The organism is Morganella morganii (assembly GCF_041099235.1).
Taxonomy (GTDB): Bacteria; Pseudomonadota; Gammaproteobacteria; order Enterobacterales; family Enterobacteriaceae; genus Morganella; species Morganella morganii_E.
Genome location: NZ_JBFZSO010000007.1, coordinates 57672 through 115342 on the forward strand (window position 1 = coordinate 57672; position 57671 = coordinate 115342).

General features: G+C 52.5%; 50 protein-coding genes, 1 riboswitch and 1 other annotated feature (2 of these 52 cut by a window edge). Of the genes, 35 read left to right on the forward strand and 15 right to left on the reverse strand.

All coding sequences use genetic code 11. From position 1 onward, the window contains the following. Positions 1–174, forward strand: the end of a protein-coding gene (gene radA / locus AB7038_RS12725; RefSeq protein WP_368889792.1) for a DNA repair protein RadA. 1215 nt of this gene lie to the left of the window's left edge; the window shows 174 of its 1389 coding nt (coding positions 1216–1389); its start codon lies off the left edge, out of view; it ends in the stop codon at positions 172–174. 12 nt (positions 175–186) lie between these two features. After that, entirely contained in the window at positions 187–1449 is a 1263-nt protein-coding gene (gene nadR, locus AB7038_RS12730) for a multifunctional transcriptional regulator/nicotinamide-nucleotide adenylyltransferase/ribosylnicotinamide kinase NadR (RefSeq protein ID WP_368889791.1), read from the forward strand. A 347-nt stretch (positions 1450–1796) separates the two neighbouring features. On the opposite strand, the gene ettA is transcribed toward nadR, so the two are convergent. Continuing rightward, entirely contained in the window at positions 1797–3464 is a 1668-nt protein-coding gene (gene ettA / locus AB7038_RS12735; protein WP_032099035.1) for an energy-dependent translational throttle protein EttA, read from the reverse strand. Positions 3465–3677: 213 nt separating this feature from the next. Next, entirely contained in the window at positions 3678–4103 is a 426-nt protein-coding gene (locus tag AB7038_RS12740; protein ID WP_368889790.1) for an Exc2 family lipoprotein, read from the reverse strand. 580 nt (positions 4104–4683) lie between these two features. On the opposite strand from AB7038_RS12740, the gene sltY reads away from it, so the two are divergent. Beyond that, positions 4684–6609 carry a murein transglycosylase gene (gene sltY / locus AB7038_RS12745; RefSeq protein WP_369453434.1) on the forward strand — a complete coding sequence of 642 codons (1926 nt, stop codon included), beginning with the start codon at positions 4684–4686 and terminating at the stop codon, positions 6607–6609. Between the two features lie 110 nt (positions 6610–6719). Continuing rightward, positions 6720–7025 carry a trp operon repressor gene (gene trpR, locus AB7038_RS12750; RefSeq protein WP_072872023.1) on the forward strand — a complete coding sequence of 102 codons (306 nt, stop codon included), beginning with the start codon at positions 6720–6722 and terminating at the stop codon, positions 7023–7025. Between the two features lies 1 nt (position 7026). On the opposite strand, the gene AB7038_RS12755 is transcribed toward trpR, so the two are convergent. Next, on the reverse strand, positions 7027–7890 hold the full coding sequence (locus AB7038_RS12755) for a helix-turn-helix domain-containing protein (RefSeq protein ID WP_368889788.1): 864 nt from the start codon (positions 7888–7890) through the stop codon (positions 7027–7029). A 169-nt stretch (positions 7891–8059) separates the two neighbouring features. Between AB7038_RS12755 and AB7038_RS12760 the strand changes: the two genes are divergently transcribed. Then, on the forward strand, positions 8060–8602 hold the full coding sequence (locus AB7038_RS12760; RefSeq protein WP_072872024.1) for a GNAT family N-acetyltransferase: 543 nt from the start codon (positions 8060–8062) through the stop codon (positions 8600–8602). Between the two features lie 50 nt (positions 8603–8652). On the opposite strand, the gene yjjX is transcribed toward AB7038_RS12760, so the two are convergent. Beyond that, positions 8653–9189 carry an inosine/xanthosine triphosphatase gene (yjjX, locus tag AB7038_RS12765; RefSeq protein ID WP_349418930.1) on the reverse strand — a complete coding sequence of 179 codons (537 nt, stop codon included), beginning with the start codon at positions 9187–9189 and terminating at the stop codon, positions 8653–8655. Positions 9190–9378: 189 nt separating this feature from the next. On the opposite strand from yjjX, the gene gpmB reads away from it, so the two are divergent. Next, a complete protein-coding gene (gene gpmB, locus AB7038_RS12770) occupies positions 9379–10026 on the forward strand; it encodes a 2,3-diphosphoglycerate-dependent phosphoglycerate mutase GpmB (RefSeq protein WP_368889787.1) in 648 nt (215 codons plus the stop codon). Positions 10027–10099: 73 nt separating this feature from the next. Here the strand turns inward: gpmB and robA are convergent, their stop codons facing one another. Further along, positions 10100–11020, reverse strand: coding sequence for an MDR efflux pump AcrAB transcriptional activator RobA (robA, locus tag AB7038_RS12775; RefSeq protein ID WP_368889786.1), 921 nt, complete (start codon positions 11018–11020; stop codon positions 10100–10102). A gap of 210 nt (positions 11021–11230) precedes the next feature. On the opposite strand from robA, the gene creA reads away from it, so the two are divergent. Next, positions 11231–11722 carry a protein CreA gene (gene creA, locus AB7038_RS12780; protein ID WP_139294275.1) on the forward strand — a complete coding sequence of 164 codons (492 nt, stop codon included), beginning with the start codon at positions 11231–11233 and terminating at the stop codon, positions 11720–11722. Positions 11723–11801: 79 nt separating this feature from the next. On the opposite strand, the gene arcA is transcribed toward creA, so the two are convergent. After that, positions 11802–12518 carry a two-component system response regulator ArcA gene (gene arcA / locus AB7038_RS12785; protein WP_004237112.1) on the reverse strand — a complete coding sequence of 239 codons (717 nt, stop codon included), beginning with the start codon at positions 12516–12518 and terminating at the stop codon, positions 11802–11804. 615 nt (positions 12519–13133) lie between these two features. Here arcA and thrL point away from each other — a divergent pair. From thrL to thrC, 4 genes are all read left to right on the forward strand, one after another. Further along, complete coding sequence (gene thrL / locus AB7038_RS12790; RefSeq protein WP_369453435.1) at positions 13134–13223, forward strand: thr operon leader peptide; 90 nt, start codon at positions 13134–13136, stop codon at positions 13221–13223. After that, positions 13165–13279 (forward strand) — a sequence feature (Thr leader region). It overlaps the preceding gene by 59 nt. A 29-nt stretch (positions 13280–13308) precedes the next feature. Then, the gene (gene thrA, locus AB7038_RS12795) at positions 13309–15768 is read left to right on the forward strand and encodes a bifunctional aspartate kinase/homoserine dehydrogenase I (RefSeq protein ID WP_369453436.1); all 2460 of its coding nucleotides are present in this window, start codon (positions 13309–13311) and stop codon (positions 15766–15768) included. Between the two features lie 3 nt (positions 15769–15771). Further along, on the forward strand, positions 15772–16704 hold the full coding sequence (thrB, locus tag AB7038_RS12800) for a homoserine kinase (RefSeq protein WP_368889784.1): 933 nt from the start codon (positions 15772–15774) through the stop codon (positions 16702–16704). Positions 16705–16713: 9 nt separating this feature from the next. Continuing rightward, a complete protein-coding gene (gene thrC / locus AB7038_RS12805) occupies positions 16714–18006 on the forward strand; it encodes a threonine synthase (protein WP_369453437.1) in 1293 nt (430 codons plus the stop codon). 113 nt (positions 18007–18119) lie between these two features. Here the strand turns inward: thrC and yaaA are convergent, their stop codons facing one another. After that, a complete protein-coding gene (gene yaaA, locus AB7038_RS12810) occupies positions 18120–18911 on the reverse strand; it encodes a peroxide stress protein YaaA (RefSeq protein ID WP_072872032.1) in 792 nt (263 codons plus the stop codon). A 321-nt stretch (positions 18912–19232) separates the two neighbouring features. On the opposite strand from yaaA, the gene tal reads away from it, so the two are divergent. The 6 genes from tal to AB7038_RS12840 all read left to right on the forward strand — a co-directional run bounded on the left by tal (position 19233) and on the right by AB7038_RS12840 (position 26495). Further along, positions 19233–20186, forward strand: coding sequence for a transaldolase (gene tal / locus AB7038_RS12815; protein WP_369453438.1), 954 nt, complete (start codon positions 19233–19235; stop codon positions 20184–20186). Between the two features lie 106 nt (positions 20187–20292). Further along, a complete protein-coding gene (gene mog, locus AB7038_RS12820) occupies positions 20293–20877 on the forward strand; it encodes a molybdopterin adenylyltransferase (protein ID WP_025153833.1) in 585 nt (194 codons plus the stop codon). Positions 20878–20998: 121 nt separating this feature from the next. Continuing rightward, complete coding sequence (locus tag AB7038_RS12825; RefSeq protein ID WP_036409266.1) at positions 20999–22297, forward strand: MFS transporter; 1299 nt, start codon at positions 20999–21001, stop codon at positions 22295–22297. Positions 22298–22611: 314 nt separating this feature from the next. Next, a complete protein-coding gene (gene dnaK, locus AB7038_RS12830) occupies positions 22612–24534 on the forward strand; it encodes a molecular chaperone DnaK (RefSeq protein ID WP_072872035.1) in 1923 nt (640 codons plus the stop codon). Positions 24535–24636: 102 nt separating this feature from the next. Beyond that, entirely contained in the window at positions 24637–25782 is a 1146-nt protein-coding gene (gene dnaJ, locus AB7038_RS12835; RefSeq protein WP_004237124.1) for a molecular chaperone DnaJ, read from the forward strand. 452 nt (positions 25783–26234) lie between these two features. Then, a complete protein-coding gene (locus tag AB7038_RS12840; protein WP_369453439.1) occupies positions 26235–26495 on the forward strand; it encodes a hypothetical protein in 261 nt (86 codons plus the stop codon). A gap of 12 nt (positions 26496–26507) precedes the next feature. Here the strand turns inward: AB7038_RS12840 and AB7038_RS12845 are convergent, their stop codons facing one another. After that, entirely contained in the window at positions 26508–27350 is an 843-nt protein-coding gene (locus AB7038_RS12845) for a DMT family transporter (RefSeq protein WP_072872038.1), read from the reverse strand. A 252-nt stretch (positions 27351–27602) separates the two neighbouring features. On the opposite strand from AB7038_RS12845, the gene nhaA reads away from it, so the two are divergent. Both nhaA and nhaR read left to right on the forward strand, forming a co-directional pair. Continuing rightward, on the forward strand, positions 27603–28781 hold the full coding sequence (gene nhaA, locus AB7038_RS12850; RefSeq protein ID WP_368889781.1) for a Na+/H+ antiporter NhaA: 1179 nt from the start codon (positions 27603–27605) through the stop codon (positions 28779–28781). A 90-nt stretch (positions 28782–28871) separates the two neighbouring features. Next, complete coding sequence (nhaR, locus tag AB7038_RS12855) at positions 28872–29801, forward strand: transcriptional activator NhaR (RefSeq protein WP_004237129.1); 930 nt, start codon at positions 28872–28874, stop codon at positions 29799–29801. A gap of 61 nt (positions 29802–29862) precedes the next feature. On the opposite strand, the gene rpsT is transcribed toward nhaR, so the two are convergent. Next, positions 29863–30123 carry a 30S ribosomal protein S20 gene (gene rpsT, locus AB7038_RS12860; RefSeq protein WP_015422441.1) on the reverse strand — a complete coding sequence of 87 codons (261 nt, stop codon included), beginning with the start codon at positions 30121–30123 and terminating at the stop codon, positions 29863–29865. A 351-nt stretch (positions 30124–30474) separates the two neighbouring features. Between rpsT and ribF the strand changes: the two genes are divergently transcribed. The 9 genes from ribF (at position 30475) to AB7038_RS12905 (ending at position 43734) form a co-directional block, all read left to right on the forward strand. Continuing rightward, positions 30475–31419, forward strand: coding sequence for a bifunctional riboflavin kinase/FAD synthetase (ribF, locus tag AB7038_RS12865; protein WP_368889780.1), 945 nt, complete (start codon positions 30475–30477; stop codon positions 31417–31419). A 27-nt stretch (positions 31420–31446) separates the two neighbouring features. Next, entirely contained in the window at positions 31447–34260 is a 2814-nt protein-coding gene (ileS, locus tag AB7038_RS12870; protein ID WP_369453440.1) for an isoleucine--tRNA ligase, read from the forward strand. A 3-nt stretch (positions 34261–34263) separates the two neighbouring features. Beyond that, positions 34264–34785 carry a signal peptidase II gene (lspA, locus tag AB7038_RS12875; protein ID WP_004242137.1) on the forward strand — a complete coding sequence of 174 codons (522 nt, stop codon included), beginning with the start codon at positions 34264–34266 and terminating at the stop codon, positions 34783–34785. A 60-nt stretch (positions 34786–34845) separates the two neighbouring features. Continuing rightward, positions 34846–35277 (forward strand): FKBP-type peptidyl-prolyl cis-trans isomerase, encoded by a 432-nt coding sequence (gene fkpB, locus AB7038_RS12880; protein WP_368889778.1) that lies wholly within the window; start codon positions 34846–34848, stop codon positions 35275–35277. Positions 35278–35389: 112 nt separating this feature from the next. Next, entirely contained in the window at positions 35390–36340 is a 951-nt protein-coding gene (gene ispH / locus AB7038_RS12885; RefSeq protein ID WP_368889777.1) for a 4-hydroxy-3-methylbut-2-enyl diphosphate reductase, read from the forward strand. A gap of 177 nt (positions 36341–36517) precedes the next feature. Beyond that, complete coding sequence (gene dapB / locus AB7038_RS12890) at positions 36518–37333, forward strand: 4-hydroxy-tetrahydrodipicolinate reductase (RefSeq protein WP_369453441.1); 816 nt, start codon at positions 36518–36520, stop codon at positions 37331–37333. A 435-nt stretch (positions 37334–37768) separates the two neighbouring features. Next, entirely contained in the window at positions 37769–38908 is a 1140-nt protein-coding gene (gene carA, locus AB7038_RS12895; protein ID WP_369453442.1) for a glutamine-hydrolyzing carbamoyl-phosphate synthase small subunit, read from the forward strand. 14 nt (positions 38909–38922) lie between these two features. Beyond that, entirely contained in the window at positions 38923–42150 is a 3228-nt protein-coding gene (gene carB / locus AB7038_RS12900) for a carbamoyl-phosphate synthase large subunit (protein WP_072872047.1), read from the forward strand. A 204-nt stretch (positions 42151–42354) separates the two neighbouring features. Then, positions 42355–43734 (forward strand): YadA-like family protein, encoded by a 1380-nt coding sequence (locus AB7038_RS12905; protein ID WP_369453443.1) that lies wholly within the window; start codon positions 42355–42357, stop codon positions 43732–43734. A gap of 337 nt (positions 43735–44071) precedes the next feature. Here AB7038_RS12905 and dkgA read toward each other — a convergent pair whose 3' ends face one another. From dkgA to AB7038_RS12920, 3 genes are all read right to left on the reverse strand, one after another. Then, positions 44072–44896, reverse strand: coding sequence for a 2,5-didehydrogluconate reductase DkgA (gene dkgA / locus AB7038_RS12910; protein ID WP_072872117.1), 825 nt, complete (start codon positions 44894–44896; stop codon positions 44072–44074). Positions 44897–44924: 28 nt separating this feature from the next. After that, a complete protein-coding gene (gene yqhD, locus AB7038_RS12915; RefSeq protein ID WP_369453444.1) occupies positions 44925–46082 on the reverse strand; it encodes an alcohol dehydrogenase in 1158 nt (385 codons plus the stop codon). Positions 46083–46219: 137 nt separating this feature from the next. After that, a complete protein-coding gene (locus tag AB7038_RS12920) occupies positions 46220–46918 on the reverse strand; it encodes a DedA family protein (protein WP_369453445.1) in 699 nt (232 codons plus the stop codon). Between the two features lie 376 nt (positions 46919–47294). On the opposite strand from AB7038_RS12920, the gene exbB reads away from it, so the two are divergent. Both exbB and exbD read left to right on the forward strand, forming a co-directional pair. Next, positions 47295–48203, forward strand: coding sequence for a tonB-system energizer ExbB (exbB, locus tag AB7038_RS12925; protein ID WP_368889773.1), 909 nt, complete (start codon positions 47295–47297; stop codon positions 48201–48203). Between the two features lie 6 nt (positions 48204–48209). Next, positions 48210–48632, forward strand: coding sequence for a TonB system transport protein ExbD (gene exbD / locus AB7038_RS12930; protein WP_004237145.1), 423 nt, complete (start codon positions 48210–48212; stop codon positions 48630–48632). A gap of 29 nt (positions 48633–48661) precedes the next feature. On the opposite strand, the gene AB7038_RS12935 is transcribed toward exbD, so the two are convergent. Continuing rightward, positions 48662–49843 (reverse strand): multifunctional CCA addition/repair protein, encoded by a 1182-nt coding sequence (locus AB7038_RS12935; RefSeq protein ID WP_368889772.1) that lies wholly within the window; start codon positions 49841–49843, stop codon positions 48662–48664. A gap of 31 nt (positions 49844–49874) precedes the next feature. Further along, complete coding sequence (locus AB7038_RS12940) at positions 49875–50492, reverse strand: TIGR04211 family SH3 domain-containing protein (RefSeq protein ID WP_025153810.1); 618 nt, start codon at positions 50490–50492, stop codon at positions 49875–49877. 228 nt (positions 50493–50720) lie between these two features. Between AB7038_RS12940 and AB7038_RS12945 the strand changes: the two genes are divergently transcribed. The 3 genes from AB7038_RS12945 to hldE all read left to right on the forward strand — a co-directional run bounded on the left by AB7038_RS12945 (position 50721) and on the right by hldE (position 56082). Next, a complete protein-coding gene (locus AB7038_RS12945; protein ID WP_368889771.1) occupies positions 50721–51689 on the forward strand; it encodes an inorganic triphosphatase in 969 nt (322 codons plus the stop codon). A 46-nt stretch (positions 51690–51735) separates the two neighbouring features. After that, on the forward strand, positions 51736–54564 hold the full coding sequence (gene glnE / locus AB7038_RS12950; RefSeq protein WP_369453446.1) for a bifunctional [glutamate--ammonia ligase]-adenylyl-L-tyrosine phosphorylase/[glutamate--ammonia-ligase] adenylyltransferase: 2829 nt from the start codon (positions 51736–51738) through the stop codon (positions 54562–54564). Positions 54565–54654: 90 nt separating this feature from the next. Next, entirely contained in the window at positions 54655–56082 is a 1428-nt protein-coding gene (hldE, locus tag AB7038_RS12955) for a bifunctional D-glycero-beta-D-manno-heptose-7-phosphate kinase/D-glycero-beta-D-manno-heptose 1-phosphate adenylyltransferase HldE (protein WP_368889769.1), read from the forward strand. A 46-nt stretch (positions 56083–56128) separates the two neighbouring features. On the opposite strand, the gene ubiK is transcribed toward hldE, so the two are convergent. After that, positions 56129–56389: a ubiquinone biosynthesis accessory factor UbiK gene (ubiK, locus tag AB7038_RS12960; RefSeq protein WP_004242156.1), complete on the reverse strand. Its 261-nt coding sequence runs from the start codon at positions 56387–56389 to the stop codon at positions 56129–56131. Between the two features lie 141 nt (positions 56390–56530). Next, positions 56531–56676: riboswitch (FMN riboswitch) on the forward strand. A gap of 154 nt (positions 56677–56830) precedes the next feature. Between ubiK and ribB the strand changes: the two genes are divergently transcribed. After that, positions 56831–57484, forward strand: a complete 654-nt coding sequence (gene ribB / locus AB7038_RS12965) for a 3,4-dihydroxy-2-butanone-4-phosphate synthase (RefSeq protein ID WP_368889768.1) — start codon at positions 56831–56833, stop codon at positions 57482–57484. A gap of 186 nt (positions 57485–57670) precedes the next feature. Next, a protein-coding gene (ygiD, locus tag AB7038_RS12970; RefSeq protein ID WP_369453447.1) for a 4,5-DOPA dioxygenase extradiol crosses the window boundary here: on the forward strand, position 57671 shows a 1-nt sliver of it. It continues 779 nt past the right edge of the window; just 1 of its 780 coding nucleotides falls inside the window; its start codon straddles the right edge of the window (only 1 of its three bases is visible, at position 57671); the stop codon falls past the right edge of the window.

Below are 57671 nucleotides of genomic sequence, written 5' to 3' on the forward strand. Positions count from 1 at the left end.
GAGATCCGTCCGGTGCCGAGCGGCCAGGAGCGGATCTCGGAAGCGGCCAAACACGGTTTTAAACGGGCGATTGTGCCGAATGCCAACCGTCCGAAAAACCCGCCGCCGGGTATGCAGGTGTTCGGGGTGAAAAAACTGTCGGATGCCCTGTCTGTGCTGGATGAACTGGAATAAGTGAGGCAGAGAATGACCGATTTTTCCTATCTGAAACAAGCCATTAAACAGGCGGGTGTCACACTCCAGCAACTGGCGGATCAGTGCGGGGTGACCAAAGGGTATCTCAGCCAGCTGATTAACAACAAAATCAAAAGTCCCGGCGGCCAGAAGCTGGCCGGGCTGCACAGTGCGCTGGGGCTGGACTACCCGCTGAAGCAAAAAATTACCGGGGTGGTATTCGGGAAGTTTTACCCGCTGCACACCGGCCATATTTATCTGATCCAGCGGGCGTGCAGTCAGGTGGACGAACTGCATGTGATCCTCTGCCATGATGAGCCGCGTGATAAAGCGCTGTTTATCAACAGTTCGATGTCTCAGCAGCCGACCGTCAGTGATCGCCTGCGCTGGCTGCTGCAAACCTTTAAATATCAGAAAAATATCCGCATTCACTCATTTGATGAACATGCGTATGACCCGTATCCGCACGGCTGGGAGCACTGGAGTCAGGGTGTGTGCCAGTTTATGCGGGAAAAAGGGATCACACCGGATTTTATCTATTCAGGCGAAAAAGCAGATGTGCCGCGCTACCGTGAATCATTCGGTATCGAAACAGTGCTTATCGACCCGGAACGTACCTTTATGAATATCAGCGGGCGGCAGATCCGCCAGGCGCCGTTCCGCTACTGGGATTACATTCCGACAGAGGTTAAACCCTTCTTTGTGCGCACTGTGGCGGTGCTCGGCGGGGAGTCCAGCGGAAAATCCACACTCGTCAATAAACTGGCGAATATGTTCAATACCACCAGTGCATGGGAATACGGACGCGATTATGTGTTTTCCCACCTGGGCGGAGATGAAATGGCACTGCAGTATTCCGACTATGACAAAATCGCGCTGGGACACGCACAGTATATTGATTTTGCAGTGAAATATGCTAATAAAGTCGCATTTGTGGATACGGATTTCGTTACGACCCAGGCTTTCTGCAAACGGTATGAGGGTAAAGAGCATCCGTTTGTGCAGGCACTGATTGCGGAATACCGCTTTGACCTGGTGATCCTGCTGGAAAATAACACGCCGTGGGTGGCTGACGGACTGCGCAGCCTCGGCAGTGACAATGACCGCAAAGCGTTTCAGGATCTGCTGATCGATATGCTGCGGGAAAACGGTATTAAGTTTGTCCATGTGACATCGGCAGATTACGACACCCGTTTTCTTGAGTGCGTCGGGCTGGTTCAGCGTTTGCTGATGCTGGATGCCCCTGAAATTCGTGACGGGGATCAGCAAAAATAAAGAATGTTGTGAGAATCGAAAAATAATCAGGTAATTTCCGTGAGAAATTATTTTTCTCTTCTATACTGAAAGGAACAAGGACAACACACAGCGTCCGGCAGAATTCAGGGCAACAAAGGGAGGAAAGATGAAGAGTAAAGGATTCCTTTACTGATGGTGTTAACTGATTGATTTATTTGTCAGTTTTAAGTGTCATGAAAGCGGTAAGTATGAAGTAGTCAGTCAGCTTCGGTTGTACCTTAAGTACCAGGTTCAATGTAATACCCGTAACAAAAGACACTCTTTTATCCATCCAACCAAAAAATGCCGCGTGGTTCCTCACCACGCGGCATTTTCCGTTATATGACTTATTTGGTCATACGTTTGTACTTGATACGGTGCGGCTCCAGTGCGGCCTCGCCGAGAGTCCGTTTCTTGTAATCTTCATATTCACTGAAGTTACCTTCGAAGAACTCCACTTTCCCTTCATCCTGATAGTCAATGATATGGGTGGCGATACGGTCAAGGAACCAGCGGTCATGGGAAATGACCATGGCGCAGCCCGGGAATTCCAGCAGGGCGTTTTCCAGCGCGCGCAGGGTTTCGATATCCAGGTCGTTGGTCGGTTCATCGAGCAGCAGCATGTTGCCGCCGACCTGCAGCAGTTTGGCCAGATGCAGACGGCCGCGCTCACCTCCGGATAACTCACCGACACGTTTGCCCTGGTCAACGCCTTTGAAGTTAAAGCGTCCGACATAAGCACGGCTCGGGATCTCAGTGGTACCGATACGCATGATATCCTGCCCGCCGGACACTTCTTCCCAGACGGTTTTCTTATCATCCATGGCATCACGGAACTGATCAACAGACGCGATAGTCACAGTATCACCGAGAGTGATAGTACCGGAATCCGGCTGTTCTTTGCCGCTGATCATGCGGAACAGGGTGGATTTACCCGCGCCGTTCGGCCCGATAATCCCGACAATCGCCCCTTTCGGCAGAGAGAAACTCAGGTTATCGATCAGGGTGCGGCCATCATAGGATTTTGTCAGGTTTTCCACTTCCAGCACTTTGTCACCCAGACGCGGACCAGGCGGAATAAAGAGTTCGTTGGTCTCGTTACGTTTCTGGTACTCGACGCTGTTCAGTTCCTCAAAGCGGGCCAGACGGGCCTTGCCTTTGGACTGACGGCCTTTCGGATTCTGACGGATCCACTCCAGTTCTTTCTCGATAGACTTGCGGCGGGCCGCTTCAGAAGAAGCTTCCTGTGCCAGACGGGCATCTTTCTGCTCCAGCCAGCTGGAGTAGTTCCCTTCCCACGGAATACCTTCACCACGGTCGAGTTCGAGGATCCAGCCGGCGACGTTATCAAGGAAGTAACGGTCGTGGGTGATCGCCACAACGGTGCCCTCGTAATCGTGCAGGAAGCGTTCCAGCCAGGCGACAGATTCCGCATCCAGGTGGTTGGTCGGTTCGTCGAGCAGCAGCATATCCGGTTTTTCCAGCAGCAGGCGGCAGATAGCCACACGGCGGCGCTCCCCCCCGGACAGATTACCGATTTTGGCATCCCAGGCCGGTAAACGCAGGGCATCTGCCGCACGTTCCAGCTGGTTATCCAGATTATGGCCGTCATGAGACTGGATAATCGCTTCCAGTTCACCCTGCTCTTTGGCGAGTTTGTCAAAATCCGCATCCGGATCGGCGTACAGCGCGTACACTTCATCCAGACGGGTCAGGGCGTTTTTCACTTCCGCAACCGCTTCTTCAACCGCTTCACGGACAGTGTGTTCCGGATTCAGTTTCGGTTCCTGCGGCAGATAGCCGATGTTCAGACCGGGCTGCGGGCGTGCTTCACCCTCAATATCAGTATCCACACCTGCCATGATGCGCAGCAGGGTTGATTTACCGGCACCATTCAGGCCGAGAACACCGATTTTGGCGCCCGGGAAGAAACTCAGAGAGATATCTTTCAGTATATGACGCTTCGGCGGCACAATTTTGCCGACACGGTGCATCGAATAAACGTATTGAGCCAATGTAGTCTACCTTTTTTCGTTGATGGGGCATCTGCGGGGCATTATGACTAAGTTTTACGTTTAGTTAAAGCCACTCCGGTGTCAGTATTGCCCGGTTGCCGGCAGTGACCGGCGGGTACAGCAGATCCCCCATTCTAACACCGGCCTGCGTTATTCTCACGGTGATCGTGCCGTTGCCGGGATCCGCGTCATGATGAACCGGAGACCGGTGTGCTATCTGCCGCTGTAACCGGCCTCATAAGCAGCAATAATATTGTCTGTCAGTATTTTTTTGTGCTGGTCCGGGCGGTCACTTTCATTTACTTTCTCAGTATGTACTTTTGGTGAAATAAACTGTGTTGTCCCGGTCATACTGCTCAAAAATTCGTTACTTCTGAAATAACTAATTCGTTCTTTATATTGTTGCTGTGTTATTCCGTCTTTTTTATCTTTGATACCGGCATCATAAAATTGTTTAAAAAACGGCGTCATGAGTTTAACAGAGCTATTTATATGAGTCTGAAAATTAGGGTCAGAATCCTGAGCGGTCAACTGGTAGACATAGTGGCGGGTGATTTTCTCATAGGCAGTCTGCTGTGATGCACATGCTGTCAGGGCAAATAATGCAGAGATGATTATTATGTTTTTTATATTATTCATAATGTATTACGTCCTTTACGGTTATCAGTAAACCGGATGTGGTGTAAAAAATATGAGAATATTTTTAATGGAAACCGGAAATACAACAAGTGATGTGTATCATATATTTTATGATTTCTGACTGTAATTTAAAAAAATAAAAGAACGGAAAAATATAATTATCTGATTAATTAAAATGATGTGTTTATCCGGAAGCAAGGGGCAAAAAAAAGACGACCGGAGTCGTCTGAAATGTGTTCACTACTTATAGAGTTATTGATAGTGCTCAGGAGCCCGCTTACGGCGGTAGCCGGTTTCCTGAAGTGTTATCATTATAATTTTAAATTTAATTTTACTATATAGTAAGAATGGCGGCTACGCCAGACGATATCACTGCATTATGTTTAATAAACCATCATTTACGGCAAAGGGAATACACAATAAGAATAATCAGACATATATTCTGAATAATATAATTTCCGGTATCTGGTTATCTGGTACAACGGTATGATTTGTGTCTGCGTGACAGGGCACTTACACTGTGTATCAGGGTCTGAGGTATTGTGCAGATAAACGGTAATGAAGGAGACAGGAGCAGATCATGAGGAAATGTAAATGGCCGGGCGTGGCAGCCCTCAGCATGCTGATGTTTTCAGCACTGGCGTCAGCGGATTCACTGAGTGAGCAGCGTCAGCGCTATCAGGATGTCAAATCTGCCTGGGATGCCAATAATATGGCGGAAGTGGAACGCCTGATGCCGTCACTGCGGGACTATCCGCTCTATCCTTATCTGGAATACCGTGAACTGACACAGGACATGAGTCTGCTGACAGCCGGTCAGGTGAAAAATTTTACGGATACCCATCCGAATCTGCCGTCAGCGGCAAGTCTGAAAAATAAATTTATCAGTGAGCTGGCCAAACGTAATGACTGGCAGGGGCTGGTCAGCTACAGCACCACTGTGCCGAAACCGGTCAGTGCGAAGTGCGACTATTATTATGCCAACTGGCAGACCGGAAACCGTCAGGTGGCGCTGGACGGGGCAAAATCTGTCTGGCTGGCGGGAAATTCCCTGCCGTCCTCCTGCGATAAGCTATTTGATGTCTGGGATCAGTCCGGCGGACTGACACCGGAACGCGTCCTTGAACGCATCAGTCTGGCACTGAAAAACGGCAATTCCTCTCTGGTCAGTTATCTGGCAAAACGTCTTCCCGCTTCTTATCAGACCATCAGCAATGGCCTGATTAATTTACAGAAAAACCCGGCATCTGTGGTGACATTTGCCCAGCTGAGCCCGACGGATTTCACCCGCCAGGCCACAATCTCCGCTTTCTCCGCCTATGCCCGCAAATCACCGGATGCGGCACGGGCTGACCTGAACAGTGTGGCGCGCGCCCAGAAAATGAATGACAGCGAGCGTCAGCAACTGAAAGATGCCGTCGCGTGGCAGTATATGGGGAGCGACGTGACAGATGAGCAGGCGGCCTGGCGTGACGAGGTGATTCAGGAAACCGATTCTGTCACCCTGCGCGAGCGCCGCGTGCGTCTGGCGCTGAGTAACGCGGATGACCGCGATCTGGATCGCTGGCTGACCCGGTTACCGGCGGACGCTCAGCAGAAAGAGGAATGGCAGTACTGGCGCGCGGTATTGCTGGAAAAAGGCGGCAATAAAGCGGCTGCGGATGCCATTCTGGAAAAAATCACTCAGGGTCGCGGGTTCTATCCGATGGTGGCGGCACAGCGTCTGGGTAAACCGTATGTCATGATGATTAATGCGGCGGACAAACCGGACAACAGCATCAGCAATCTGCCGGAAATTCAGCGTATCCGTGAGCTGCTGTACTGGCAGATGGAAGGGCTGGCCCGTACCGAGTGGCTGAATCTGGTGGACAGCCAGACACCGGCACGCAAAGCACAGCTGGCGCGTTATGCGCTGGAGCAGGGCTGGGCGGATCTGAGTGTACAGGCGACGATCAACGGCAAGCTGTGGGATCATCTGGAAGAGCGCTTCCCGCTGGCCTGGCAGAATGAGTTTGATGAGTTCACTCAGAATAAAAATATCAGCAAAAGCTATGCGATGGCGATAGCCCGTCAGGAAAGTGCCTGGAACCCGCAGGCGCGTTCACCGGTCGGCGCGACCGGGCTGATGCAGCTGATGCCGGAAACCGCAACCCAGACTGTCCGCGATAACGGTATTACGGATTACAGCAATACTGCGCAGTTGGTTAATCCGCGTAAAAATATTGAGATAGGCACCGCGTATCTCAACGGCGTGTATAACCAGTTCGGCCAGAACCGGATTCTGGCGAGTGCGGCATATAATGCAGGCCCTAACCGGGTGACCCGCTGGCTGAGCAACAGCGGCGGACGGCTCGATGCGGTTGCCTTTGTGGAAACCATTCCGTTCGCGGAAACCCGGGGTTATGTGAAGAACGTGCTGGCGTTTGATGTCTTTTATCAGAACTTCCTGAAGGGGCAGCGCCCGGCGGATGTGCTGACACCTTCCGAACAATCAATGCGTTACTGATCCTTCCCTTCCGGCCCGGTTCAGCAGAAGACAGCTGCACCGGGCTTGTGTTATCCTAGGTGTACTAGTTAACGGGTACTTTTTGTACTCCCGATCCTATGGGGTGACACATGACGACAGACCAACTTCAGGACAGCGACTGGCAGCGCTTTGTCAGCCTGCTGCGCAACGCCTATTCACAGGATATTGAATCCCACCTTTTTCAGCTGCTTTTTACCCCGGATGAGCGCACAGCGCTGGGCACACGTGTGCGGATCGTCGAGGAACTGCTGCGCGGTAAGATGAGTCAGCGTGAGCTGAAAAGTGAGCTGGGGGTCGGCATTGCGACCATCACCCGCGGCTCCAACAGCCTGAAATATGCTCCGGAAGAGGTGAAAGCCTGGCTGGAGCAGGAACTCCTCAGCAGCAAAAAATAACTCAGCGGTTCTGCCGCCGGTACGTTGTCAGGGAAATGCCGGTCTCCCGTCTGAAATAGCGGCACAGGTAGGACGGATCATCAAAGTGCAGTTTGTCTGCGATCTGCTCCACTGACAGCGTGCTGTAACGCAGGAGTGTCTTGATTTCAGGGATAACCCGGCGGTTGATCAGTGACTTGGGTGAATGATTGAAAAACGTTCCGGTCAGCTGTGACAGATAAAACGGCGTAATATTTAACTGCCGCGCATAGTACTGCACATCCCTGTGTTCCCGGCTGTGGCGGCAGATAAGTTCCCAGAACCGCCAGCACAGCGTCTCTTTCCGGCTGTATTTTTGTGTGGCTGCCGGGGCATCCGGCGGCATTCTTTCCGCTATCCGCAAAAACAGATTCTGTAAATGATTACGCTGCATAATGTGCCGGTAAACCGGGCTGTTGCGGGTGATATCCTGCATTTGTGCCAGCCACATTGTCAGCAGCGGTTTTTCCTCCGGCAGCGGGATGCAGCGGGGATATTCATGCAGAAACAGAAACAGCGGGTTAGGCAGGACATAAGCGATTTCGGCAGAGAAGGAGGCCGGGATCAGACAAAAAAACATACGAAATCCCCGCGAGCGCCTTTTCAGCAGCGCGATCGTATCTTCCGCCAGTACCAGAATATCCCCCGCACGTACAGGCTGAGATTTAAAATTCAGTGTCATATGCGCGTATCCCGCCCGGCAAATCATCAGGGTGAGATATGCATTTCCGAAGGTCAGCGGCACGCCGTTGTGTTCGGCCAGTGTGCTTTCCCCTGTCAGTAATGTGTCCGTCTCTTCCGTCAGCACCGGAATCTGGTCTGTCAGCGTAATATCGGGAGTTGCCATTTTTGCCATCCAAAAGCAGATATAAGAGGAAACGTACCACAATAATTTTCAAAAGTACCGAAAGTACGGAGGTTTGTTGCTTACCGCCGGTCTGTCATCAGGCTACACTTCCCGCCATCACAGAAAGAGCCGCCGGGGCTGAATATATAACTGAAGTAAGGTAAGCCGTATGAAATTAGAAACAGAACGTATGATTCTGCGCCCGTGGGCAGAAACCGATGCCGCTGATTTATATGAAGTGGCGAAAGATGACCGCGTCGGCCCGATTGCCGGCTGGCCGCCGCACAGTTGCATCGCGGAAAGTGCCGATATTATCCGCACCGTTTTTAACCTTGATGAGGTCTATGCCACTGAACTGAAAGCGAACGGACGGGCTGTGGGCTGTACCGGGATTCTGATCGGTGAAAACAGCAACTTTGACATCAGTCAGCGGGAAGGGGAAATCGCCTACTGGATTGGTGTACCGTACCAGGGACAGGGGCTGATCCCGGAAGCGGTCAGGGAAGTGATGCGCCATGCATTTGAAACCCTGGAGCTGGATGCACTGTGGTGCGGCTATTTTGAAAATAATGAACAGTCACACCGCGTTCAGGCTAAGTGCGGGTTCCGTCATCATCATACCGAAGAGAACAAATTCAATCAGTTCCTGAATGATTACCGGACTGAACATATCAGCCGTATTACGCGGGAAGAGTGGCTGGCACAGCAGTAAATGTGCCGGGAAGGTCACCGGGCCGGTAATTACCGGTCCGGTTTTTCAGATCAGGATTCTTTGGTGTTCAGGGACTTATAAATTTCGTGCTGGATAGGCACCAGCGCCAGGATAATCGCCTGCTCATAGACACTGGTCCGGGTCAGCGCACCGCCGGTGAAGAAACCGATCGCTCCGCCTTTCTGTTTGATATCTTCGACCCCGGTCAGGTCGGCCATTTCATCACCCAGTTCGCGGCCTTCGCGGATCCCCGCGAGAATTTTTTCCGGCAGCATCAGGCTGGCAGAACGGGATTCCCCGCGCAGCTGGCGGTGCTCGACAACAATCCAGGCAAAGGTCATATCGCCTTCAATACCCGCCTCAACACCAACCCAGAAATCGGCTTCCGATCTGACCTGACGGGCGGCATTAACGCGCTGGCGGGCGCCGGTACGGGTTTCGGTGTTCCCGATAGGCTGCTGCGGCACGCTGCTGTCCACATTCACATCTTCAATATCAAAATTGCCGTTACCCAGCACCACTTCAAAGGCGGAACGGATAGCCTGAATTTTGGCCGGATTAGTCGTTGCTGCGATAATATGAAACATGATAATTAAACTATCCACGTAATTATGTTTGCCGCAGTATAGCGAATATTGATGGCTTTCCGCAGATTTTTTTAGACGGTGCCGTGCGGTGAAAGAGTTTCAGGGATAAAGCGTGATCCCGGGAATGTTTTTACGGTATGGTAGCGGGGTAATCAGACTTTCACACAGTAAAAGCAGAGATTGATAGTTATGTCACAGGTATTTCTTGTCCGTCACGGCGAAACTGAATGGAACGTTCAGCGCCGTATCCAGGGTCATTCTGACAGCCCGTTAACACAAAGTGGTATCGATCAGGCGAAGCAGGTTGCCGGGCGTCTGAAAAATGAAGGGATCACCCATATTATTGCCAGTGATCTGGGCCGCACACAGCAGACCGCGAAACTGATCGCAGAAGCCTGCGGTTGTGAGATCATTGCGGATCCGCGTCTGCGTGAACTCAATATGGGCGTGCTGGAAAAACGTCAGATCCATACCCTGACCGAAGAAGAAGAAGGCTGGCGTAAGAGTCTGCTTAACGGCGCGGAAGACGGGCGGATCCCGGAAGGGGAATCGCTCGCGGAGCTGGAAAGCCGTATGCGGTCGGCGCTGGAAAGTACGCTGGATCTGCCGGAGGGCAGCAAAGTTCTGCTGGTCAGTCACGGTATTGCGCTGGGATGCCTGATCGGTTCTGTGCTGGGGCTGCCGGCGTATGCGGAACGCCGTTTGCGTCTGCGTAACTGTTCGTTATCCGTGCTGGAGTATCAGGAAAGCCCGTGGCTGGCGGATGGCTGGGTGGTTGAGACGGCCGGTGACACCACACATCTGAGTCTTCCGGCGCTGGATGAAGTGCAGCGCTGAGTAAAACAATGAATCAGACACCGCCCGGAGGAACAAGACACCACCAGCGGCGGTGTTTGTTCTGCGGGAGTGATTACTGCGGATCGCGTCTGACAGGAATATAGTACTTAAATTCCTCGATATGACGGCGCGGATCAGAATCATCCACATCGGCCACATCCGGATAACGGATGTCGGCACCTTTCTTCAGCTTATAACGTTCAATATCGTAACCGTGGCGGCGGGTGATCCCCAGGCGTGGTACGCACTGGCCGTAAATGGTGAACAGGAATTCCTGTATGGCGCTGCGGTAAGGAATTCCGCTGAACGTAAAGCAGAGGTACTCCCCGCCGGGCATATCCATTTCACGGACATTTTCCTCTGTTGTAAAGGCAGCAAACTGACTCTCAACGGCGGTGGTATAGGTGACTGTCTGCTCATCTTCTTTATCCGGATTGCGGGTGGTGCGGTACAGCCCGTACACATAATCGGGAATGATTTTCGCCACGGAAACATGATGCAGCCAGAACTCCTGACGCATATGGGTACAGGCGGTAGCCCAGTCTTCCAGACGATGTGAACAGCTGTGCTCAATACCGGCAACAGTCAGCGGCGGCAGTGTGACAAACTCATGTTCCGGCATCGGGGTATCATCAAGCAGAATCGCGGAACAAATCCCGTCAGAGCACCATTCGTCAAGACGGCGGTACAGTGCCGGTGTTTTATTAAACTGTTTCTTGAATGCGCGGGTAAAGGTTTGCTGCGAGTCGAAACGATACTGTAATGCGATATCTAAAATGGGACGGGCTGTCAGCCGCAGTGCAATGGCTGCGCGTGATAAACGGCGGGCGCGGATGTAAGCGCCGATGGCCTCACCGGTAACGTCCTTGAACATACGTTGTAAATGCCACTTGGAGTAGCCTGCCTTCGCAGCGACGTTATCGAGGGAAAGTGGCTGATCTAAATGCTCATCTAACCAACGGAGTAAATCGCGAATGATGCTGGTCTGATCCATACATCTCCCTTATTGGATTGATGAAGTTCTGAAAGAGATATAACGAATTTATATTCTAACCTGAGTGATTATCAACGAGATAATCATTTACCAATTATTACTTTTGGCCGGAAAAATGTTTTAAGAACAGGGCGACTGTCATAAACTGGTAAGATGGATTATCTTTAAAATCATACAATTTTCAAATGGTTTTCTTGGGCTATTAATATTATGAATCAGACTCACCGGTCTATACTGGGAATTATCACAGCTATTTCACTGAGTTCGTTATCCTTTTTGAGCCATGCTGAAGAAATCGGCTCTGTGGATACCGTATTCAAAATTCTGGGGCCGGATCACAAGATTGTGGTGGAAGCCTTTGACGATCCGGATGTGGAAAATATTACCTGCTACCTGAGCCGGGCAAAAACCGGCGGGATAAAAGGTGGGCTGGGTCTGGCGGAAGATACCTCCGATGCCGCGATTTCCTGCCAGCAGGTCGGGCCGGTTACGGTCAGTGATAAAGTGAAAAAAGGCCGCAAAGATAAAGGTCAGGTGGTATTCCAGAAGCGGACATCCATGGTATTCAAAAAGTTACAGGTGGTTCGTTTCTATGATGAGAAACGTCACGCGCTGATTTATCTGACTTATTCAGACAAAGTGGTCGACGGCTCGCCGAAGAATGCGCTGAGTGCGGTGCCGATCATTCCATGGAACAAATAACCGGATAACAGCAACAACAAATCCCCGGTGGTACTCGGCATCACCGGGGATTTCGTATATATGTTACCGCAGCGGAAGATTACTCTTCGAGATCGCCGCAGAACCGGTAACCTTCGCCGTGAATGGTGGCGATGATTTCCGGCGTATCCGGTGTGGACTCGAAATGCTTACGGATACGGCGGATGGTGACATCCACTGTACGGTCATGCGGTTTCAGTTCACGGCCGGTCATTTTCTTCAGCAGTTCAGCACGGGTCTGAATCTTGCCCGGATTCTCACAGAAGTGCAGCATTGCACGGAACTCACTGCGCGGCAGCTTGTACTGCTCGCCGGTTGGTCCGATTAATGAGCGGCTGTTGATATCCAGTTCCCAGCCGTTGAACTTGTAACTTTCCACACTGCGGCGCTCTTCGCTGCCACCGGCCAGATTCATGGTCCGTGACAGTAAGTTGCGTGCGCGGATAGTCAGTTCACGCGGGTTAAACGGCTTGGTGATGTAGTCATCAGCACCGATTTCCAGACCGAGGATTTTATCCACTTCATTATCACGGCCGGTTAAGAACATCAGTGCCACGTTTGCCTGTTCGCGGAGCTCACGCGCCAGCAACAGACCATTTTTTCCCGGGAGGTTGATGTCCATGATAACCAAATTGATATCATGGTCTGACAGCACATTGTGCATCTCTGCACCATCAGTGGCTTCATGTACCACGTAACCCTCTGCTTCGAAAATACTTTTCAGGGTGTTACGGGTGACGATCTCATCTTCAACAATTAAAATATGCGGGGTTTGCATAGTCGCTACCTAAATTACTTAGAATAATAAGAAATCTGATTATCTGCCCGTGTAACCTGTGCCGGTATCGTTGTGGTTATGTCCGGCACATCACCACAGACAGAAAAAAATCTTGTTCAGACCGCATTTTAACAATCACTCAACTCAGAACGTAAGGAATTGAAACGATTCGTACCAATATTAGTCTATTAACACCAATATAACAGCAACCCAATCATTTACCATCCGGAAATCTAACCTTTGTTGATACATATCAAAATCAATTGTAGCACGTTAACACAATTTTCAATTGTTAATTGCCGGTTTTAATGATTGTCAAATAAATAGAAATACAATGTTAAGCATTATATCTGACTTGTCTGATTATTGTACATTTTTCTGCCGGGTAAACAGCGAAAAACGCAACCTGTATGATAAAAGTGAAAAAATACAGAAACTCCTGGTTCTGTAAAATTAAATACCGGTTGATGAGATGATAACCGCGTTAATTTGCCGTAATTTCTTTTTATACTGATATGTGATCAGATTCAAATTGTCTGATTCTGCGGGCAAATCTGAAGAATAATTTGACATCAACCTGCCTTTCCTTTAACCGTAATAGGGTTAACCAGACAAATGACAGACAGGAACCTCATGCGTAATCACAGCCTGACCATGATTATTATTACCACCACCACCACCATTACCACCGGCGGTGCGGGCTGACGCATATCTGAAATCACGAAAAAAGCCCGCACAATGACTGTGCGGGCTTTTTTTTTGGACTAAAAACGGCAGGAGCAGATGACACATGCGTGTACTTAAATTTGGCGGCACATCCGTGGCAAACGCGGATCGTATACTGAACATCGCAGGAATCGCGGAGAAAAAACTCGCGCAGGGACAGCTCGCCATGGTGCTTTCCGCACCGGCGAAAATCACTAATTACTTAGTGGCGATGGTGGAGCAGACCGTCAGCGGGCAGGAAGCAAACACCCTGGTACACGATGCCGCCGCGATTCTCGGGGCGATTCTGGACGAGCTGCGCGATGCGGTGCCGGGCTTTGAATATGACCGGCTGAAGCATGAAACAGAGCAGGAAATCAGCCGGATCCGCCGGGTGCTGCATGGTGTGTCACTGCTGGGACAGTGTCCGGATGGTATCAACGCTAATATGATCAGCTGCGGCGAGCGTTTTTCTATTGCAGTGATGGCATCACTGCTGAAAGCCCGCGGCCATAAAGTGACGGTGATTGACCCGGTGGCCAATCTTCTGGCGGTCGGTGGTTATCTGGAATCCACTGTTGATATTAATGAATCAACAAAACGCATTGCGGCGCTGAATATCCCGTCTGACCACATCATTCTGATGGCGGGATTCACAGCCGGTAATGAAAACGGCGAGCTGGTGGTGCTGGGGCGTAACGGCTCTGATTATTCCGCGGCAGTACTGGCGGCGTGTCTGCGTGCCTCCTGTTGTGAAATCTGGACTGATGTGGACGGCGTGTATACCTGTGACCCGCGTTTTGTCCCGGATGCCCGTCTGCTGAAAGGCATGTCGTATCAGGAGGCGATGGAGCTCTCCTATTTCGGGGCAAAAGTCCTGCATCCGCGCACTATCGCGCCGATTGCCCGGTTCCGGATCCCGTGCCTGATTAAAAATACCCTCAATCCGGACGCGCCGGGCACGCTGATCGGCGACGGTCAGCGGGATGACAGCCTGCCGGTGAAGGGGATCACCAACCTGAATAATATGGCGATGTTTAATGTCTCCGGGCCGGGCATGAAAGGGATGGTCGGGATGGCGGCGCGGGTGTTTACGGTGATGTCCCGCCGCAATATTTCTATCGTGCTGATTACTCAGTCTTCTTCCGAATACAGCATCAGTTTCTGTGTGGCGCAGAAAGATAAAGCCCGCACTCAGCAGGCGCTGGAAGAGGAGTTCTATCTGGAGCTGAAAGAGGGCGTGCTCGACCCGCTGGATGTACTGGATAACCTGGCGATTGTCTCCGTGGTCGGGGATGGTATGCGGACACTCAAAGGCATTTCCGCACGGTTCTTCTCGGCACTGACCCGTGCCAACATCAATATCATTGCGATCGCGCAGGGCTCATCCGAGCGTTCCATTTCTGCGGTGGTGGATAATGATCTCGCGGCGGCTGGTGTGCGCCTGTGTCACCAGATGCTGTTTAACACTGACCGTATCGTGGAGGTGTTTGTGGTGGGTGCCGGCGGAGTCGGCAGTGCGCTGCTGGAGCAGATCCGCCGCCAGCAGGCGTGGCTGAAAGCCCGGAGTATCGACCTGCGTGTGTGCGGTATCGCGAATTCAAAAGCCATGCTGACCAATATGCGCGGTATTGATTTACAGGACTGGCGTCAGTCGCTGGCGCAGGCTAAGGAACCGTTCAGCCTCAGCCGTCTGATCCGGCTGGAAAAGGAGTATCACTTCCTCAACCCGGTGATTGTGGACTGTACATCGAATGAGGAAATCGCTCTGCAATATGCGGATTTTCTGAAAGACGGTTTCAACGTGGTAACGCCGAATAAAAAAGCCAACACACTGTCCATGGATTACTACCATGAATTGCGCAGTGCGGTGGCGGCATCAAAACGTCAGTTCCGTTATGACACCAACGTCGGTGCCGGGCTGCCGGTGATCGAAAACCTGCAAAACCTGCTCAATGCGGGGGATGAACTGGTGCAGTTCAGCGGCATTCTGTCCGGTTCGCTCTCCTTTATTTTCGGTATGCTGGATGAAGGAATGTCACTGTCTGAGGCAACGGCGGCAGCGAAAGCCAAAGGCTTTACCGAGCCGGATCCGCGTGATGATCTCTCCGGGATGGATGTGGCGCGTAAGCTGCTGATCCTGGCCCGTGAAGCGGGGCTATCCCTTGAATTAGCGGATATTGAGGTGGATTCAGTGCTGCCGCCGGATTTTGATGCTTCCGGCGATGTGAATACCTTTATGGCGAATCTGCCGTCACTGGATGCGGCCTTTGCCGCGCGTGTGGCGAAAGCCGCAGAAGCCGGTCGTGTTTTACGTTATGTTGGTGTCATTGATCATGGCCGCTGTCAGGTGAAAATCACTGAGGCAGACGGTAACGATCCGCTGTATAAAGTGAAAAACGGCGAGAACGCCCTGGCGTTTTATACCCGCTACTATCAGCCGATCCCGCTGGTACTGCGCGGTTACGGCGCGGGGAATGATGTGACAGCAGCCGGGGTGTTTGCTGACGTGCTGCGGACTATGTCATGGAAACTGGGAGTGTAAAACGTGATAAGAATTTATGCACCGGCGTCAATCGGGAATGTGAGTGTGGGGTTTGATGTGCTGGGTGCGGCAGTGTCTCCGGTCAGCGGATCACTGCTCGGCGACTGTGTGTCCATCGCGAAGGCAGAGACGTTTTCACTCAGAAACCGCGGGCGTTTTGCCGGGAAACTGCCGGTGAATCCGAAGCACAATATTGTGTATCAGTGCCGTGAACGGTTCAGTGAGATCATTCATGATGATCTGCCGGTCGCCATGGTGCTGGAAAAAAACATGCCGGTGGGATCGGGGCTGGGTTCCAGCGCCTGCTCGGTGGTGGCCGCGCTGGTGGCACTGAATGAATACACCGGCAGACCGCTGGATGAAATGACGCTGCTGCGCCTGATGGGCGAGATGGAAGGGCGCATCTCCGGCAGTGTGCATTATGACAATGTCGCACCTTGTTTCCTGGGCGGATTACAGCTCAATATTGAAACCGGCGACAGCGTCAGCCAGGCAGTGCCGGGGTTTGAACACTGGTACTGGGTGATGGCGTATCCCGGCATCAAAGTCTCCACGGCGCAGGCACGGGCGATTTTACCGGCCACCTATTCACGGGCGGATATTGTCAGCCACGGGCGCAACCTGGCCGGATTCATCCACGCCTGTCACACCGGACAGGCCGACCTGGCGGCGGCGATGATCCGTGATGTGGTGGCAGAGCCGTACCGCCGTGAATTATTACCGAATTTTGATGCGGTTCGTGAGCAGGTGCTTGCACGCGGTGCGAAGGCATGCGGCATCTCCGGCTCGGGGCCGACCCTGTTTGCGGTCTGTGACAGCAAATCAGCGGCAGATCAGGTGGCGGATGTCTTTAACACACAGTATTTGCAGAACAGCGAAGGGTTTGTCCATCTGTGCCGTCTCGATCTCAAAGGCGCACGTCAGATAAGTGCATAAAGGTAAAAAATGGAACTGTACAATTTAAAAGATGAGAGTGAAAAAGTCAGTTTTGCACAGGCGGTAAAACAGGGGCTGGGACGCGGACAGGGGTTGTTCTTCCCGCGTGAGATCCCGTTTTTTGCGGCAGCGGAAATGGATAAGCTGCTGGAGATGGATTTTGTCAGCCGCAGCACGGCCATTCTGCATGCCCTGATTGGTGATGAAATTCCGGAAGCTGAGCTGGCAGCGCGTGTCCGTGCCGCCTTTGCCTTCCCGGCACCGCTCAATCCGGTGGAGCCGGATGTCGCCTGTCTGGAACTGTTTCACGGCCCGACTCTGGCATTCAAAGATTTCGGCGGGCGTTTTATGGCCCAGGCGCTGGCTGCCGTTGCCGGTGACAAACCGGTCACCATTCTGACCGCCACTTCCGGGGATACCGGTGCGGCAGTAGCACACGCCTTTTACGGCCTGAAAAATGTGCAGGTAGTGATCCTCTATCCGCAGGGAAAAATCAGTCCGTTACAGGAAAAATTGTTCTGTACCCTCGGCGGCAATATTCACACCGTGGCGGTGCAGGATGATTTCGATGCCTGTCAGGCACTGGTGAAACAGGCATTTGATGATGAGGAACTGAAACAGACGCTGTATCTGAACTCGGCAAACTCCATTAATATCAGCCGTCTGCTGGCACAAATCTGTTATTACTTTGAAGCTGTGGCACAGGTTCCGGCAGAAAAACGTGGTGAACTGGTGTTTTCGGTGCCGAGCGGTAACTTCGGTGACCTGACCGCCGGGGTGCTGGCGAAAGCGATGGGGCTGCCGGTGAAACGCTTTATTGCCGCGACCAATGCCAACGACACGGTGCCGCGCTATCTGGCGGACGGACAGTGGAAACCGGTGGCGACGGTGGCAACGTTATCCAATGCTATGGATGTCAGCCAGCCGAACAACTGGCCGCGTATTGAGGCGCTGTTTGCGCGCGAAGGCTGGTCACTGAAGGATCTGCGTTCCGGTGCGGTAAGTGATGACGAAACCCGCGAAACCATGCGCGACCTCGCCGCGAAAGGGTATATTTCCGAGCCGCATGCCGCGATTGCGTATCGTCTGCTGCGCAGTGATTTGCAGCCGGGCGAGTACGGTATTTTCCTCGGCACGGCGCATCCGGCAAAATTCCTGGAGAGTGTGGACGCGATTCTGGGCAGTAAACTGCCGTTACCGGCTGAACTGGCGGAGCGGGCTGATTTGCCGCTGCTGTCTGCGGTATTACCGGCGGATTTTGCGGCGCTGCGGAACTATCTGCTGAAGACAGTGAAGCCGTAACTTCTTATCAATCAGCGATAGCGTGATGATAACGGGTAAGAGAACAAAAAGCATACTGCGCCACGGATGGCGCAGCTGAGCGTACAGGGAGGTATTTACAGCGGCTTTTTGTTTTACCCGTTATCAGAACCGGTACCTTCCGGTCGTGTAAACACCAGTTCCCGTTCACCGGACTGACTTTCGTCAAAACGGTAACCGTCGAGGTTAAATTCCGTCAGCTGAGATGGTTGTGTCAGGCGGTTCTGAATAATAAACCGGCTCATCAGGCCGCGTGCTTTCTTCGCATAGAAGCTGATCACCTTGTACTTGCCGTTTTTCTCATCGAGGAAAACCGGTTTGATAATCACCGCATTCAGTTTCTCCGGCTTCACCGCTTTAAAGTATTCATCAGAGGCCAGATTGACCAGCACATTATCACCCTGTGCGGCCAGTGCCTGATTCAGATTTTCCGTAATAATATCCCCCCAAAACGCATACAGATCTTTGCCGCGCGGATTGGCGAGTTTCGTCCCCATTTCCAGACGGTATGGCTGCATCAGATCCAGCGGGCGCAGCACACCGTAGAGGCCGGAGAGCATACGCAGATGCTGCTGGGCGAAATCAAAATCAGCTTCACTGAAGGTTTCCGCCTGCATCCCGGTATACACATCCCCTTTAAATGCCAGAATCGCCTGGCGGGCGTTGTCCGGCGTGAAATCCGGCTGCCACTCCCCGAAACGGGCGGCATTCAGACCCGCCAGTTTGTCACTGATATGCATCAGCGAGCCGATATCCGCCGGAGTCAGTTTGCGGCAGGTTTCCATCAGGGCTTCTGACTGCGTCAGCAGCTCAGGCTGAGTATGGCGTTCAGTGGCTAACGGGCTGTCATAGTCGAGGGTTTTGGCAGGGGAAATAGTCAGCAGCATGGTCGGCTCCGGTCTGATATTGTCATTATTAAGGGTACTCTACCAAAAAAAAGCACAGAGCGGGCAAATCACTGTAATTGGTGATATGCACAAAACAGGAGACACTCCGGATTACCGCGGAATAACGGCGGATCACCGGTGCGGCACCGGATTTTCCCTGCTTGCGCGGCGGGCTGTCCGTGATATTATCAGGTGCAGTTGCGGCATATTGCCATCTGTACTCGTTATACTTCAGGGTTCCCGGGTGTTGACTACGCAAAGTTCACCGGCAGGCATCCCGAATTATTCCGGATATCTTCTGACATAAGATGAGAGACGAAAATGACCGATAAATTAACTTCCCTGCGTAATCTGACCACGGTCGTGGCCGATACCGGTGACATCGAAGCGATGAAACTGTACAAACCACAGGATGCCACCACCAACCCTTCTCTGATCCTCAATGCGGCGCAGATTCCGGAGTACCGTAAGTTAATTGATGATGCGGTGACCTGGGCGCGTGCACAGAGCGATTCACGTGAACAGCAGATTATCGATGCCGGTGACAAACTGGCGGTGAATATCGGTCTGGAGATCCTGAAACTGATCCCTGGTCGCATCTCCACAGAAGTGGATGCCCGTCTCTCCTATGACACGCAGGCAAGTATCGCGAAAGCAAAACGTCTCATCAAACTGTATAATGATGCCGGCATCAGCAACGATCGTATCCTGATCAAACTGGCCTCCACCTGGCAGGGTATCCGTGCTGCGAAACAGCTGGAAAAAGAAGGCATCAACTGTAACCTGACACTGCTGTTCTCCTTTGCTCAGGCGCGTGCCTGTGCGGAAGCAGGTGTGTATCTGATTTCTCCGTTCGTTGGCCGTATCCTCGACTGGTACAAAGCAAACAGTGACAAGAAAGAGTTCGCACCGGCAGAAGATCCGGGCGTGATTTCAGTGACTGAAATCTACAACTACTACAAAGAGCACGGCTACAAAACCGTGGTTATGGGCGCAAGCTTCCGTAACTCAGGTGAAATTCTGGAACTGGCCGGTTGTGACCGCCTGACCATCGCCCCTGCACTGCTGAAAGAGCTGTCAGAAGCGACTGGTGCGGTTGAACGCAAACTGGAATACAAAGGCGAAGTGAAAGCGCGTCCTGCACCGCTGACAGAAGCTGAGTTCTACTGGGGCCACCACAGTGATGCAATGGCGACCGAGAAACTGGCGGATGGTATCCGTAAGTTTGCGGTAGACCAGGGCAAACTGGAAAAAATGATCGCCGATCTGCTGTAATCGTTATAATACAGTCAGATACAGGGGGCAGCCGGCAGGCTGCCTTTTTTGTTTCCGGCGGCAATGCTATGCTGTGCCCCGGAGTCAAAATGACGTTGAGGTGACTATGAACAATGTGTTGCGCATCGGTCTTGTCTCGGTTTCTGACCGCGCATCCGGTGGTATTTATGAAGATAAAGGCATTCCGGCCTTACAGGCATGGCTGGAAAAAACCATCACCACGCCTTTTCAGACAGAAACCCGCCTGATCCCGGATGAAGAAGCGATGATCAGCCAGACGCTGTGTGAGCTGGTGGATGAATTCGGCTGCCATCTGGTGCTGACAACCGGCGGAACCGGCCCGGCGCGGCGTGATGTGACTCCGGACGCAACACTGGCGGTGGCGGATCGCGAAATGCCGGGCTTCGGCGAACAGATGCGCCAGATCAGCCTGAAATTTGTGCCGACGGCAATCTTATCCCGCCAGGTGGGCGTGATCCGCAATCAGTCACTGATCCTCAATCTGCCGGGTCAGCCGAAGGCTATCGCTGAGACCCTGGAAGGGCTGAAAGATGAAAACGGCAACGTGATGGTTTCCGGTATTTTTGCAAGTGTACCGTATTGTATACAGTTGCTCGACGGGCCTTACATTGAAACTGACCCTGAAATTGTCGCGGCGTTTCGTCCGAAATCAGCAATAAAGCCGCAGTAGCACTGCGTTTTCAGCATAAAATAAAAAACATTCCCCCGGACACCTTTCTTGTCCTATGATGCGGTTATCCACTTATGTAAAGTAAAGATAACAGCAATGTAAAGACAGGAAAGGTGAACCCATGGCACAGACCATTCCCCGGACACTCAACCGGCAGGATTATAAAACACTCTCTCTCGCGGCCCTGGGCGGCGCACTCGAATTCTACGACTTTATTATTTTCATCTTTTTTGCCGTCACTATCGGTAAGCTGTTCTTCCCGCCGGATATCCCTGCGTGGCTGGTGCAGATGCAAACCTTCGGGATCTTTGCTGCCGGTTATCTGGTACGCCCGCTGGGCGGTATTGTGATGGCACACTTCGGGGATCTGGTCGGGCGCAAGAAAATGTTCTCCCTCAGCATTCTGCTGATGGCGGTGCCGACACTCTGTATCGGCCTGCTGCCGACCTATGAATCTATTGGTATTGCCGCGCCGTTACTGCTTTTATTAATGCGGGTGATGCAGGGGGCTGCGATCGGCGGAGAAGTGCCGGGCGCCTGGGTCTTTGTCTCCGAGCATGTGCCGAAGCATCGTGTCGGCATCGCCTGCGGCACACTGACGGCGGGGCTGACGGTCGGTATCCTGCTCGGCTCGCTGGTGGCCATGATGATGGCGACACTCTTTACTGAGGCGCAGCAACTTGCCTGGGGCTGGCGTGTACCGTTCTTCCTCGGGGGGATTTTCGGGTTTGTGGCGCTTTATCTGCGCCGCTGGCTGGCGGAAACCCCTATTTTTCAGGAGATGAAGCAGCAAAAAGCACTGGCGAAAGAGCTGCCGCTGAAAACCGTGGTGGTGAATCACAAAGAAGCGATTGTGATCTCCATGTTGCTGACCTGGCTGCTCTCCGCCGGGGTCGTGGTGGTGATCCTGCTGACACCGGCGTATTTACAGACGGAGTTCGGCCTGGCAAAAGCGGTGGTGTCTGTTGCTAATATGACCGCGATTCTGGCGCTGTGCGCCGGGTGTCTGGTGGCGGGTTATCTGTGTGACAAACTGGGTGCCTCTGTGGTCTTTACCTTCGGCAGTCTGCTGCTGGCGGTCTGCACCGGCTATTTTTATCTGACCGCCGGTGAACCGGGTACGCCGCTGTCGCTGACCTACGGGCTGGCCGGATTCAGTGTCGGTGTGGTAGGTGCGGTGCCGTTTGTGATGGTGAACAGCTATCCGGCTGAGATCCGCTTCAGCGGTATTTCGTTCTCCTACAACCTTTCTTATGCCATTTTCGGCGGACTGACGCCGGTGGTGGTCACGCTGTTCCTGAAATGGACCCCGCTGGCACCGGCGTATTACATGCTGGGGCTTTCACTGATCGGCCTGCTGCTGGGGCTGTATATGGGGAAAGCGGCGGTGCGTCAGCGGATGATGGTGTTCAGCTCCTGATAAACCCCGCTGTCCGTGCTGTGTGAATGCCGTGCTGATGTGACTGTCAGCGCGGCATTTTTCAGTGTTTCATCATTTTCTTTTAAATAATCTGTTTTTTTTTCATTTTCCCCTTGATGAATGTATTTATGGCCCCATCTACTTGTCATCGGAAACTGAAACTCAGTTGAATCCCCTTTAACGCTGCGGATGTCCGGTACCGCCGGAAATGTTCCGGGTAACGGGTGAGTGAAAAATTTTTTCTTGAAAAGTGAAAATTGAACCTCATATACATCGGTAGCGTAAGACGAACAGAATTATTCGGAGGCCTTTAGATGGGTAAAATTATTGGTATCGACTTAGGTACAACCAACTCTTGTGTTGCTGTAATGGATGGTAATCAGGCACGTGTCCTGGAGAACGCAGAAGGCGACCGCACAACGCCGTCAATTATTGCGTATACACAGGATGGTGAAATCCTGGTCGGTCAGCCGGCAAAACGTCAGGCTGTTACCAATCCGCAGAACACACTGTTTGCAATCAAACGTCTGATTGGTCGTCGTTTTGACGATGAAGAAGTGCGCCGCGATATGAACATCATGCCGTACAAAATTGTCGGCTCTGATAACGGCGACGCATGGGTGGAAGCAAAAGGCCAGAAAATGGCACCACCACAGGTTTCTGCTGAAGTCCTGAAAAAAATGAAGAAAACCGCTGAAGATTATCTCGGCGAGCCGGTAACCGAAGCGGTTATCACCGTACCTGCTTACTTTAACGATGCTCAGCGTCAGGCAACCAAAGACGCCGGCCGTATCGCAGGTCTGGATGTAAAACGTATTATCAACGAACCGACTGCTGCGGCACTGGCTTACGGCCTGGATCGCGAAGTGGGTAACCGTACTATCGCGGTCTTCGACCTCGGTGGTGGTACTTTCGATATCTCCATCATCGAAATCGATGAAGTTGACGGCGAAAAAACCTATGAAGTGCTGGCAACGAACGGCGACACACACTTAGGTGGTGAAGACTTCGACAGCCGCATGATCAACTATCTGGTTGAAGAATTTAAGAAAGAACAGGGTATCGATCTGCGTAACGACCCGCTGGCAATGCAGCGTCTGAAAGAAGCTGCCGAGAAAGCGAAAATTGAGCTTTCTTCTGCACAGCAGACTGACGTTAATCTGCCGTATATCACGGCGGACGCGACCGGTCCTAAACACATGAACATCAAAGTGACCCGTGCGAAACTGGAATCACTGGTTGAAGATCTGGTTAAACGCTCTATGGATCCGGTCAAAGTTGCATTACAGGATGCCGGCCTGTCAGTGAATGACATCAATGATGTTATCCTGGTCGGTGGTCAGACCCGTATGCCGCTGGTTCAGAAAACTGTTGCTGATTTCTTCGGTAAAGAGCCGCGTAAAGACGTGAACCCGGACGAAGCTGTGGCTGTTGGTGCTGCGGTACAGGGCGGTGTGTTAGGTGGTGATGTTAAAGACGTGCTGCTGCTGGACGTTACCCCGCTGTCTCTGGGTATCGAAACCATGGGCGGCGTGATGACTCCGCTGATTGCGAAGAACACCACTATCCCGACCAAACACAGCCAGGTGTTCTCCACAGCGGAAGACAACCAGTCTGCGGTAACTATCCATGTTCTGCAGGGTGAGCGTAAACGTTCCGGTGACAACAAATCACTGGGTCAGTTTAACCTGGATGGTATTCAGGCTGCTCCGCGCGGTATGCCGCAAATCGAAGTTACTTTTGACATCGATGCCGACGGTATCCTGCATGTGTCCGCGAAAGACAAAAACAGCGGCCGTGAGCAGAACATCACCATCAAGGCTTCTTCCGGTCTGAACGAGGAAGAGATCCAGAAAATGGTACGTGATGCCGAAGCGAATGCCGAAGCTGACCGTAAGTTCGAAGAGCTGGTACAGGTTCGTAACCAGGCAGATCAGCTGGTTCACGCTACCCGTAAACAGATCGAAGAAGCGGGCGACAAACTGCCGGGCGACGATAAAGTGAAAATCGAGCAGGCGGTGAGTGAGCTGGAAATCGCAGCCAAAGGCGAAGATAAAGCGGCTATCGAAGAGAAAACGAAAGCGCTGATCGACGCTTCTGCCAAACTGATGGAAATTGCCCAGCAGCAGGCGCAGGCAGGTGCAGCAGGTGCTGATGCCGCGCAGGATGCAGGTAAAAATGATGATGTTGTTGATGCTGAATTCGAAGAAGTTGACGACAGCAAAGACAAAAAATAAGGCCCTTAGCGGGCGCGGTGATGACTGTTATTAATCACTGAAAACCGGCACGGGCGTTGAGGAAACTCTGCGCCCGTGTGCTTGTGTTAAGGGACAAAACGGATGGCAAAAAAAGATTACTACGAGGTGTTGGGCGTCTCGAAATCTGCGGATGACAAAGAGATTAAAAAAGCCTACAAACGCCTTGCGATGAAATATCACCCTGACCGTAATCAGGGCGATAAAGACGCGGAAGATAAATTCAAAGAAGTAAAAGAAGCATACGAGATCCTCACCGATGCACAGAAACGTGCGGCTTATGACCAGTACGGCCACGCAGCATTTGAGCAGGGCGGTATGGGCGGTGGCGGCGGATTTGGCGGCGGCGGTTTCGGCGGTGCTGACTTCGGTGATATCTTTGGTGACGTCTTCGGTGATATTTTTGGTGGTGGTCGCCGTCAGCAACGCGCGGCACGCGGAGCAGACCTGCGTTACAACATCGAACTGACCCTTGAAGAAGCGGTTCGTGGTGTGACCAAAGAGATCCGTATTCCGACCCTGGAGACCTGTGATAAATGTCACGGCAGCGGGGCGAAAGAAGGTACTGAGCCGCAGGAGTGTCCGACCTGTCACGGTATGGGTCAGGTGCAGATGCGCCAGGGCTTCTTTGCGGTGCAGCAGGCGTGTCCGACCTGTCACGGCCGCGGCAAAATCATCAAAGATCCGTGCAGCAAATGTCATGGTCACGGGCGTGTTGAACGCTATAAAACCCTGTCAGTCAAAATCCCTGCGGGGATGGACAGCGGTGACCGTATCCGTCTGACCGGCGAAGGTGAAGCAGGCGAAATGGGGGCTCCGGCAGGCGATCTGTATGTCGAGGTTCACGTCCGCCAGCACAATATCTTCGAGCGTGACGGCAGCAATCTCTACTGTGAAGTGCCGATTGGCTTTACGGTTGCGGCGCTGGGCGGTGAGATTGAAGTTCCGACACTGGACGGACGCGTTAAACTGAAAATCCCGGCGGAAACCCAGACCGGCAAACTGTTCCGCATGAAAGGCAAAGGTGTCAGACCGGCGCGCGGCGGAATGCAGGGCGACCTGATGTGCCGTGTGGTGGTGGAAACCCCGGTGAAACTGAGCGAAAAACAGAAAGAACTGTTACGTGAGTTCGGTGAATCTGTTGATGGCCAGAGCGGTCACAATAACACCCCGAAAGCAAAACGCTTCTTTGATGGCGTGAAAAAATTCTTCGATGACCTGACCAAATAAGTCATTATCAGATAAGTGATATCATAACCGGCCGGGATAATGTTCCCGGCCGGTTTTTTTTTGTGCTTTCTGCAAGCATTTAGAGCTGGTTTTTTATCTTGCTTTAACAATATTACGATTAAGGCAAACAATATGAAAATCACCGGTCAGGCAGTATCTGTTACAGAACTCATTAAGGATACGTCAGAGCGATTCGGAAACGGCGGACTCAGTCGTTTTATCTCAGGGATACAAAATGTGTCAGAGCCACAGTTTTGCTGCACAAAAGAGCAGGCTGAATTGCTGGGAACCAGAAACTTTACGGCTTTGAAGAATGCGTTCGGACATCTTGTTGCGGGATGGGATATGACTCCGTTTAAAAATATCGCAGATGAAATCAAGGGATACCGGGAGAACCAGCCAATTCTCTCACGTTTCTGCAAAGGCCGTGTTCTGGATGAAATTCAGAAACAATGTACTATATTGAAATCAATAAGGATTGTAGCCGTTCTCCTGTCTCGTTCCATGACGCAACACTGCCGGATTCCACGGTTTATACGACCAAAGAGATTATGGGGAAACATCAGGATCTGGGACTTTTTGTGCCAGAGAAAAGCCTGCGCGCCGTAAAGTATGGTACTCCGGTAAATATTGCCGACCCGAAACTATCAATACCGGTGAACATTCAGACCAGCGGCCCGGTTGAGCTGCCGGCAACTGAGGCGGTTGTATAATAAAAAACCGGACTAACCGCCCAGTTTTGTCACAATCACCCCGGCCACAATAATACAGGCGGCCAGAATCCGGGTGGGTGTCAGCTTTTCTTTCAGGAAATACGCGGAGAGCAGCAGTGCGAACAGCACGCTGGTCTCCCGTAACGCCGCGACAATCATAATCGGTGCCTGTCCCATCGCCCATATCACAATGCCGTAGCTGAAGATTTGCAGGATGCCGCCGGTCAGCCCGGGCTTGCTGTAACGCAGAAAATCACGGGTGAAATGGTGGCGGTAACGGGCAAAACCCATCACTACCATCACCAGTCCGTTCAGGGCGAACAACCAGAAAATATAAGTCAGTGAGTCTGTGCTGCTGCGGGCGCCGAAGCCGTCGGAGAGTGTATAACAGGCGGTAAAAAGGGCGGTGATCACTGCATAGATCAGCCCGCTGCGGGCATGTCCGGAAACCCGGTGTTTCAGCGCGGGAAGGATAACCCCGGTGATAATCAGCAGAATACCGGCTAAAGAGAGCCACGGCAGATGCTCACCAAACAGAAGTACCGCAAACAGGGTAGTCAGCAGCGGGGCACAACCCCGGGAAACCGGGTAAATCTGGCTGAGATCGCCCTTTGAATACGCTTTGCTCAGACAAATGGCATAACCGATGTGGAAGAGGGCAGACAGCAGCAGCCACTTTACCGCTGCCGCATCCGGCAGACCCAGCCAGAGCAGGGCGGGAACAGAGACCACGCCGGACCAAATGGTCATCACCGCGATACCCAGAAAGCGATCCTGACCGAATTTAATCACCGCATTCCAGGACGCATGGAAAAAGGCAGCAAACAGTACAGCAATAAACAGCGTGGCGGACATGGGATAACCTGTTTTATTCAGTGAGCGGTGGTAACGACAGCAGAATATCCGCCGGTATGAGGGATCATACGATACACTTCACAGAAACCAAAATGTTAATATATAGTTAATTGTTGAGTGTTTGTCAGGAAATTCTGTGATTAAAACCCTTATTGATCAGAAATTTCCGAGTTATTATTGCCGAATAATCTGCTTTTTTCGAGTTAATTGTTTGCATATTATTAACGCCGACAGTCTTAAAGGAGTTAACCCATGACCGCAATTATCCGACAGTTCTTAAAACTCGAAGCCGCAGGCGGCATACTGCTGATTATTGCCGCGCTGATCGCGCTGGTAATGGCGAATACGCCGTTATCTGCGTTGTATCAGTCGTTTCTTGATATTCCTGTTGCTGTAAAATTTGCGGCACTGGAAATTGATAAGCCCTTGTTATTATGGATTAATGACGCCCTGATGGCGATATTTTTCCTGGTCGTCGGGCTGGAAGTAAAAAGAGAGCTGATGACCGGTTCTCTGGCCGGGCGCGACAAAGCGATGTTTCCGGCGATTGCCGCACTCGGCGGAATGATAGCCCCGGCGCTGGTCTATCTGCTGTTTAACGGCGGGGATGCCGCCGCTGCACAGGGCTGGGCGATTCCGGCCGCAACCGATATTGCCTTTGCCCTCGGCGTGATGGCTTTACTGGGCAAGCGGGTACCGACAGAGCTGAAAGTCTTTCTGCTGGCGCTGGCGATTATTGATGACCTCGGGGTTATCGTCATTATCGCGCTGTTTTACACCAAAACCGTCTCACTGACAGCACTGTTGCTGGCCGCGCTGATGGTGGTTGTTCTGTGTGTGATGAACCTGCGTAACGTCAGCAATACCGCCGCCTATATGATTGCGGGGCTGATATTGTGGGTGTGTATTCTGAAATCCGGTGTGCACGCAACCCTGGCCGGGGTGATCGTCGGGTTCCTGATCCCGTTGCGCAGTAAAGATGGTGAGCACTCACCGTCAGAGGAACTGGAGCATGTGCTGCATCCGTGGGTGGCATTTCTGATCCTGCCGCTGTTTGCCTTTGCCAATGCCGGTGTCAGTATTCAGGGGATTTCATTTGATGCACTGATGGGCACACTGCCGCTCGGGATTCTGCTCGGTCTGTTTGTCGGTAAACCGCTGGGGATTTTCACCGCATGTCTGATTTCGGTAAAACTGGGCTTTGCAAAACTGCCGGAGAGGATTACTCTTAACCAGATATTCGCTGTATCGGTGTTATGCGGGATCGGTTTTACAATGTCTATCTTTATCGCGGGACTGGCATTTACCGGGCTTCCGGAAGCATTTAACACCTACTCCAAGCTGGGAATTCTGATTGGTTCTACCATGGCGGCAGTTACCGGGTTGTTCCTGCTCCATTCCGTGTTACCGAAGAAAACAGTCCGGCAGTAACCCGTTATTCACCGGCCTCCCCGGCCGGTGAATACAACAGAATTTCCGAGTTAATCATCAAAAAAGATAAGGTATGTACCGGGAAAAACTATGCGAGTCTCCCATTTAAACTACAATCACCTCTATTATTTCTGGCACGTCTGCAAAGAAGGTTCGGTGGTGGGGGCGGCAGAAGCGCTCTATCTCACCCCGCAAACCATTACCGGCCAGATCAAGGCGCTGGAAGAGCGTCTGGACGGTAAGCTGTTCAAACGTCAGGGACGCGGTCTGGTGCCGTCAGAGCTGGGGCAGCTGGTGTTCCGCTATGCGGACAAAATGTTTATGCTGAGTCAGGAAATGCTGGATATTGTCACTTACAGTCGCGAATCCAATCTGTTGTTTGATGTCGGGGTTGCGGATGCACTGTCAAAACGTCTGGTCAGCAAAGTGCTGGAAACGGCGGTGATGGAGCATGAGCAAATCCATCTGCGCTGTTTTGAATCCACGCACGAAATGCTGCTGGAGCAGCTCAGCCAGCACAAACTGGATATGATCCTCTCTGACTGCCCGGTAGACTCCACTCAGCAGGAAGGGCTGTTCTCCGTGAAGCTCGGGGAATGCAGTATGAGTTTCTACTGTCGTCAGCCCGCGCCGCAGAAGCCGTTCCCGGAATGTCTGGAAGAGCGCCGTCTGCTGGTGCCCGGCCGCCGTTCGATGCTTGGCCGTCAGTTGCTGACCTGGATCCGCAATAAAAACCTGGAAGTGGAAATCCTGGGTGAATTTGATGACGCGGCACTGATGAAAGCATTTGGTATGTATCACAATGCGATTTTTGTGGCACCGTCGCTCTACACCAAAGGCATTTTTGCGGACAGTGATGTTGTCGAGCTGGGAACGGTGGATACCATCAAAGAAGAGTATTATGTGATTTTTGCCGAGCGTATGATTCAGCATCCGGCGGTTCAGCGGGTGTGTAACAAGGATTTCTCTGCGCTGTTCAGCGGTTCGCAGTCGGCTGCGGATGCCGGTTTACCGGACTGAGGCAGAAAAAAGACATAAAAAAACCGGCATCAGCCGGTTTTTTTATGTCTGCACAATCAGATTACATTGCTTTGATCTGAGCAGCCAGGTTCGCCTTATGACGGGCAGCCTTGTTCTTATGGATCAGGCCTTTTGCAGCGTGACGATCCACAAGTGGTTGCATGTCATTAAATGCGTTCTGAGCAGCTTCTTTGTCGCCGGCAGCGATAGCAGCGTAAACCTTCTTGATAAAGGTGCGCACCATAGAACGACGGCTAGCGTTATGCTGACGACGTTTTTCAGACTGAATGGCGCGTTTCTTAGCTGATTTGATATTAGCCAAGGTCCAACTCCCAAATATATTCTTCGAGGACAATACAAAGGTGGAGGAATATGCCTGCTCCGCTTTATTTTGTCAATGGATTTGTGCAAATATGCGTCGTTGTACAGCGACGCAAATGTACGTTGTGATGGGCGGGGATTTTATCAGTTTACGCAGCGGGAATACAGCCCTTACACGGAAAAAAGTCGCCGGAATGGTAAGATTCTGACGAAAAAAATTATTTTTCACTTTCCGCAGAGGGGGATGCCCCGCTTTTTGTACAGAGAATTCGCGATTCAGCCGCATTAGTGGGTTAACCTGACGCGGCGGACAAGGTATAATCGGACTAATTTTGACTGTATTGAGCCGGCTATGGAGCTAATTCGCGGTACTCACAATATTCGTGCGCGTCACCATGGTTGCGTGCTGACTATCGGTAATTTTGATGGCGTTCATCGCGGACATCAGGCATTACTGACACATCTGGCGCAGGAAGGAAAACGCCTGGGGCTGCCGTCGGTCGTCATGATCTTCGAACCGCAGCCGCTGGAATTTTTTGCCCCGGATAAAGCGCCGGCACGCCTGACCCGGCTGCGCGATAAGGTAAAATATCTTGCGCAGTACGGTGTGGACTACTTATTGTGTGTTAAATTCAGCAAACAATTTGCATCACTGACACCGGATGCCTTTATCTCACATCTGCTGGTTGAACAGCTGGGAGTGAAGTTTCTGGTGGTCGGGGATGATTTTCGTTTCGGAAAAAATCGCCAGGGCGATTTTAACGGGCTGTGTGAGGCGGGGAAACAGTATGGTTTCACGGTCCGCAGTACGGAAAGTTTTTGTGATAACGGCAAACGGATCAGCAGCACGGCCATCCGCCGCGCGCTGGAAAACGACGATCTGGCGCAGGCCGAAGCACTGCTCGGGCACCCCTACCGCATCAGCGGGCGCGTGGTGCACGGCAACGAACTCGGACGCACCATCGGTTTCCCGACAGCCAATATCCCCCTGAAACGTCTGGCCGCACCGGTAAACGGTGTGTACGCTGTGGACGTATACGGCCTCGGGCCGCATCCGCTGCCGGGTGTGGCCAATATCGGCTCCCGCCCGACAGTACAGGGCAAGGGCCAGCAGCTGGAAGTTCATCTGATTGATGTGTCTATGGATTTATACGGGCAGCATCCGGATGTGGTACTGCGCAAGAAATTGCGAAATGAACAGCGGTTTGCCTCGCTCGATGAGCTGAAAGCGCAAATCGCGCGGGATGAGATTGCGGCAAGGGAATTTTTACAATCCAACCCCTCGTTATGTGTTTAACGGAATAATATTGGAACTGAGAATCGAATGAGTGACTATAAAAATACCCTGAATCTCCCGGAGACAGGGTTCCCTATGCGCGGGGACTTAGCAAAGCGCGAACCTGATATGCTGAAACGCTGGTACAAAGAAGGTCTGTACCAGGCGATCCGTAAAGCCAAAACCGGTAAAAAAACATTTATCCTGCATGACGGCCCTCCGTATGCAAACGGCAGCATTCACATTGGTCACTCAGTCAATAAAATTCTCAAAGATATTATTATTAAATCCAAAGGCATGGCCGGTTTCGACTCCCCGTATATTCCGGGCTGGGACTGCCACGGCTTACCGATTGAACACAAAGTTGAACAGGTGATTGGCAAGCCGGGTGATAAAGTCACACCGGCTGAGTTCCGTGCTGCCTGCCGTGAATACGCAAAAGAGCAGATTGAAGGCCAGAAGGAAGACTTTATCCGTCTGGGCGTACTGGGTGACTGGGATCATCCGTATCTGACCATGGACTTCAAAACCGAAGCTCACATTATCCGCGCACTGGCAAAAGTGATTGCCAACGGCCATCTGGTCAAAGGGGCGAAACCGGTTCACTGGTGTACCTCCTGTGCCTCTTCCCTGGCGGAAGCGGAAGTGGAATATTACGACAAAACTTCCCCGTCCATTGACGTGCGCTTCACTGCTGTTGATGCGGATGCCGTCTGTGCCAAATTCGGCGTGAAAAATGACGGTCTGCCGGTTTCTCTGGTTATCTGGACCACCACGCCGTGGACTTTACCGGCGAACCGTGCGATTTCTCTGAATCCGGAATTTGATTATCAGTTAGTCCGCGTGAACGACGAGCGCCTGATTCTGGCCGCTGACCTGGTGGAAAGCGTGATGAAACGCGCCGGTATCACTAACTGGACTGTTGAAGCAGACTGCAAAGGCAGCGACCTGGAACTGCTGCATTTTAATCATCCGTTTATGGGCTTTGATGTCCCGGCTATCCTCGGCGATCACGTCACCCTGGATGCGGGTACCGGTGCTGTGCATACTGCGCCGGGCCACGGTCCTGACGACTATGTGATCGGCCAGAAATACGGCCTGGAAACCGCCAACCCGGTCGGTCCGAACGGCTGCTATGTCAGCGGCACCTATCCGTCACTGGATGGCGTGTTTGTACTGAAAGCCAATGACATCATTCTGGAACTGCTGAAAGAGAAAGGTGCACTGCTGCACAGCGAAAATATTTCGCACAGCTATCCGTGCTGCTGGCGTCACAAAACACCGGTCATTTTCCGTGCCACACCGCAGTGGTTTATCGGGATGGATGTGAACGGCCTGCGTCCGCAGTCTCTGAATGAAATCAAAGGCGTGAAGTGGATCCCGGGCTGGGGCGAAGCGCGTATCACCGCGATGGTGGAAAACCGTCCGGACTGGTGTATCTCCCGTCAGCGCACCTGGGGCACACCGATGTCTCTGTTTGTCCATAAAGAGACTCAGGAACTGCACCCGCGCACCCTGGAACTGATGGAAGCGGTTGCCAAACGTGTGGAAGAGCACGGTATTCAGGCGTGGTGGGATCTCGACCCGCGTGACCTGCTGGGTGATGATGCCGATATCTATGAAAAAGTGCCGGATACCCTGGATGTCTGGTTTGACTCCGGCTCCACTCACTTTGCTGTTGTCGATGCCCGTCCTGAGTTCCATGGCAATTCCGCAGATATGTATCTGGAAGGTTCTGACCAGCACCGCGGCTGGTTTATGTCCTCACTGATGCTGTCTACCGCGATGAAAGGCAAAGCGCCTTACCGCGAAGTACTGACTCACGGTTTCACCGTCGATGGTCAGGGACGCAAAATGTCCAAATCGCTGGGCAACACCATCAGTCCGCAGGATGTGATGAACAAACTCGGCGCGGATATCCTGCGTCTGTGGGTTGCTTCTACTGACTATTCCGGTGAAATCGCTGTTTCGGATGAAATCCTGAAACGCTCTGCGGATTCTTACCGCCGTATCCGTAACACCGCGCGTTTCCTGCTGGCAAACCTCAATGGTTTCAATCCGGAAACTGACATGGTGAAACCGGAAGAGATGATTGTGGCAGACCGCTGGGCTGTCGGCCGTGCACTGGCGGCACAGGCTGATATCCTGAAATCCTATGAAGCCTATGATTTCCATGAAGTGGTACAGCGTCTGATGCAGTTCTGCTCAGTGGAAATGGGCTCTTTCTACCTGGATATCATCAAAGATCGTCAATACACCGCGAAAAGCGATGGCCTGGCGCGCCGCAGCTGTCAGACTGCACTGTTCCACATTGCGGAAGCACTGGTTCGCTGGATGGCACCGATCATGTCCTTCACCGCTGATGAGATCTGGAATGTGATGCCGGGCAAACGTCCGCAGTACGTCTTCACTGAAGAGTGGTATGACGGCCTGTTCGGGCTGGATGCACAGGACAGCATGAACGATGATTACTGGGCAACGCTGCTGGCGGTGCGTGGTGAAGTCAACAAAGTGCTGGAGCAGGCACGTGCTGATAAACTGATCGGCGGCTCGCTGGAAGCAGCGGTGACCCTGTATGCGGATGATGCCCTGGCGGCACAGCTGAACAGCCTGGGTAATGAACTGCGTTTCGTGCTTCTGACCTCTCAGGCAGATGTGAAACCGCTGTCTGCGGCACCTGAAAGTGCGGTAAACAGTGAGCTGGACGGCCTGCGCATCGGCTTCGGCAAAGCGGAAGGCAGTAAGTGCCCGCGTTGCTGGCATTACGCGACCGACATCGGTCAGGACAGTGAACATCCTGAACTGTGCGGCCGCTGTGTGACAAACGTAGCCGGAAACGGTGAAGAACGTAAGTTTGCCTGATAAATGAAAAAACCACTGTGTTCGACCGGATTGCGCTGGCTGTGGCTGGCGGTCCTGGTACTGGTACTGGATGCGATTTCAAAGCAGCTGATTTTAGCCAATTACGGGCTGCATGAATCCACATCACTGATACCGTACTTTAATCTGACCTACGTGCGGAATTACGGTGCCGCATTCAGCTTCCTCGCATCTCAGGGCGGCTGGCAGCGCTGGTTCTTCACAGCGGTGGCTATCGGTATCTCCGTGACATTACTGGTGATGATGTACCGCACCAGTGCGCGCAATAAACTCAGTAATATTGCCTATGCACTGATTATCGGCGGGGCGATCGGCAATCTGCTTGATCGCCTGATGCACGGTTTTGTGGTGGATTACATCGACTTTTATGTCGGTGACTGGCACTGGCCGACGTTCAACCTGGCGGACAGCTGGATTATCATCGGGGCGGGGCTTATTATTATTGAAAGCTTTATCCCTGACGGTAAGAAAAGCGACAAACCAGAGAACAAGACATCATCAGACTGATGACCCGAATATCCGCCGCCAGGCGGATATTTTTTATCTGATACAGAGAGTAATGATCATATGCAGGTTGCAGAACATCACAGCGTATTACTGGATTACACCTTAAAACTGTCTGACGGCTCGGTGGCGGATTCCACAGAAGCGCAAGGCAAACCGGCACTGTTCCGCCTCGGCGACGGCAGCTTGTCTGACGCACTGGAGCAGCAATTACTGGGCTTATCCGCCGGGGATAAAAAAACCTTCACGCTGCCCGGTGAGGCGGTGTTCGGCAAACCAAGCCCGGATCTGATTCAGTTTTTCTCCGCCGCCGATTTTCTGGAAGCCGGTCTGCCGGAAACTGGCACGATCATGCTGTTTACCGCGATGAACGGCAGCGAAATGCCGGGAATTATCAAATCTGTTACTGACGATTCTGTCGAGGTGGATTTCAACCACCCGCTGTGCGGACAGGATGTCACCTTTGATATCAGTGTGCGTGACGTTACCGCATAACAGACAGACCAATAATTAGCATTACGGTCCGGGGGACGGCTCTGGTATAGTAGCGCACAAATGTTGAATTTTTGTTTTACTGCCCGTCCGGGCGATAGTTTGGAGGCTGAACGTGCGTATTTTACTGGCTAACCCGCGGGGGTTCTGTGCAGGTGTTGACCGGGCAATCAGTATTGTGGAGCGGGCGCTGGAGTTATACGGTGCGCCTATCTACGTCCGTCATGAAGTCGTGCACAACCGCTATGTGGTCAATGATCTGCGTGAGCGCGGCGCGATTTTTATTGAGGAAATCGCTGAAGTGCCGGATAACGCCATTCTGATCTTCTCCGCCCACGGTGTCTCGCAGGCGATCCGCCAGGAAGCGCGTTCCCGCAATCTCACTATGCTGTTTGATGCCACCTGTCCGCTGGTCACCAAAGTGCATATGGAAGTGGCCCGCGCCAGCCGCAAAGGTAAAGAAGCGATTCTGATCGGCCACGCCGGGCACCCGGAAGTGGAAGGGACGATGGGGCAGTACAACAACCCGGAAGGCGGCATGTATCTGGTGGAATCCCCGGAAGATGTGTGGAAGCTGACAGTCAAAGATGAGGAAAACCTCAGCTTTATGACACAGACCACACTGTCTGTTGATGATACCTCTGAAGTCATTGATGCGCTGAATGCCCGTTTCCCGAAAATCATCGGGCCGCGCAAAGATGATATCTGCTATGCCACCACCAACCGCCAGGAAGCGGTACGGGATCTGGCGGCTCAGGCAGATCTGGTGCTGGTTGTCGGCTCCAAAAACTCATCAAACTCCAACCGGCTGGCAGAACTGGCGCAGCGGGTCGGAAAACCGTCTTATCTGATTGATTCCGCCGATGACATCAATCCCGTCTGGCTTCGTGATGTCGAGACTATCGGCCTGACGGCCGGGGCATCTGCGCCGGATGTGCTGGTACAGCAGGTGATCAGCCGCCTTCAGGAACTGGGGGCGGATGAAATCAGTCAGCTCGAGGGGCGTGAGGAAAATATTATCTTTGAAGTCCCGAAAGAGTTACGGGTGGATATCAAAGAAGTCTGACACAGCAAAGCAGAACGCAGGTTCTGCTTTTTTTTGTCTGCAGCCCTGTGAATACAGTTTTACTGATAATCGGCAGGCTGTATTGTGATTTTCTGATGATAGCGGCGGGTAACTGGTAATCCGGCCGGACAGCCGTTAATCTGCTGACATACAGACAGAAAACTGAGGATAACAAATATGGGTAAGTTACGGCTCGCGGTTGCGGGTGCCGGTGGCCGCATGGGACGCCAGCTGATTCAGGCAATTGCACAGAATGATGATGTGGTGCTGGGCGCGGCATTTGAGCGCGAAGGTTCCTCACTCACCGGAACTGATGCCGGTGAACTGGCCGGTACCGGGCGCAACGGGGTGATCCTGACGGCGGATCTGAACAGTCAGAAAGACAATTTTGATATCCTGATTGATTTCACCCGTCCGGAAGGCACGCTGGCACACCTGGCGTTCTGTACTGCCAACGGCAAAGGCATGATTATCGGCACCACCGGGTTTGATGATGCCGGAAAAGCCGCTATTGCACAGGCTGCGCAGCGAATTCCTGTGGTTTTTGCGGCGAATTTCAGTGTTGGCGTCAATCTGGTGCTGAAACTGCTGGAAAAGGCCGCCAAAGTCATGGGCGACTATACTGATATTGAAATTATTGAAGCGCACCATCGTCATAAAGTGGATGCGCCGTCCGGGACAGCGCTGGCGATGGGAGAATCTATTGCCGGGGCGCTGGGGCGTGACCTGAAGGATTGCGCAGTATACAGCCGTGAAGGCTACACCGGCGAGCGGGAGCGGAACACTATCGGGTTTGCCACTGTGCGTGCCGGGGACATTGTGGGTGAGCACACAGCGATGTTTGCGGATATCGGCGAGCGTGTTGAAATCAGCCACAAGGCTTCAAGCCGGATGACATTTGCAAATGGCGCGGTCAGGGCCGCAGCATGGCTGAGTGATAAAAATAGCGGTTTATTCACCATGAAGGATGTGCTTGATCTGGAAAATTTATAATAAAGTGTAAGCATCAACTTTTTGATAAGGCAGTGATTTTTTAAAATTATTACTGCTTTATGGCTATTTTTTAATAATTATTTATATGATGCCTTTTTTTTATCAATATCATCGTAATTGATCTCCTTTTCATCGCTGTTTTTGCCTTTTTCATCTTTTTTTCCGGTTGTGAGCCTTTTTTTCAGTCATCTCATCATAAATTCAGCATAAATCTGATAATGAAGATGTTTTATCGCTGTCTTCCTGCCTGTTTTGATCATGATGAGTAAAAAAATATAAAAAAGTCGATTTTTTCTGGACAACTGCCCGTTCGATCTTTAGAATGCGCCGCAATTTGTCAAAAATTGGTTAAATTTTTATTTTGGCATTGCTTTATAGCCCCAATTCTGAATTAATATGCACTAATTGTGATTTATTATTCCTCCGGAGGGTGTTGTGTTTAAGTCAGCAATCCTGGTTCTGCAAGACGGAACCACATTTCACGGACGCGCTATCGGCGCAGAGGGTGCCGTTACCGGCGAAGTTGTTTTTAATACCTCGATGACGGGGTATCAGGAAATTCTCACCGACCCCTCTTATTCCCGCCAGATAGTCACTCTCACTTATCCCCATATTGGTAATACCGGCACTAACAGTGCTGATGAAGAATCCCCGGATGTGTATGCACAAGGCCTCGTTATCCGCGACCTGCCGCTGACCACCAGTAATTTCCGCAGTGAAGAAAGCCTCTCTGAATACCTGAAACGCCGCAACGTCGTGGCAATCGCCGATATTGATACCCGCAAACTGACCCGCTTACTGCGCGAGAAAGGCGCTCAGAACGGCTGTATCATCGCCGGTGAACACCCGGATGCGGCACTGGCGCTGAAAAATGCGCAGGGCTTCAGCGGACTGAACGGGCTGGATCTGGCGAAAGAAGTCACCACCGCACAGCCATACAGCTGGACACAGGGTTCCTGGACACTGGACGGCGGTTTACCGGCGGATAAAACAGCAGAAGAACTGCCATTCCATGTGGTGGCGTATGACTTCGGTGCCAAGCGTAACATTCTGCGCATGCTGGTGGATCGCGGCTGCCGTCTGACGGTTGTCCCGGCACAGACCCCGGCGGAAGAGGTGCTGAAAATGGCACCGGACGGTATTTTCCTCTCCAACGGCCCGGGTGACCCGGCACCGTGTGATTATGCGATTGAGGCTATCACCCGCTTCCTGGAAACCGATATTCCGTTGTTCGGCATCTGCCTGGGGCACCAGCTACTGGCGCTTGCCAGCGGTGCAAAGACCATCAAAATGAAATTTGGTCACCACGGCGGCAACCATCCGGTTAAAGACATTGAAAATAATGTGGTGATGATCACCGCACAGAACCACGGTTTTGCGGTGGATGAGGCGACGCTGCCGGCGACACTGCGTGTCACGCATAAGTCACTGTTTGACGGCACATTGCAGGGTATTCACCGCAATGATAAACCCGCATTCAGCTTCCAGGGTCACCCTGAAGCCAGCCCGGGCCCGCACGATGCCGCCCCGCTGTTCGACCACTTTATTGAACTGATGAAAAACGCCCGTCACTGATCAGGAGCAGAAAAATGGCAAAACGTACAGATATCAGCAGCATCCTGATTTTAGGCGCCGGTCCGATTGTTATCGGCCAGGCCTGTGAATTTGACTACTCCGGCGCTCAGGCGTGTAAAGCGCTGCGCGAAGAGGGTTACCGTGTCATCCTCGTTAACTCCAACCCGGCAACCATTATGACTGACCCGGAAATGGCGGATGCGACTTACATCGAGCCGATTCACTGGGAAGTGGTGCGTAAAATCATCGAAAAAGAGCGCCCGGATGCCGTTCTGCCGACCATGGGCGGACAAACTGCGCTGAACTGTGCGCTGGATCTGGAACGCCACGGTGTGCTGGCGGAGTTCGGTGTCGAAATGATTGGTGCGACAGCCGATGCGATTGATAAAGCCGAGGATCGCCGCCGTTTCGATATCGCCATGAAAAAAATCGGTCTGGATACAGCGCGTTCCGGTATCGCACACACCATGGAAGAAGCGTTTGCGGTCGCCGATGATGTCGGCTTCCCGTGCATTATCCGCCCGTCATTCACCATGGGCGGCACCGGCGGCGGTATCGCGTATAACCGTGAAGAATTTGAGGAAATCTGTACCCGCGGTCTGGATCTCTCCCCGACCAACGAACTGCTGATTGATGAATCGCTGATTGGCTGGAAAGAGTACGAAATGGAAGTGGTGCGGGACAAAAATGATAACTGCATCATTGTCTGCTCCATCGAAAACTTCGACGCCATGGGGATTCATACGGGTGACTCCATCACCGTTGCCCCTGCACAAACCCTGACCGACAAAGAATACCAAATCATGCGCAACGCCTCGATGGCGGTACTGCGTGAAATCGGCGTGGAAACCGGCGGCTCCAACGTGCAGTTCTCGGTGAACCCGAAAACCGGTCGTCTGATTGTTATCGAGATGAACCCGCGTGTATCACGCTCCTCTGCGCTGGCCTCGAAAGCGACCGGCTTCCCGATCGCCAAAATCGCCGCCAAACTGGCGGTGGGTTATACCCTGGATGAACTGTCAAACGACATCACCGGCGGCCTGACACCGGCCTCCTTTGAGCCGTCCATCGACTATGTTGTGACAAAAATCCCGCGCTTTAACTTTGAAAAATTCGCCGGTACCAATGACCGTCTGACCACACAGATGAAATCCGTCGGTGAAGTGATGGCTATCGGACGCACTCAGCAGGAATCTCTGCAAAAAGCCCTGCGCGGCCTCGAAGTAGGCGCGACCGGTTTTGACCCGAAAGTGAATTTAGATGACCCGGATGCACTGACCCGTATCCGCCGTGAACTGAAAGAAGCCGGCGGCGAGCGGATCTGGTATATCGCGGATGCATTCCGCGCCGGACTGTCAGTTGATGGTGTATTTAACCTGACCAACATTGACCGCTGGTTCCTGGTGCAGATTGAAGAACTGGTGCGTCTGGAAGAGCAGGTGGCAGATGTCGGGATTAACGGTCTGACCCCGGAATTCCTGCGTCATCTGAAACGCAAAGGTTTTGCGGACGCGCGGCTGGCAAAACTGGTCGGTGTGGCGGAAGCCGAAATCCGCAAACTGCGTGACAGTTATCAGTTATGGCCGGTTTACAAACGTGTGGATACCTGTGCGGCGGAATTTGCCACTGACACCGCCTATCTCTACTCCACTTATGAAGAAGAGTGTGAGGCGCAGCCGAACAACGATAAACCGAAAATTATGGTGCTCGGCGGCGGGCCGAACCGTATCGGCCAGGGTATTGAGTTTGACTACTGCTGCGTACACGCGGCGATGGCGCTGCGTGAAGACGGCTACGAAACCATCATGGTCAACTGCAACCCGGAAACCGTTTCCACTGACTACGACACCTCTGACCGCCTCTATTTCGAGCCGGTGACGCTGGAAGATGTGCTGGAAATCGTGCGTGTCGAGAAGCCGGCGGGTGTGATTGTCCAGTACGGCGGGCAGACGCCGCTGAAACTGGCGCGCAGCCTGGAAGCGGCCGGTGTGCCGGTTATCGGAACCAGCCCGGATGCGATTGACCGCGCGGAAGACCGCGAACGTTTCCAGCAGGCAGTTGTCCGCCTCGGCCTGAAACAACCGGCAAACGCCACTGTCTCTAATATTGAGCAGGCGGTTGAACGGGCAAAAGAGATTGGTTATCCGCTGGTAGTGCGTCCTTCTTATGTACTGGGCGGGCGCGCGATGGAAATCGTCTACGACGAAACCGACCTGCGCCGTTACTTCCAGAATGCGGTCAGTGTCTCCAATGACGCGCCGGTGCTGCTCGACCGCTTCCTAGATGATGCGATTGAGGTGGATGTCGATGCTATCTGCGACGGTGAGCAGGTGCTGATTGGCGGCATTATGGAGCATATCGAACAGGCAGGGGTTCACTCCGGGGACTCTGCCTGCTCGTTACCGGCTTACACGCTGAGTCAGGAAATCCAGGATGTGATGCGCGACCAGGTGAGAAAACTGGCGATGGAACTGCGCGTGCGCGGCCTGATGAACACCCAGTTCGCGGTTAAAGACAACGAAGTGTATCTGATTGAAGTCAACCCGCGTGCGGCGCGTACCGTTCCGTTTGTCTCCAAAGCCACCGGGGTGCCGCTGGCGAAAGTCGCGGCCCGCGTGATGGCCGGACAGACCCTGGCGCAGCAGGGTGTGACAAAAGAAGTTATCCCGCCGTACTACTCGGTGAAAGAAGTGGTACTGCCGTTCAACAAATTCCCGGGCGTTGACCCGATTTTAGGGCCGGAAATGCGTTCTACCGGGGAAGTGATGGGCGTGGGACGCACCTTTGCGGAAGCCTTTGCCAAAGCGATGCTCGGCAGCTCTTCCTCACTGAAGAAGAAAGGCCGTGCGCTGCTCTCTGTCCGCGAAGGCGATAAAGCGCGGGTGGTGGATCTGGCGGCAAAACTGCTGAAACAGGGCTTTGAGCTGGATGCGACACACGGTACCGCGATTGTGCTGGGTGAGGCAGGTATTAACCCGCGTCTGGTGAATAAGGTGCACGAAGGTCGCCCTCATATTCAGGACAGAATTAAAAACGGTGAATACGATTACATTGTGAATACCACCGCCGGACGTCAGGCGATTGAGGATTCCAAAGTGATCCGCCGCAGTGCCCTGCAATATAAAGTGCATTACGACACCACCATGAACGGCGGCTTTGCCACCACACTGTCTCTGAATATGGACCCGACAGAGAGAGTGATTTCAGTACAGGAAATGCACAGCCTGATTACTGATAAATAAGGTGATTAATTAATATAAAAAATCCGCTACGGCGGATTTTTTTATTATACGTATAAGTGAATATTGATAATAAATTCAATAAGAATGATATCTTAATTATGTTTTTTGCTTTTTTTTGTGTTTACTTTTTGTTTATTCTTTTTTCTGGTGGTTATCAGTATATTTTCGGCAGATTAAATTTTTAACGGATATCAGGATAACCTTATGAAGAAAAGTATATTAGCTTTAATCATTTCACCTTTGTTTATTCATTCAGCAAATGCAAATATGAAGCCATTTACAGAGGTTATACCTCATGGACTTGGTTCAGGAACTTTATTTGAATTCGCTGAGAAAAAAACAGACGGTGACCGTGCAGTTGGCGTTTCTGAAATAGAGCAGGTTACAACAGGCCTGGGCCAATTTATTTTAGAGAACTATGAGTATGTAGATGATGTTCGCAAAGATTCGTCGAAGAAAGCGGCAAAACAGGATGGCAGAATAACACAGGTTCATCAGATTGTGGCTGATACCAGCGGACGGGTTAATACATTAGAAAAGCAGACTGCGTTTTTAGAAAACAAAACGCAGGCGATGGATGCTCAGTTGGATATCACAGCCAGAAAAGCGGAGCATAACAATACACTTATCGGTGCCCTTCCTGAGCACATTAACCGTATATTACCGGATGCGATTAAAAGCGAATTGTCACCGCTGGAAGCACGGACTGAAGTTTTAGAGAATAAAACAGAAGAAATAAATACAAAAACAGATAGCATGACTATGTTATTCAACGAAATTCCCGTACTGATAAAACAGGAAATTGATACTCATCATAGAGATGTTGATTCTAAGATGAAACAGATTAAAAATAAAACTGCTTATAATGAAATAAATATTTATGAAGAAAAAAGAAATGCAGAGTCAGCAAAAGTCGTCACTCAGGCACTACTTGGTGCAACAGAGGACCTGGAAACTGACGTTGATAAGCTGAAAAATAAAGTCCTTGCAGTGGAACTGCAGGCGGGCTTTGCAAAACAGTCAGCGTATACCAGTGAAAAAGATATCCGCGAAAACAAGAACCAACTTGGCGTACAGTCCCGGGATATCGCAAAAAACAAAAAATTGCTCGAATCCGCTAAAGTGGTGACCTCCGTTATCACCGATGCTACGTTAGCGCTGGAAGCGGATGTGGCGAAGATGGATACCCGCATCAGCAACGCATCGAAAAAAGCTGGTACGGCCTTAAATGTGGCTAATCAAAACACAAAGAGTATTGACGGGCAGAAAGTAAAAGTTGAGAAAAACACGCTGGATATCCTGAAAAACCGCCAGGACCTGCGTTCCCTGGAAAAAGATTTACGTGAAACCAACGAGCGTCTTGATAACGGCCTGGCGGCCAGCGCGGCACTGAATGGTTTATTCCAGCCGTACGGTGTCGGCAAACTGAATATCACTGCAGCTGTGGGCGGATACCAGTCCACTCAGGCAGTCGCAGTGGGAACCGGTTACCGGTTCAACGAGAACATCGCCGTGAAGACCGGTATGGCATATACCGGTTCGAACGATGTGATGTACAACATGGCTTTTAACCTTGAATGGTAATGCTGTGTTATTGTGACTGAAAGGTCATGTTTCATATACTCCTCCTTTCATATTGGCGTTTGAATTTATTTTTAATAAATAGTGAATTAATTATATTAGTGACAGCAAGGCTGAAATTCAGATAATTAATCCTGCTATATTTGCCATGCTTGGGGAAATACATATTGCGTTCGTGTATTTCCCCTTTTTTATTTTCTCAGCGTATTTGTTTTCCATGTGACTATTAAATAATAGTTATTTTCGGAATGGTGATTCATGGTGTGGTTATTTGCTGAATGATTATCAGATAAATAAAAGCCATCTGTATAATTTATACAGATGGCTTTCAGAAACTAACTTAATTAAATTCTTTTGGATCCGGCCCTAAGCGGTGACCGGAATCCAGAGACTGAATCTGTGAAAGCTCTTCTTTCTCCAGACGGAAATCAAAGACATCAAAGTTTTCCAGAATCCGCGAAGGGGTGACTGATTTTGGTATCACAATCAGCCCGCGATCCAAATGCCAGCGAATCACTATCTGTGCCGGGGTTTTCTGATATTTTGCCGCTAACGCCTGAATGACATCAGTATCAAAAACACCTTCACCGCCCTGTGCCAGCGGACTCCAGGATTCAGTGTGAATGGAATGGGTCGCATTCCAGGCCTGAAGCTCGCGCTGTTGCAGCAGTGGATGCAGTTCTATCTGATTGAGCACCGGTGCTACACCGGTTTTGTGGATAATGCGCTGCAAATGGCCGATATCAAAATTACAGACACCGATGCTGCGGGTCAGTCCGGATTTCTGTAATTCAATCAGTTGCTCCCAGGCGGAAACATAATGGTCTTCTGCCGGCGCAGGCCAGTGGATCAGGTACAGATCCACATAATCGAGCTGTAACTTTTTCAGGCTATCTTCCAGCGCTTTACCGGCGTGTTGCTGATCGCTGTTCCACAGTTTGGTGGTAATAAACAACTCATCGCGGGGAACGGTGGTCGCTTTTAGTCCTTCACCGACACCTTCCTCGTTCTGATAAATCGCGGCAGTATCAATCAGCCGGTAACCGGTTTCGAGTGCGGTCTGCACAGCAGAGCCGACCACGTCGTTTCCGGCTTTCCAGACACCCAGCCCCAGTTGCGGCATTAAGTGTCCGTCAGATAAGGTAACTAATGCAGGTTTGTTCATGTGGCCTCCAATCAGTATTTATGGTGTATCAGACGGCAGCCCGGTAGATCCGTTCACTGACTTCCGGTGTAATGTCCTGATGTTCACCGAGAGCGGTCTGGCCGTGTTCAGTGAGCTTGGCAACCAGTTTGGGAATGCCGCTGTCATCAATCTGATAATCAGAGAAGCGGGTTTGCACACCCAACTCTTCAAAGAAAACGCGGGTTGCTTCAATGGCGCACTCAATCCGGCTCTCTTCGGAGCCATCTGTCAGATGCCAGACGCGTTCAGCGTACTGTAATAATTTTTCGCGTTTGGTTTTGCGTTTTTCCCGCAGCAGTGCCGGTAACACAATCGCCAGGGTTTGCGCGTGATCTAATCCGTACAGCGCGGTAATTTCATGGCCCAGTGCGTGTGTTGCCCAGTCCTGCGGCACACCGGCGCCAATCAACCCGCTCAGTGCCTGGGTGGCGGCCCACATCACATTGGCGCGGCTGTCATAATCTTCCGGATTGGCCAGCACTTTCGGACCTTCCTCAATCAGCGTCAGCAGAATACCTTCTGCAAACCGATCCTGAATTTTGGCATTCACCGGATACGTCAGATACTGCTCGAGAGTGTGAATAAAGGCATCAACCACGCCGTTGGCTGTCTGGCGCGGTGGCAGGGTGTAAGTGGTCTGCGGATCAAGAATCGCGCACTTCGGATGCACCAGCGGGTGACCGAATGATTGCTTATCCCCGGTTTCACGGCGGCTGACCACAGAAAAACAGTTGGTTTCAGAACCGGTGGCCGGGAGTGTCAGCACACAGGCAATCGGCAGCGCGCTGCGGATATTGCGGCCTCCGGTGGTGATGATATCCCACGGGTCGCCCGGATAATCCACTGCAGCGGCAATAAACTTGGTACCGTCGATAACTGACCCGCCGCCGACTGCCAGCAGATAGCTGATGTCATGCTCACGGATATACGCGATAGCTTTTATCAGCGTTTCATAGGCCGGGTTCGGCTCGATACCTGAAAATTCATGAACATCATAACCGTCCAGAGCCGTCAGTACCTGCCCGTAAACACCGTTACGCTTAATACTGCCGCCGCCGTACAGCATCAGTACTTTGGCATCTTTCGGGATTTCACTGCTGAGTTTGGCGATTTGGCCTTTGCCGAAACGAATTTTTGTCGGGGTGAAAAGAGTGAAGTTGTTCATTATTTCTCCGGGTAAGATTAGGAAAAATGAAGCGGATAACCATTAAGTGTAGTGTAAATCAGGGCGGGCGTGGTGGCGAACCGGATTGTGCTTTCCGGCATGCAGGCAGCAAAAAGGCTCCCGCAGGAGCCCTTATCTTATTTCTTATGAACGCGGTGGCGTCTGCGGTTAAGCAGGGCGCGGCGTCTGCGGTAGTGGCGGATCAACAGATACAGGGATGCCACGATACCGACAATCAGGAAAAACACCGGGATCAGCAGCAGGGCTGTCATCACCGTTTTTTCGTGTGCTTTGACAAACGGGATCTGATTGAGCACATAACCGAAGGTGGTAATAATCGCCACCCACAAGAATCCGCTCAGCCAGTTAAAGAACTGGAAACGGCGGTTCGGCAGTGTGGAGAGCCCTGCCAGCATCGGCAGCAGAGTACGGACAAAACCGAGAAAACGACCGATAAGCAGGGCATACAGGCCGTGGCGGTTAAACAGCACTTCAGCTTTCTGATGATAATTTTTCGGGATTTGCGTCATCCAGCGCCTGACGGTTTTGGTATCACTCAGCCAGCGCCCCTGAACAAAACCCAGCCAGCTGCCGATACCGGCGGCGGCGGTCAGAATGGCCAGTGTCGGCAGGAAATCCATCACGCCCTTCGCAATCAGTGCGCCTGACAAAATAAGCAGGGTATCCCCGGGCAAAAACGCAGTGGGCAGAATGCCATTCTCAAGCACAATAACGGTGAAGAGGATAGCGTAAACCAGCCAGAGGACTTCGGGATTAGAGAGTGTGGCAAAATCGTGAGACCAGAGTGCACTCACAATCTCTGATAAACTAGACATTAGATTTCCTGTAAAACGAGATCCGGAACAACGGTACAGACAGTGTATCGCAAAAATTGCTCACCCGTTTGATTTGATCGGGTTTTTCTTCCGATTCACTGACGGTATAAAGAGAGGTTGGTGAAACATATCCCGTGTACAGTTTCTATGCGTTTTATCGGTGGTGACACCGGATGGATGACTGAAAACCCTTAGCATTCCGTGTGAAATTTTCCGCCGGAATCGCATTTTTTTGGTAAACGGTAATGATAATTACTATCAAATTGCTCAGGGTTTGGTATGATCAGCGGGTTTCGTTTTTTGGGTAGCGATGAATAACACGATTTATTTTTTGCTGAGAAAGAGTTCATAACAAAAGAGAGTTGAAGGCCAACTGATGCGTAATTTGACCGTTTCTGTGCTATTGGCATTATGTTTAACCGGCAGTGCATTTGCAGATAACACTGCTGCTGTCACACCAGCGACAACAACACCTGTCACCGCGCCGGCAGCAACTGCCGGTCAGCCTGCTCAGACGCCTGAACAACCGGCGGCCCCGCTATCTGCAACCGATGTTCCTGTTCAGGAAATCAGCGCAGCACCGGCAGACGGTAACCGCGGCTTTGCGGCTGAGCTGTCTGTGATTTCCATGTATCAGGGCGCGGATGTTATCGTTAAATCGGTTATGATCGGCCTTATTATCGCCTCAGTGATTACCTGGTCCATTTTCTTTGCCAAGGGCGCTGATCTTATCGCTTCCCGCCGCCGTATCCGCCGTGAAGCGGCAGCAATCAAAGATGCCCGCTCGCTGGATGAAGCAGCAGCCATCGCCGATACATTCGGGAAAAAGAGCGTCACCCGGATGCTGGTGCTTGATGCGGTAACTGAACGGACGGCATCAGAAAAAAGCCGTGATCTGAGTGGTATTAAAGACCGTGTGGCATTCCGCCAGGAGCGTATTGTTGCCGGTGTTGCCCGTCATATGGGGCGCGGTAACGGCTATCTGGCTACTATCGGGGCTATCTCACCGTTTGTCGGCCTGTTTGGTACCGTATGGGGTATCATGAACAGCTTTATCGGCATCGCCCACTCACAGACCACCAACCTCGCGGTTGTGGCGCCCGGGATTGCAGAAGCACTGCTGGCAACGGCACTGGGTCTGGTCGCGGCAATTCCTGCGGTCGTTATCTACAACATCTTTGCCCGTATGATTTCCGCTTACCGCGGTGATCTGGGTGATACCGCAGCACACACTATTTTATGGCTGGGCCGTGACCTCGACCTGGCAGACAGCAAAGCAGGGTAATATCTGATGGCAATGCGTCTTAACGAAGAGTCGGATGACAGCGGCGAATTGCATGAAATTAACGTCACACCTTTTATTGATGTGATGTTGGTTCTGCTGATCATCTTTATGGTGGCCGCACCGCTGGCGACCGTTGATATCAAAGTGAATCTGCCGGCCTCAACGGCAAAACCACAGCCGCGTCCGGAAAAACCGGTCTTCCTGACCGTGAAAGCGGATAACCAGCTGCTGGTGGGCGAGCAGGAAGTCACAAAAGAAACACTGGCTCAGATCCTGGATCAGACCACGGAATCCAATAAGGAAACTACGATCTTCTTCCAGGCAGATAAAACAGTCGATTATGAAACGCTGATGGGCATTATGGATGCCCTGCGCAAAGCGGGATATCTGAAGGTCGGGTTAGTGGGTATGGAGTCTGCGGAGAAATAATCATCCGCAGCTGAAATGAAAAAAGCCGTTCATAATGAACGGCTTTTTTGTTGCCACTCTCTGATGGCCTCAGCACGGCGGCGGGTGAGTTCCGCTTTGATGTCCGCGCCTTTAAAACCGGCTTCAATCACCGGTTTGACAGCAACCTGCTGTGCCAGTGTGAAAGCTTCAGCCAGTAATTGTGCCTGCGGATAATCTGCTGCGTCCGGTGCTATCCGGCTGCAGTAATCCGCCTCACAGAGGATCGCCAGCTGAGAAATGCGCTCAGGCTTGCGCCAGGCATCCAGTGAATCAAACAGGGTAATGATATCGTCTGCCGTCAGATGGCTGATGTCATGAACAGTCCGGTAATCACGGGTGGCAAGCAGAGCCAGATCCCGTGCCGGGTTCGGCACCCGCAGGCGTTCAGACATCTTCTGAATTGCAGCGGTTCCTTCGGCGATACTGTGACAGCTCAGGTAAAGGCACAGCGCAGCAAAGCGGATATCTGTGCTGTCTGTCAGAAGTACAGTCCGGCGCAGTAGTGCGGCGGTCAGAATGTCATAACCGGTCTGGCCGTCAGAGGTGCAGAACAGGGTTTCCAGCTCCGGAAACAGCACCGTCAGCGCACCGCAATCACGCAGTACCGCGAAATAGATATCCGGGCACGGGCTGTTCAGGGCTTTTTCTGTCTCTTTCCAGACCCGCTCCGCCGTCAGATGGGCAAGCTCTCCCTGCTGTGTGATAGCAGACATCAGTGCCAGAGTTTCTGGTGCAATAACAAATCCCTGCGGGGCGAAACGGGCAGCAAAGCGCGCCACCCGCAGCACGCGCAGCGGATCTTCCGTAAACGCCGCTGAAACATGGCGGAGCACCCGGTTTTTCAGATCATCCGCCCCGTGATATGGGTCATGCAGTGTGCCGTCAGCCGATTGCGCCATGGCATTGATGGTCAGATCCCGGCGCTGTAAATCGTCTTCCAGCGTAACATCCGGTGCACTGTAACAGGCAAACCCGGTGTATCCGGCCCCGGTTTTCCGCTCTGTCCGTGCCAGAGCATACTCCTCCCGGGTATCCGGATGGAGAAAAACAGGAAAATCGCGCCCGACCTGCTGATAGCCGCGCGCCAGCATCATCTCCGGGGTGGCACCGACGACCATCCAGTCTCTGTCCGAGACAGGCAGACCCAGCAGGGCATCGCGGACTGCGCCGCCGACCAGATAAATATCCACGTGTTTCTCCGTACTGCGGTTACTGTGAGACTCAGTTCATCCAGCGATCTTTCTTCTTGCGGCGCGGGATCATATGCGGCAGCAACAGACCCAGCAGCAGACCGGCACCAGCTACACCGCCGCCGTACATAAACCATTGCAGGATAATATCGCGCTGTTTGTCATCCAGCTGAACACTGATGGCATCCAGTTTTTTCTTTGCGACCACAACCTGATTACGCAGGCTGTCATTCTCTTTTTTCAGGTTATTAATGATATCATCACTGGCAGCCACACGGTTTTGCATGTCAGCCGTTTTTTCGTTCCAGGTGCCGTCGATATTGGCGAGTTTGCCGCGCAGGGTTTTAATTTCTTCTTCCATGGCCGGAACGCGCTCTTTCAGGCTCGGCGTTGTGCTCAGCAGCTCTTTCGGTAACCAGACATCGCGGTTTTTGCTGTCACGGACACGGACAAAACCGCTCTCATTATTCACATCGAGAACGGTGACTTTTTCTCCGGAATTGAGTGAGCCGGCAATACGGTAGCGGTTGCTCGGGCCGCTGTGAACATAGGTGGAGAGGTCATCAGAGACATAACGGATTTCTTCAGCATGGGCGGTAATGCTGACGGTTGCTGCAAACAGTAAAGGGAGTAAGGCGAGTTTTTTCATCGTCATAAGCTTTATCAATCGTTGGTTATGAATAGCATACTAATGAGTTAAGTGTGCGGGTGCAAACGGTAAACAGCCATGAGATTACTCTTAACAACGGAATAAATGACGGGATAAAGTGGATAAACAGCGAAAAATCCGGCTGTTTATAACAAATGAGTGTCATCTTTATCACGAATGCAGGGTCAGACTGACGATAAATAACGGTATAAGATTACGGGAATGTCTATGAGCGATTACGAAACAGAACTGAAATTTGCGGTAAAACCGGAAGCCATCACGGCGGTGATCACTGCGCTGACCACCTTCCCTCATCAGCATTTCCGTGCTGTCCGCCTGACCAACAGCTATTTTGAAACGGCTGACGACACACTGCGGCAGTGGGATATGGGGCTGCGGATTCGGGGATGTGATACCGAATATGAAATGACCCTGAAAACTGCCGGAAATGATATCGGCGGGTTACATCAGCGCCCTGAATATAATATCCCGCTCTCCCGCCCGGAACTGGATTTAGCGGCACTGCCTGCTGATGTCTGGCCGCCGGAAACGGATGTCGCGGCGCTGCAGTCATCACTGCACGCCCGCTTTACTACCGATTTCGCCCGTGAAAAGTGGCTGCTGACGGTCAATCACAGTGTAGTGGAAGCGGTGCTGGATCAGGGCAGCGTGGTTGCCGGAGAGGCAGAAAGCCCTATCTGTGAATTTGAGATGGAGCTGAAAGAGGGCACTGCCGCTGATTTGCTGACAGCAGCCAAAGCCCTGGCAGAATTGCCGGGGTTACGCCTTGCAGGGCGCAGCAAAGCGGCGCGCGGTTACTGGCTGGCTCAGGGAGCTCCGGTACCGGAACTCCCTGAACTGTTCACAGAGTGGGATCCGCAGAGCCCGCTGACAGATGTGGTTGTCCGTCTGATCAAACAGTGGCAGAGCCTGGAAGAAGCCTGGCTGCTGGATGCGGACGGTGCATTACCGGCATTGCAGCAAACCCTTTCTCTGCTGATGACACTGGCGGACAACTATCCCGGCGCAGTGCCTGATTTTGTCCGTGACTGCCCGCTGCCGGAGGTGGCGGCGGCACTCGCGGTAGCGGATGCAAAATCTGCGGATGTCTGTTTCAGTCCGGTATGGTTGCAGTGTAAACTGGCTTTCACGCAATGGGTTTTCGCACTATGGATGGCGGCTCCTGCCATGCCGTAACCGGGTGTTGAGCTGTTATGTGAATCTGATAACAAAAGGAACATTGATGCTGCCGCTGACCCCGATACTCCGGCAAGCCGCTGAGCGGGTAACCGCCCGGCTTGATACCGGACTGGAGCCGTATTCTGAACAGGAAGAGATGATTTTTGCCGGCAGTGACTTTGTGGCGGAGCAGTGTATCCGCCATCCGGACTGGCTCTCTGCCCTCCGCGACACCCCACCGCAGCCGGATGAATGGCAGAGTTATGCCGCCCGGCTGGCAGAGATGATGGCGGATGCCGCACAGGAAGAAGATGTGATGCGGGTGCTGCGCCTGTTCCGTTATCAGATGCTGATGCGCATTGCCGTCATGCAGATCCTGCGCCGGAGCACAACGGAAGAGACGCTGCGGCAGCTCAGTGAACTGGCGGAAGTGCTGATTATTGCCGCCCGTGACTGGCTTTATCAGCGCTGTTGTGCGGACTGGGGCACGCCCTGTTCGGCAGACGGCAGCGCGATGCCGCTGCTGATCCTCGGGATGGGGAAACTGGGCGGCGGCGAGCTGAATTTTTCCTCCGATATTGATCTTATTTTTGCTTATCCGGAAAACGGTGTCACACAGGGTGGCCGCCGCGAGCTGGAAAACGCGCAGTTCTTTACCCGCCTGGGACAAAAAATTATCAGAATGCTGGATCACGCTACGGCGGACGGTTTCGTCTACCGCGTGGATATGCGCCTGCGGCCGTTCGGTGATAGCGGGCCGCTGGTGTTCAGTTTCTCCGCCCTGGAAGATTATTATCAGGAGCAGGGACGCGACTGGGAGCGCTATGCGATGGTCAAAGCGCGTATTCTCGGTCGTGATGATTCTGCTTTCAGTGAGACGCTGCGCCGGATGCTGCGCCCGTTTGTCTACCGCCGCTATATCGATTTCAGTGTGATCCAGTCTCTGCGCAATATGAAAGGTATGATTGGCCGTGAAGTCCGGCGGCGCGGGCTGACCAACAATATAAAACTCGGTGCCGGGGGCATCCGTGAAGTGGAGTTTATCACTCAGGTCTTTCAGTTGATCCGCGGCGGACGTGAGCCGGGATTACAGACGCAATCCCTGCATGCGGCACTGGCGGAAATCGCCCGTCTGGGGCTGCTCGGTGAGGAGCTGGTCGCGCAGTTGCTGGATGCTTACGCGTATCTGCGGCGGCTGGAAAATCTGCTGCAGGCCATTAATGACAGCCAGACACAGACGCTGCCGGACTCACCGCTGGATCGGGCCCGGCTGGCTCAGGGGATGGATGCCGCTTTGTGGGCAGATCTGGAAACGGTGCTGAACAGCAAAATGGCGGCAGTACACCAGATTTTTACCGATCTTATCGGTGAGGATGATGAGGAAAGTGAGGATGAAACCGCCTTACAGCCGTTTATCTCGCTGTGGGAGAGTGAGCCGGAACTGACCGATATCACCTCTCTGTTTTCCCTGAATGAGGACGATGCCGCACAGTTTCTTACCGGTTTACAGGGGTTCCGGCAGGATCTCGGCAAGCGGACCATCGGGCCGCGCGGACGGGATGTGCTGGATCACCTGCTGCCCAAACTGCTGGCGAAACTGGCATCCCAGCCGGACGCACGACGGGTGTTGCAGCGCCTGACGCCGCTGCTGCTCAGCATTGTCAGCCGGACCACCTATCTGGAGCTGCTGCTGGAATCCGATGTGGTACTGACCCATGTGGTGCGGTTGTGTGCGGCATCCCCGATGATTGCCGTGCAGCTGGCGCGCCATCCGCTGCTGCTTGATGAGTTACTGGATCCGGCCTCACTCTATCAGCCGCTGCCGCTGAATGCGTACCGTGATGAGCTGCGTCAGTATCTGATGCGGGTTCCGGAGGACGATGAGGAGCAGCAACTTGAGGCACTGCGCCAGTTTAAGCAGGCGCAGTTGCTGCGGATCGCGGCTGAAGATATCACCGGCGTGCTGCCGGTGATGAAAGTGAGTGATCACCTTACCTGGCTGGCAGAAGCGATGATCGGCGCTGTGGTGCAGCAGGCGTGGGGACAGATGGTCAGACGTTACGGCGAACCTGCGCATCTGACCCGCGACGGAGACAAAGGTTTTGCGGTGATCGGTTACGGTAAGCTGGGCGGCTGGGAGCTGGGCTACAGTTCTGATCTTGATCTGGTGTTCCTGCTGGATTGCCCGGAAGGCACACAAACCACCGGCCCGCGTGAAATCGACGCACGGCAGTTCTATCTGCGGCTGGCGCAGCGCATTATGCATCTGTTCAGTACCCGCACCTCATCCGGCGTTCTGTATGAGGTGGATGCCCGCCTGCGTCCGTCCGGGGAGGCCGGGATGCTGGTCAGTACCCTGGAGGCGTTTGCGGATTATCAGCAGAACAGCGCCTGGACCTGGGAGCATCAGGCACTGATCCGCGCCCGTCAGGTGTACGGTGATGAGACGATTGCCGCCCGTTTTGACAGTATCCGCCGTGATATTCTGTGTCGTCAGCGTGATAACGCACAGCTGAAACAGGATGTCCGTGAGATGCGCGAAAAGATGTATCAGCATCTCGGCAGCCGTGACGACAGTGTGTTTAATATCAAAACCGATCCGGGCGGGATCACGGACATTGAATTTATCGCCCAGTATCTGGTGCTGCGTTTTGCACCGGAAAATAAGGCGCTGATCCGCTGGTCTGATAATGTCCGGATTTTTGAACTGATGGCAAACTATGATGTGATGCCGGAAGAGGAATCTCTGCGGCTGACCGCGGCTTATATTATGATGCGCGACAGGCTGCATCATCTCTCGTTGCAGGATAAGTCCGGTGTGGTGCCGCTGACGGAATTTGCCGCTGAGCGCGAATTTGTCCGCGCCCGCTGGCAGCACTGGCTCGGGGAATAAACACCGGCTGCCGCACGCGGATTTTCTGTCCGGCGGCCGGTTTGTGATATTATCAGCAATAATTTCGTTATTCATAAGGTGGAGCAGGGAATGAAAGTAACACTCCCGGATTTTCAGAATGCCGCAGTTTTAGTCGTCGGTGATGTGATGTTAGACCGTTACTGGCACGGGCCGACCAGCCGGATCTCCCCGGAAGCCCCGGTACCGGTGGTTAAAGTCACTGAAATTGAAGAGCGTCCCGGCGGCGCGGCAAACGTGGCTATGAACATCGCCTCTCTGGGAGCGAATTCCCGCCTCGTGGGTCTGACCGGTATTGATGACGCCGCCCGCGCACTGACCGAGCGCCTGAATGATGTGAAAGTCCGCTGCGATTTTGTCGGACTGCCGACACACCCGACGATCACCAAGCTGCGCGTTTTATCCCGCAGCCAGCAGCTGATCCGCCTGGATTTTGAAGAAGGTTTTTCGGATGTTGATCCGCAGCCGATGCTTGAACGTATCGCACAGGCACTGCCGCACATCGGTGCGCTGGTGCTGTCTGATTATGCCAAAGGCGCACTGGCACATGTGGAAGAGATGATCGCACTGGCCCGTAAATCCGGCGTGCCGATCCTGATCGACCCGAAAGGCACCGATTTTGCCCGTTATCGCGGCGCAACCCTGCTGACACCGAATATGTCTGAGTTTGAGGCCGTGGCCGGGAAATGCACTGATAATGCCGATATCGAAGAAAAAGGCCTGAAAGTTATCCGTGATTTCGATTTGCAGGCACTGTTGGTGACCCGCTCTGAGCAGGGCATGAGCCTGCTGCGCCCGGGACAGCCTGCCCTGCATCTGCCGACACAGGCTCAGGAAGTGTTTGATGTGACCGGTGCCGGAGACACGGTAATCGGTGTGCTGGCAACCTCGCTGGCTGCCGGTAAAACCCTGGATGAATCCTGTGCGCTGGCCAATGCCGCCGCAGGTGTTGTGGTCGGTAAGCTGGGGACATCCACCGTATCACCGGTTGAGCTGGAAAATGCTGTGCGCGGCCGCAGTGATAACGGCTTTGGTGTGATGACTGAAGCAGAGCTGCATCAGGCAGTGGCGGATGCCCGTCAGCGCGGCGAGAAAGTGGTGATGACCAACGGCTGTTTCGACATTCTGCACGCCGGGCACGTCTCCTATCTTGCCAACGCCCGTAAATTGGGGGATCGCCTGATTGTGGCAGTGAACAGTGATGCTTCCACCAAACGACTGAAAGGCGAAAGCCGTCCGGTTAACCCGCTGGATCAGCGGATGATTGTGCTTGGTGCGCTGGGTGCTGTGGACTGGGTGGTGCCGTTTGAGGAAGATACACCGCGGCGCCTGATTGCTTCTGTTCTGCCGGATGTGCTGGTGAAAGGCGGGGATTACCGTCCGGAAGAGATCGCCGGCAGTGAGGAAGTGTGGGCAGCAGGCGGGGAAGTGAAAGTCCTCAATTTTGAGGATGGCATTTCCACCACCAATATCATCAATACGATCAATAAATCAAAGTAACCGGCTGATTATGCAGGAGATACGCACGGTGTATCTCCTGTTGTCATTACTCGCCGCCTTTTTCCGCCAGGCGCGCTTCCAGCTCTGCCAGACGTTTTTCCATCTGCGACAGTTTTTCGCGGGTGCGCAGCAGCACCTGAGTCTGCACATCAAACTCTTCGCGGTTGACTAAATCCAGCTTGCCGAGCTGTGACTGTAAAATCGCACGCATCTTTTTATCGATATCCGCTCCGATCTCCCGCACACCTTTCGGCAGCGCGCTTTGCAGCTGTGTGGCAATCTGTTCAATTTTTTTCGGGTCAATCATGATTTTTCCTTTCTGAGCCGGAGGATCGTTATGCCGCAAATAGTAACCTGTTACGGGATTCTGAACCAGTCTGAGTTCTCATTTTGAGCTTCCGGTAAAAATAACCACTGGCCGGGATGATTTATCAGGGGTATAGTGATCACGCTATCTCAGGGCGGGGTGAAAGTCCCCACCGGCGGTAAACATTCCATTGCGAATGAAGCCCGCGAGCGCTTCACTACGGTGAAGGTCAGCAGATCCGGTGTAATTCCGGGGCCGACGGTTATAGTCCGGATGGGAGAGAGTCAGCATCAGCCGGGCGGTATCCGCCCGTCCGATCGCATATCATCAATTATCTGTGCGGGTAACAGCCTGCTGCGGCATGGTTTTATGATATGTATGCAACTCCTAAGATGCCCTGGTTCTGGTAATCATTTTTAATTACGATGAGGTTTATTTACCATGAATCAGACGCTGTTATCAGATTACGGCAATCCGATTGAACGTGCAGAACGTGCCATTGAAGCTATCCGTCAGGGACGGGGTGTGATGGTACTCGATGATGAAAACCGCGAAAACGAAGGCGACATGGTGTTCGCCGCCGAAACCATCACCGTTGAGCAGATGGCACTGACCATCCGCCACGGCAGCGGTATTGTGTGCCTGTGCCTGACTGACGAACGCCGTCAGCAGCTTGAGCTGCCGATGATGGTGGAGAACAACTCCAGCCAGTTCAAAACCGGCTTTACCGTCACGATTGAAGCCGCTCACGGTGTGACCACCGGGGTGTCTGCGGCTGACCGCGTCACCACCATCCGCGCTGCGGTGGCCGATGGCGCTGTTCCGGCGGATCTGAACCGTCCCGGTCATGTATTCCCGCTCCGTGCGCAGAGCGGTGGTGTGTTAACCCGCCGCGGTCATACCGAAGCCTCTGTTGACCTGGCGACACTCGCCGGCCTGAAGCCGTACGGTGTGCTGTGTGAACTGACCAACGATGACGGCTCAATGGCCCGCGCACCGGAAGTGATTGTGTTTGCAAAAGAACATGATATGCCGGTCGTGACTATTGATGATCTGGTGCAGTACCGCGAACAGTTAATGGCGAAAGCGGGCTGAGATCACTGACAGGGTCAGTAACTGAACAAGACTGAAATCCTGAGAATGCCGCTGCTGACACAGCGGCATTTTTGTATCCGGATTCCCGTCATATTTTTTGAATAACTCCATCATGATTACCCTGCGTGATAAATCCCGGAATGGCATACACTGATTTCAGTGAACAATTATTGTGTGAGGTCAGCAA

Bases quoted from the DNA above. Each gene is read 5' to 3' on its own strand.
- dnaJ (WP_004237124.1), top strand. From the start codon at position 24,637: ATGGCAAAAAAAGATTACTACGAGGTGTTGGGCGTCTCGAAATCTGCG.
- thrC (WP_369453437.1), top strand. From the start codon at position 16,714: ATGGAACTGTACAATTTAAAAGATGAGAGTGAAAAAGTCAGTTTTGCA.
- trpR (WP_072872023.1), top strand. From the start codon at position 6,720: ATGACGACAGACCAACTTCAGGACAGCGACTGGCAGCGCTTTGTCAGC.
- dnaK (WP_072872035.1), top strand. From the start codon at position 22,612: ATGGGTAAAATTATTGGTATCGACTTAGGTACAACCAACTCTTGTGTT.
- nhaR (WP_004237129.1), top strand. From the start codon at position 28,872: ATGCGAGTCTCCCATTTAAACTACAATCACCTCTATTATTTCTGGCAC.
- AB7038_RS12940 (WP_025153810.1), bottom strand. From the start codon at position 50,492: ATGAAAAAACTCGCCTTACTCCCTTTACTGTTTGCAGCAACCGTCAGC.
- sltY (WP_369453434.1), top strand. From the start codon at position 4,684: ATGAGGAAATGTAAATGGCCGGGCGTGGCAGCCCTCAGCATGCTGATG.
- hldE (WP_368889769.1), top strand. From the start codon at position 54,655: ATGAAAGTAACACTCCCGGATTTTCAGAATGCCGCAGTTTTAGTCGTC.
- thrA (WP_369453436.1), top strand. From the start codon at position 13,309: ATGCGTGTACTTAAATTTGGCGGCACATCCGTGGCAAACGCGGATCGT.
- lspA (WP_004242137.1), top strand. From the start codon at position 34,264: ATGAAAAAACCACTGTGTTCGACCGGATTGCGCTGGCTGTGGCTGGCG.
- ubiK (WP_004242156.1), bottom strand. From the start codon at position 56,389: ATGATTGACCCGAAAAAAATTGAACAGATTGCCACACAGCTGCAAAGC.
- tal (WP_369453438.1), top strand. From the start codon at position 19,233: ATGACCGATAAATTAACTTCCCTGCGTAATCTGACCACGGTCGTGGCC.
- creA (WP_139294275.1), top strand. From the start codon at position 11,231: ATGAATCAGACTCACCGGTCTATACTGGGAATTATCACAGCTATTTCA.
- dkgA (WP_072872117.1), bottom strand. From the start codon at position 44,896: ATGAACAAACCTGCATTAGTTACCTTATCTGACGGACACTTAATGCCG.
- AB7038_RS12905 (WP_369453443.1), top strand. From the start codon at position 42,355: ATGAAGAAAAGTATATTAGCTTTAATCATTTCACCTTTGTTTATTCAT.
- arcA (WP_004237112.1), bottom strand. From the start codon at position 12,518: ATGCAAACCCCGCATATTTTAATTGTTGAAGATGAGATCGTCACCCGT.
- AB7038_RS12825 (WP_036409266.1), top strand. From the start codon at position 20,999: ATGGCACAGACCATTCCCCGGACACTCAACCGGCAGGATTATAAAACA.
- dapB (WP_369453441.1), top strand. From the start codon at position 36,518: ATGGGTAAGTTACGGCTCGCGGTTGCGGGTGCCGGTGGCCGCATGGGA.
- AB7038_RS12920 (WP_369453445.1), bottom strand. From the start codon at position 46,918: ATGTCTAGTTTATCAGAGATTGTGAGTGCACTCTGGTCTCACGATTTT.
- AB7038_RS12760 (WP_072872024.1), top strand. From the start codon at position 8,060: ATGAAATTAGAAACAGAACGTATGATTCTGCGCCCGTGGGCAGAAACC.
- ribF (WP_368889780.1), top strand. From the start codon at position 30,475: ATGGAGCTAATTCGCGGTACTCACAATATTCGTGCGCGTCACCATGGT.
- glnE (WP_369453446.1), top strand. From the start codon at position 51,736: ATGCTGCCGCTGACCCCGATACTCCGGCAAGCCGCTGAGCGGGTAACC.
- ribB (WP_368889768.1), top strand. From the start codon at position 56,831: ATGAATCAGACGCTGTTATCAGATTACGGCAATCCGATTGAACGTGCA.
- ileS (WP_369453440.1), top strand. From the start codon at position 31,447: ATGAGTGACTATAAAAATACCCTGAATCTCCCGGAGACAGGGTTCCCT.
- robA (WP_368889786.1), bottom strand. From the start codon at position 11,020: ATGGATCAGACCAGCATCATTCGCGATTTACTCCGTTGGTTAGATGAG.
- thrL (WP_369453435.1), top strand. From the start codon at position 13,134: ATGACAGACAGGAACCTCATGCGTAATCACAGCCTGACCATGATTATT.
- exbB (WP_368889773.1), top strand. From the start codon at position 47,295: ATGCGTAATTTGACCGTTTCTGTGCTATTGGCATTATGTTTAACCGGC.
- AB7038_RS12840 (WP_369453439.1), top strand. From the start codon at position 26,235: ATGTACTATATTGAAATCAATAAGGATTGTAGCCGTTCTCCTGTCTCG.
- nhaA (WP_368889781.1), top strand. From the start codon at position 27,603: ATGACCGCAATTATCCGACAGTTCTTAAAACTCGAAGCCGCAGGCGGC.
- yaaA (WP_072872032.1), bottom strand. From the start codon at position 18,911: ATGCTGCTGACTATTTCCCCTGCCAAAACCCTCGACTATGACAGCCCG.
- AB7038_RS12755 (WP_368889788.1), bottom strand. From the start codon at position 7,890: ATGGCAACTCCCGATATTACGCTGACAGACCAGATTCCGGTGCTGACG.
- AB7038_RS12845 (WP_072872038.1), bottom strand. From the start codon at position 27,350: ATGTCCGCCACGCTGTTTATTGCTGTACTGTTTGCTGCCTTTTTCCAT.
- yqhD (WP_369453444.1), bottom strand. From the start codon at position 46,082: ATGAACAACTTCACTCTTTTCACCCCGACAAAAATTCGTTTCGGCAAA.
- gpmB (WP_368889787.1), top strand. From the start codon at position 9,379: ATGTCACAGGTATTTCTTGTCCGTCACGGCGAAACTGAATGGAACGTT.
- mog (WP_025153833.1), top strand. From the start codon at position 20,293: ATGAACAATGTGTTGCGCATCGGTCTTGTCTCGGTTTCTGACCGCGCA.
- AB7038_RS12945 (WP_368889771.1), top strand. From the start codon at position 50,721: ATGAGCGATTACGAAACAGAACTGAAATTTGCGGTAAAACCGGAAGCC.
- AB7038_RS12740 (WP_368889790.1), bottom strand. From the start codon at position 4,103: ATGAATAATATAAAAAACATAATAATCATCTCTGCATTATTTGCCCTG.
- fkpB (WP_368889778.1), top strand. From the start codon at position 34,846: ATGCAGGTTGCAGAACATCACAGCGTATTACTGGATTACACCTTAAAA.
- exbD (WP_004237145.1), top strand. From the start codon at position 48,210: ATGGCAATGCGTCTTAACGAAGAGTCGGATGACAGCGGCGAATTGCAT.
- carB (WP_072872047.1), top strand. From the start codon at position 38,923: ATGGCAAAACGTACAGATATCAGCAGCATCCTGATTTTAGGCGCCGGT.
- nadR (WP_368889791.1), top strand. From the start codon at position 187: ATGACCGATTTTTCCTATCTGAAACAAGCCATTAAACAGGCGGGTGTC.
- yjjX (WP_349418930.1), bottom strand. From the start codon at position 9,189: ATGTTTCATATTATCGCAGCAACGACTAATCCGGCCAAAATTCAGGCT.